Annotated in this window: 55 protein-coding genes, 1 pseudogene and 1 riboswitch (2 of these 57 cut by a window edge); of the genes and pseudogenes, 33 read left to right on the top strand and 23 right to left on the bottom strand. The window is 53.5% G+C overall.

Going from position 1 to position 56018, the window contains the following annotated elements:
• On the top strand, positions 1 to 390 hold the 3' end of the coding sequence (locus OGV98_RS13240; protein ID WP_044700373.1) for an EAL domain-containing protein. It extends 459 nt beyond the left edge of the window; 390 of the gene's 849 nt are visible here — the last part of the coding sequence; the start codon falls outside the window, past its left edge; it ends in the stop codon at positions 388 to 390.
• Between the two features lie 361 nt (positions 391 to 751).
• Positions 752 to 1354 (top strand): response regulator transcription factor, encoded by a 603-nt coding sequence (locus OGV98_RS13235; protein WP_061549113.1) that lies wholly within the window; start codon positions 752 to 754, stop codon positions 1352 to 1354.
• Between the two features lie 18 nt (positions 1355 to 1372).
• Here OGV98_RS13235 and OGV98_RS13230 read toward each other — a convergent pair whose 3' ends face one another.
• Both OGV98_RS13230 and OGV98_RS13225 read right to left on the bottom strand, forming a co-directional pair.
• Positions 1373 to 1723: a glycoside hydrolase family protein gene (locus tag OGV98_RS13230; protein ID WP_016151134.1), complete on the bottom strand. Its 351-nt coding sequence runs from the start codon at positions 1721 to 1723 to the stop codon at positions 1373 to 1375.
• 86 nt (positions 1724 to 1809) lie between these two features.
• On the bottom strand, positions 1810 to 2349 hold the full coding sequence (locus OGV98_RS13225; RefSeq protein WP_016151133.1) for a GNAT family N-acetyltransferase: 540 nt from the start codon (positions 2347 to 2349) through the stop codon (positions 1810 to 1812).
• Between the two features lie 167 nt (positions 2350 to 2516).
• Here OGV98_RS13225 and OGV98_RS13220 point away from each other — a divergent pair, with 167 nt between their 5' ends.
• A complete protein-coding gene (locus tag OGV98_RS13220; protein WP_202581314.1) occupies positions 2517 to 4106 on the top strand; it encodes an STY4199 family HEPN domain-containing protein in 1590 nt (529 codons plus the stop codon).
• A gap of 27 nt (positions 4107 to 4133) precedes the next feature.
• Here the strand turns inward: OGV98_RS13220 and OGV98_RS13215 are convergent, their stop codons facing one another.
• On the bottom strand, positions 4134 to 5783 hold the full coding sequence (locus tag OGV98_RS13215; protein ID WP_210943583.1) for an alpha,alpha-trehalase: 1650 nt from the start codon (positions 5781 to 5783) through the stop codon (positions 4134 to 4136).
• 427 nt (positions 5784 to 6210) lie between these two features.
• Here OGV98_RS13215 and OGV98_RS13210 point away from each other — a divergent pair, with 427 nt between their 5' ends.
• Positions 6211 to 7605 (top strand): cytochrome-c peroxidase, encoded by a 1395-nt coding sequence (locus tag OGV98_RS13210; RefSeq protein ID WP_044713945.1) that lies wholly within the window; start codon positions 6211 to 6213, stop codon positions 7603 to 7605.
• A gap of 223 nt (positions 7606 to 7828) precedes the next feature.
• Here the strand turns inward: OGV98_RS13210 and OGV98_RS13205 are convergent, their stop codons facing one another.
• On the bottom strand, positions 7829 to 7960 hold the full coding sequence (locus OGV98_RS13205; protein ID WP_005122496.1) for a hypothetical protein: 132 nt from the start codon (positions 7958 to 7960) through the stop codon (positions 7829 to 7831).
• A gap of 27 nt (positions 7961 to 7987) precedes the next feature.
• Here OGV98_RS13205 and dinQ point away from each other — a divergent pair, with 27 nt between their 5' ends.
• Complete coding sequence (dinQ, locus tag OGV98_RS13200; protein WP_003837776.1) at positions 7988 to 8071, top strand: damage-inducible type I toxin DinQ; 84 nt, start codon at positions 7988 to 7990, stop codon at positions 8069 to 8071.
• A 66-nt stretch (positions 8072 to 8137) separates the two neighbouring features.
• Here the strand turns inward: dinQ and gorA are convergent, their stop codons facing one another.
• Complete coding sequence (gene gorA / locus OGV98_RS13195; RefSeq protein WP_174328863.1) at positions 8138 to 9490, bottom strand: glutathione-disulfide reductase; 1353 nt, start codon at positions 9488 to 9490, stop codon at positions 8138 to 8140.
• A 104-nt stretch (positions 9491 to 9594) separates the two neighbouring features.
• Complete coding sequence (locus OGV98_RS13190; RefSeq protein ID WP_003023347.1) at positions 9595 to 10437, bottom strand: 23S rRNA (adenine(2030)-N(6))-methyltransferase RlmJ; 843 nt, start codon at positions 10435 to 10437, stop codon at positions 9595 to 9597.
• 208 nt (positions 10438 to 10645) lie between these two features.
• Between OGV98_RS13190 and prlC the strand changes: the two genes are divergently transcribed.
• Both prlC and rsmJ read left to right on the top strand, forming a co-directional pair.
• Entirely contained in the window at positions 10646 to 12688 is a 2043-nt protein-coding gene (gene prlC, locus OGV98_RS13185; protein ID WP_196615061.1) for an oligopeptidase A, read from the top strand.
• A 134-nt stretch (positions 12689 to 12822) separates the two neighbouring features.
• Positions 12823 to 13572 carry a 16S rRNA (guanine(1516)-N(2))-methyltransferase RsmJ gene (rsmJ, locus tag OGV98_RS13180; RefSeq protein WP_088902980.1) on the top strand — a complete coding sequence of 250 codons (750 nt, stop codon included), beginning with the start codon at positions 12823 to 12825 and terminating at the stop codon, positions 13570 to 13572.
• A gap of 92 nt (positions 13573 to 13664) precedes the next feature.
• On the opposite strand, the gene OGV98_RS13175 is transcribed toward rsmJ, so the two are convergent.
• Positions 13665 to 14864: an NAD(P)/FAD-dependent oxidoreductase gene (locus OGV98_RS13175; RefSeq protein WP_003846157.1), complete on the bottom strand. Its 1200-nt coding sequence runs from the start codon at positions 14862 to 14864 to the stop codon at positions 13665 to 13667.
• 232 nt (positions 14865 to 15096) lie between these two features.
• On the opposite strand from OGV98_RS13175, the gene OGV98_RS13170 reads away from it, so the two are divergent.
• Positions 15097 to 15600: an RrF2 family transcriptional regulator gene (locus OGV98_RS13170; RefSeq protein ID WP_003023361.1), complete on the top strand. Its 504-nt coding sequence runs from the start codon at positions 15097 to 15099 to the stop codon at positions 15598 to 15600.
• 48 nt (positions 15601 to 15648) lie between these two features.
• On the opposite strand, the gene dtpB is transcribed toward OGV98_RS13170, so the two are convergent.
• Together dtpB and uspA are read right to left on the bottom strand one after the other, a co-directional pair.
• Positions 15649 to 17121, bottom strand: a complete 1473-nt coding sequence (gene dtpB / locus OGV98_RS13165) for a dipeptide/tripeptide permease DtpB (RefSeq protein WP_048241958.1) — start codon at positions 17119 to 17121, stop codon at positions 15649 to 15651.
• A gap of 281 nt (positions 17122 to 17402) precedes the next feature.
• The gene (uspA, locus tag OGV98_RS13160; RefSeq protein ID WP_003023368.1) at positions 17403 to 17840 is read right to left on the bottom strand and encodes a universal stress protein UspA; all 438 of its coding nucleotides are present in this window, start codon (positions 17838 to 17840) and stop codon (positions 17403 to 17405) included.
• A 392-nt stretch (positions 17841 to 18232) separates the two neighbouring features.
• Here uspA and uspB point away from each other — a divergent pair, with 392 nt between their 5' ends.
• On the top strand, positions 18233 to 18568 hold the full coding sequence (gene uspB / locus OGV98_RS13155) for a universal stress protein UspB (protein ID WP_003023371.1): 336 nt from the start codon (positions 18233 to 18235) through the stop codon (positions 18566 to 18568).
• A gap of 64 nt (positions 18569 to 18632) precedes the next feature.
• Here uspB and pitA read toward each other — a convergent pair whose 3' ends face one another.
• Entirely contained in the window at positions 18633 to 20132 is a 1500-nt protein-coding gene (gene pitA, locus OGV98_RS13150; protein ID WP_003023373.1) for an inorganic phosphate transporter PitA, read from the bottom strand.
• A gap of 229 nt (positions 20133 to 20361) precedes the next feature.
• Here pitA and OGV98_RS13145 point away from each other — a divergent pair, with 229 nt between their 5' ends.
• On the top strand, positions 20362 to 21555 hold the full coding sequence (locus OGV98_RS13145) for a BaiN/RdsA family NAD(P)/FAD-dependent oxidoreductase (RefSeq protein WP_202580944.1): 1194 nt from the start codon (positions 20362 to 20364) through the stop codon (positions 21553 to 21555).
• 38 nt (positions 21556 to 21593) lie between these two features.
• On the opposite strand, the gene OGV98_RS13140 is transcribed toward OGV98_RS13145, so the two are convergent.
• Positions 21594 to 22607 (bottom strand): magnesium transporter, encoded by a 1014-nt coding sequence (locus OGV98_RS13140; RefSeq protein WP_003837796.1) that lies wholly within the window; start codon positions 22605 to 22607, stop codon positions 21594 to 21596.
• Between the two features lie 55 nt (positions 22608 to 22662).
• Positions 22663 to 22846: riboswitch (M-box (ykoK) riboswitch) on the bottom strand.
• A 401-nt stretch (positions 22847 to 23247) separates the two neighbouring features.
• On the opposite strand from OGV98_RS13140, the gene OGV98_RS13135 reads away from it, so the two are divergent.
• Genes OGV98_RS13135 through OGV98_RS13125 form a run of 3 tightly spaced genes read left to right on the top strand, consistent with a single transcriptional unit; the run spans position 23248 to position 28183 of the window.
• Complete coding sequence (locus tag OGV98_RS13135; RefSeq protein ID WP_003023381.1) at positions 23248 to 24315, top strand: HlyD family secretion protein; 1068 nt, start codon at positions 23248 to 23250, stop codon at positions 24313 to 24315.
• Positions 24312 to 27059 (top strand): ribosome-associated ATPase/putative transporter RbbA, encoded by a 2748-nt coding sequence (rbbA, locus tag OGV98_RS13130; RefSeq protein WP_003846160.1) that lies wholly within the window; start codon positions 24312 to 24314, stop codon positions 27057 to 27059. The genes OGV98_RS13135 and rbbA overlap by 4 nt, the downstream gene beginning before the upstream one ends.
• Positions 27059 to 28183, top strand: coding sequence for an ABC transporter permease (locus OGV98_RS13125; protein ID WP_003837801.1), 1125 nt, complete (start codon positions 27059 to 27061; stop codon positions 28181 to 28183). The genes rbbA and OGV98_RS13125 overlap by 1 nt, the downstream gene beginning before the upstream one ends.
• 97 nt (positions 28184 to 28280) lie before the next feature.
• On the opposite strand, the gene nikR is transcribed toward OGV98_RS13125, so the two are convergent.
• The 3 genes from nikR to OGV98_RS13110 form a co-directional block, all read right to left on the bottom strand.
• The gene (gene nikR / locus OGV98_RS13120; RefSeq protein WP_003023387.1) at positions 28281 to 28682 is read right to left on the bottom strand and encodes a nickel-responsive transcriptional regulator NikR; all 402 of its coding nucleotides are present in this window, start codon (positions 28680 to 28682) and stop codon (positions 28281 to 28283) included.
• A gap of 49 nt (positions 28683 to 28731) precedes the next feature.
• Positions 28732 to 29310, bottom strand: a complete 579-nt coding sequence (gene acpT / locus OGV98_RS13115; RefSeq protein WP_003837810.1) for a 4'-phosphopantetheinyl transferase AcpT — start codon at positions 29308 to 29310, stop codon at positions 28732 to 28734.
• Positions 29311 to 29372: 62 nt separating this feature from the next.
• Positions 29373 to 30422, bottom strand: coding sequence for an AI-2E family transporter (locus OGV98_RS13110; RefSeq protein ID WP_003023393.1), 1050 nt, complete (start codon positions 30420 to 30422; stop codon positions 29373 to 29375).
• A 133-nt stretch (positions 30423 to 30555) separates the two neighbouring features.
• Between OGV98_RS13110 and OGV98_RS13105 the strand changes: the two genes are divergently transcribed.
• On the top strand, positions 30556 to 31773 hold the full coding sequence (locus OGV98_RS13105; RefSeq protein ID WP_202580946.1) for an MFS transporter: 1218 nt from the start codon (positions 30556 to 30558) through the stop codon (positions 31771 to 31773).
• A 3-nt stretch (positions 31774 to 31776) separates the two neighbouring features.
• Here OGV98_RS13105 and OGV98_RS13100 read toward each other — a convergent pair whose 3' ends face one another.
• Positions 31777 to 32334, bottom strand: a complete 558-nt coding sequence (locus OGV98_RS13100) for a DcrB family lipoprotein (protein ID WP_003837816.1) — start codon at positions 32332 to 32334, stop codon at positions 31777 to 31779.
• Between the two features lie 72 nt (positions 32335 to 32406).
• Positions 32407 to 33072: a 7-cyano-7-deazaguanine/7-aminomethyl-7-deazaguanine transporter gene (locus OGV98_RS13095; protein ID WP_003837818.1), complete on the bottom strand. Its 666-nt coding sequence runs from the start codon at positions 33070 to 33072 to the stop codon at positions 32407 to 32409.
• A gap of 168 nt (positions 33073 to 33240) precedes the next feature.
• On the opposite strand from OGV98_RS13095, the gene tusA reads away from it, so the two are divergent.
• Positions 33241 to 33486, top strand: coding sequence for a sulfurtransferase TusA (gene tusA, locus OGV98_RS13090; RefSeq protein WP_003023404.1), 246 nt, complete (start codon positions 33241 to 33243; stop codon positions 33484 to 33486).
• 92 nt (positions 33487 to 33578) lie between these two features.
• Here tusA and zntA read toward each other — a convergent pair whose 3' ends face one another.
• Both zntA and OGV98_RS13080 read right to left on the bottom strand, forming a co-directional pair.
• The gene (zntA, locus tag OGV98_RS13085; protein ID WP_200012043.1) at positions 33579 to 35777 is read right to left on the bottom strand and encodes a Zn(II)/Cd(II)/Pb(II) translocating P-type ATPase ZntA; all 2199 of its coding nucleotides are present in this window, start codon (positions 35775 to 35777) and stop codon (positions 33579 to 33581) included.
• A gap of 74 nt (positions 35778 to 35851) precedes the next feature.
• Positions 35852 to 36478, bottom strand: coding sequence for a lysoplasmalogenase (locus OGV98_RS13080; RefSeq protein WP_102191070.1), 627 nt, complete (start codon positions 36476 to 36478; stop codon positions 35852 to 35854).
• Between the two features lie 141 nt (positions 36479 to 36619).
• Here OGV98_RS13080 and OGV98_RS13075 point away from each other — a divergent pair, with 141 nt between their 5' ends.
• Positions 36620 to 36979 carry a DUF2500 domain-containing protein gene (locus OGV98_RS13075; protein WP_061549121.1) on the top strand — a complete coding sequence of 120 codons (360 nt, stop codon included), beginning with the start codon at positions 36620 to 36622 and terminating at the stop codon, positions 36977 to 36979.
• A gap of 100 nt (positions 36980 to 37079) precedes the next feature.
• Here the strand turns inward: OGV98_RS13075 and OGV98_RS13070 are convergent, their stop codons facing one another.
• Both OGV98_RS13070 and rsmD read right to left on the bottom strand, forming a co-directional pair.
• Positions 37080 to 37355, bottom strand: a complete 276-nt coding sequence (locus OGV98_RS13070; protein WP_003023415.1) for a DUF1145 family protein — start codon at positions 37353 to 37355, stop codon at positions 37080 to 37082.
• Positions 37345 to 37941 (bottom strand): 16S rRNA (guanine(966)-N(2))-methyltransferase, encoded by a 597-nt coding sequence (gene rsmD / locus OGV98_RS13065; protein WP_003837832.1) that lies wholly within the window; start codon positions 37939 to 37941, stop codon positions 37345 to 37347. The genes OGV98_RS13070 and rsmD overlap by 11 nt, the downstream gene beginning before the upstream one ends.
• Positions 37942 to 38217: 276 nt before the next feature.
• Between rsmD and ftsY the strand changes: the two genes are divergently transcribed.
• The 5 genes from ftsY (at position 38218) to livJ (ending at position 43951) form a co-directional block, all read left to right on the top strand.
• Positions 38218 to 39744, top strand: coding sequence for a signal recognition particle-docking protein FtsY (ftsY, locus tag OGV98_RS13060; protein WP_003837834.1), 1527 nt, complete (start codon positions 38218 to 38220; stop codon positions 39742 to 39744).
• Positions 39745 to 39746: 2 nt separating this feature from the next.
• On the top strand, positions 39747 to 40415 hold the full coding sequence (ftsE, locus tag OGV98_RS13055; protein WP_003023420.1) for a cell division ATP-binding protein FtsE: 669 nt from the start codon (positions 39747 to 39749) through the stop codon (positions 40413 to 40415).
• Entirely contained in the window at positions 40408 to 41466 is a 1059-nt protein-coding gene (ftsX, locus tag OGV98_RS13050; protein WP_003837835.1) for a permease-like cell division protein FtsX, read from the top strand. Before ftsE ends, ftsX begins: the two co-directional genes overlap by 8 nt.
• A 255-nt stretch (positions 41467 to 41721) precedes the next feature.
• Positions 41722 to 42576 carry an RNA polymerase sigma factor RpoH gene (gene rpoH / locus OGV98_RS13045; RefSeq protein ID WP_003023425.1) on the top strand — a complete coding sequence of 285 codons (855 nt, stop codon included), beginning with the start codon at positions 41722 to 41724 and terminating at the stop codon, positions 42574 to 42576.
• A 271-nt stretch (positions 42577 to 42847) separates the two neighbouring features.
• Positions 42848 to 43951 carry a branched chain amino acid ABC transporter substrate-binding protein LivJ gene (gene livJ / locus OGV98_RS13040; protein ID WP_003023428.1) on the top strand — a complete coding sequence of 368 codons (1104 nt, stop codon included), beginning with the start codon at positions 42848 to 42850 and terminating at the stop codon, positions 43949 to 43951.
• A gap of 83 nt (positions 43952 to 44034) precedes the next feature.
• On the opposite strand, the pseudogene OGV98_RS23655 reads toward livJ, so the two are convergent.
• Positions 44035 to 44162: pseudogene (locus OGV98_RS23655) on the bottom strand (hypothetical protein).
• Complete coding sequence (gene panM / locus OGV98_RS13035) at positions 44147 to 44530, bottom strand: aspartate 1-decarboxylase autocleavage activator PanM (RefSeq protein WP_003846184.1); 384 nt, start codon at positions 44528 to 44530, stop codon at positions 44147 to 44149. The pseudogene OGV98_RS23655 and the gene panM overlap by 16 nt, the downstream one beginning before the upstream one ends.
• 423 nt (positions 44531 to 44953) lie before the next feature.
• Here panM and livK point away from each other — a divergent pair, with 423 nt between their 5' ends.
• The 11 genes from livK to ugpQ all read left to right on the top strand — a co-directional run bounded on the left by livK (position 44954) and on the right by ugpQ (position 55410).
• Positions 44954 to 46063 carry a high-affinity branched-chain amino acid ABC transporter substrate-binding protein LivK gene (gene livK, locus OGV98_RS13030; RefSeq protein WP_003023433.1) on the top strand — a complete coding sequence of 370 codons (1110 nt, stop codon included), beginning with the start codon at positions 44954 to 44956 and terminating at the stop codon, positions 46061 to 46063.
• Positions 46064 to 46124: 61 nt separating this feature from the next.
• Positions 46125 to 47051, top strand: a complete 927-nt coding sequence (gene livH, locus OGV98_RS13025; protein WP_003023435.1) for a high-affinity branched-chain amino acid ABC transporter permease LivH — start codon at positions 46125 to 46127, stop codon at positions 47049 to 47051.
• Positions 47048 to 48325 (top strand): branched chain amino acid ABC transporter permease LivM, encoded by a 1278-nt coding sequence (gene livM, locus OGV98_RS13020; RefSeq protein WP_003023436.1) that lies wholly within the window; start codon positions 47048 to 47050, stop codon positions 48323 to 48325. Before livH ends, livM begins: the two co-directional genes overlap by 4 nt.
• Positions 48322 to 49089, top strand: a complete 768-nt coding sequence (gene livG / locus OGV98_RS13015; protein WP_003023438.1) for a high-affinity branched-chain amino acid ABC transporter ATP-binding protein LivG — start codon at positions 48322 to 48324, stop codon at positions 49087 to 49089. The genes livM and livG overlap by 4 nt, the downstream gene beginning before the upstream one ends.
• Before the next feature lie 17 nt (positions 49090 to 49106).
• Complete coding sequence (gene livF / locus OGV98_RS13010) at positions 49107 to 49820, top strand: high-affinity branched-chain amino acid ABC transporter ATP-binding protein LivF (RefSeq protein ID WP_003827581.1); 714 nt, start codon at positions 49107 to 49109, stop codon at positions 49818 to 49820.
• Between the two features lie 102 nt (positions 49821 to 49922).
• Positions 49923 to 50204, top strand: coding sequence for a hypothetical protein (locus OGV98_RS13005; RefSeq protein ID WP_202580947.1), 282 nt, complete (start codon positions 49923 to 49925; stop codon positions 50202 to 50204).
• 246 nt (positions 50205 to 50450) lie between these two features.
• Entirely contained in the window at positions 50451 to 51767 is a 1317-nt protein-coding gene (gene ugpB / locus OGV98_RS13000) for a sn-glycerol-3-phosphate ABC transporter substrate-binding protein UgpB (RefSeq protein WP_003837839.1), read from the top strand.
• Between the two features lie 100 nt (positions 51768 to 51867).
• Positions 51868 to 52755, top strand: coding sequence for a sn-glycerol-3-phosphate ABC transporter permease UgpA (gene ugpA, locus OGV98_RS12995; protein WP_003837841.1), 888 nt, complete (start codon positions 51868 to 51870; stop codon positions 52753 to 52755).
• Positions 52752 to 53597, top strand: a complete 846-nt coding sequence (ugpE, locus tag OGV98_RS12990; protein WP_057101809.1) for a sn-glycerol-3-phosphate ABC transporter permease UgpE — start codon at positions 52752 to 52754, stop codon at positions 53595 to 53597. Before ugpA ends, ugpE begins: the two co-directional genes overlap by 4 nt.
• Before the next feature lie 2 nt (positions 53598 to 53599).
• On the top strand, positions 53600 to 54670 hold the full coding sequence (locus tag OGV98_RS12985; RefSeq protein WP_138828005.1) for a sn-glycerol-3-phosphate import ATP-binding protein UgpC: 1071 nt from the start codon (positions 53600 to 53602) through the stop codon (positions 54668 to 54670).
• On the top strand, positions 54667 to 55410 hold the full coding sequence (ugpQ, locus tag OGV98_RS12980) for a glycerophosphodiester phosphodiesterase (protein WP_044713911.1): 744 nt from the start codon (positions 54667 to 54669) through the stop codon (positions 55408 to 55410). Before OGV98_RS12985 ends, ugpQ begins: the two co-directional genes overlap by 4 nt.
• Here ugpQ and OGV98_RS12975 read toward each other — a convergent pair.
• A complete protein-coding gene (locus OGV98_RS12975) occupies positions 55407 to 55847 on the bottom strand; it encodes a DUF2756 family protein (RefSeq protein WP_032937241.1) in 441 nt (146 codons plus the stop codon). The two genes, ugpQ and OGV98_RS12975, sit on opposite strands and share 4 nt — an antisense overlap.
• A gap of 118 nt (positions 55848 to 55965) precedes the next feature.
• Here OGV98_RS12975 and ggt point away from each other — a divergent pair, with 118 nt between their 5' ends.
• A protein-coding gene (gene ggt / locus OGV98_RS12970; RefSeq protein WP_061549125.1) for a gamma-glutamyltransferase crosses the window boundary here: on the top strand, positions 55966 to 56018 show its start. The gene runs 1693 nt beyond the window's last position; the window shows 53 of its 1746 coding nt (coding positions 1-53); its start codon is at positions 55966 to 55968; its stop codon lies off the right edge, out of view.

Genomic DNA, 56018 nt, shown 5'->3' with positions numbered 1-56018 from the left:
AGACGCCCTCTGCACTTTACCCCTCAGCTAAGCGAATGGTTTGCCGCGTTGAGAAAATCCAATATCGCCGTAGCGTTAGATGATTTCGGGACGGGATACTCGAATCTGTGTTACCTCCACGCGCTGGAACCGGAGTTTATTAAGATAGATAAACTGTTTGTCAGCCAGATTGGTGAGGGGGGCGATACCCGCATTGTCGATACGCTTATTGAGCTGGCGCAGAAGATGGGTCTGCGAATGATTGCCGAGGGGGTTGAGACTCAGGTTCAGGCCGATTATCTGCGCATGAAACGCTGTGATTTTTTACAAGGGTATTATTTATGCAGACCCGTTCCACTTGAAGATCTGATCGGAGTGATGCAATCGCCCGCAACCTTTAGTGTCGATTGATACAGCAATACTGCCTGGGGAAACCACAGGTGATGATCAATTGATGCGACATTTTATTTTGTAACATATTTGTCTGTTACTGTGAGTTCCTTATTTTTATTAGAAAATATAGACTCCAAAAAATTAATATTAATAAGCTGGTTTTGAACATTGGATATTAAGGATTTCCTTAATGTTTAGCGCCACTTTTGTCCCTTTGTGTGATTATTTGGTTTGAGCTGTAACTATTTGCGATTTCTACTTTTTTCTTCTCCGTCTATCGGTAAAATGGCCCCCGCCAAATGGTGACTTCTTATTTTACCCCTCGGGTAATACCCTTCCGCGTGTTAAGGCTAGTATCTTATTCAGACGGAGATAAGTAATGCAGGTAATAATGTTTGACAGGCAGTCGATATTTATTCATGGAATGAATGTAAGTTTACAAGAGCGTATTCCAGGAGTGGATGTTCAGGGTGTCAGTCAGGCAGATGACCTTTGGCAGAAACTGGAAGACACCCCTGATGCACTGATAATGCTGGATGGCGACCAGGACGCCGAGTTCTGCCGTAACTTGCTACAGCAGATAGCGCAACGCTTTTCGACAGTAAAAGTGCTGGTAACAGCAACGGACTGCCGTAAAAAATGGCTGCAGGAGGTTACGCAATTGAATGTGCTGGCCATTGTTCCACGCGACTCTGACGCGGAAACCTTCACGCTGGCTCTCAATAGCATTGCGATGGGAATGATATTTATCCCCAGAGATTGTATGACAACCCCCGAGAACAGCGGGCAAAATATCAGATCGCTTAGTGCGCGTCAGCGAGAGATTCTGACTATGCTTGCCGCCGGAGAATCAAATAAACAAATTGGTCGATTGTTAAATATCAGCACCGGAACGGTCAAAGCCCATCTTGAATCGCTGTATCAGCGCCTCGAGGTAAAAAACCGTACGCAGGCGGCAATGATGTTAAACGACGCAATTTAACGGGCGAATATTTCACAGTCAGAACGTTTCTGGCTGTGAAATAACCCCCGAGCAGAATTCTGCAGCACAAAACCGGCTTATCCCCACGCTGAGCATCCACGCAATTAACGCTTCCTGTTGAAACCTTTCTTTTATTTGCGGCATTTTCTGGTGTATGAATTCCTCGCAGATTTCCAGATCCGCGAGCAGTAGTGTTTCTGCCTGCGTTACCGAAACAGGCGCAGGAAAGCTTTCATCGGATGTGATTTCGTGCCCGTAGCCAATCACCCAGACACCATTTTTGTCCTGATACTTTTCCAGTGACAGGCCTTGCCATTGTTTAATAAATGCAACACAGGCGGGCGTGAAATACGTTGAATGGAGTGGCATATTTATCTCTGTACAAAGAGACCTATTTTAAGAAACCGCCTCCGTTACGCCAGTTGTCATACAGCCAGTTTTTTCAGCAAAACGTCTTATGCTGCGGGTGGCTGATAGTCGTGTTTTAACAGGCCGAAAATCCAGTCATCATTCCAGGTTTGATGCAGCCAGTAGCTTTCCCGCAGCGTGCCTTCGTGAATGAACCCGACCTTTTCCAACAGACGCCGTGAGGCTTCGTTTCCTGCGGTGACGCAAGCCGTAAGCCGGCGTAGCCCTCCGGTGGTAAATGCAAAATCGCAAACTGCATGCAGAGATTCAGTACCATAACCTTTCCCCTGCGCTTCAGGGGCGAGCAGAAAACCGACCTCGGCACATTCATTGTTCTCATGAATATATCCAGTCACTCCAAGCGGTGCTCCCGATGCCTTATCGCACAGGACCAGACATAGCCAGTGCGGGCTGCCGGGAGACCATTCAGGCAGGCGGGAGTTGAAGGCTGTCCGTATCTCCTCTTCAGTACGCGTGTCAGCGACAAAGCGCATCACATCTGGATTCTGCTGTAGCGTTAAGAAGAACGTCCAGTCATTTTCTGTCAGTGGGCGGCAGAGCAGACGTGATGTTTGCAATACAGGCACAGGCTTATCTCCAGAATAATTTTCAATGATTGTGCGGAAGTCACTGTAAAACTTATTTATTTGCTATATGAATGTGTTTTAGTCTACATCGGCACAACGTTGCGTTTAAAAAAGATAATTACATACCATGATGAGGCCGCACGTTTTGGGTCCTTTTAGGGAAGATGATGACCAATAGCGCGTTACAAGCGACATGTACACCCTTTGAACATTGTCTGGGGATTATCCGTCAGGCGTCGATAGAAATATTATTGCTGTTAGGCGTACATGTCACAGAAGGCAAAGACCCTCGGTGGTTTCTCGAACAACTGGATCAGGCACGACTGAATCTGGGCGGTTGGGGGGCTGTCGCCAGACGGTTGCAGATGAATGATGCGCAATTGAGCCAGTTCACTCTGCGGCTACGCCATCTTCAACAGAGTGTACCCCAATATGAAAATGGCCAGGACGTCAGTGAAAACCAGCTGATTTCAGCGCTGCGCTTTGTGGCCTCTCTGGAACAATTGCGCCAGCAACAGCCCATCCTGAAGTATCAAACCGAAATTGCACCTGTAGAGCCGGATGCTCAGATGCGGGCGCAGCGTCAACTTCGCGCAATAGAATTAACCCTCAAATCCTTGATTGCGCGGGTATGGCCGGATCAACATCCTCTCAACAGCTTTCTGAAACAGCACTTTGGCGGTGAACGTCTGCGTCGCTGGCTAAAGTTGGGCGAAGGACGAGATGCGCTGGACGGTATGATGTTTAGCGAGCTGGCACTGATGGTCGTCGATAAGAAATTATTTGTTCGCCACTTTACACAGATTTTTAACGATACCTCGGTGCTGATGTCGTTTGTTGAGCCGCGCATCACGCTACGCATGTTTTTGGATGATTGCCGCCTGGCTCGTAACTGTGTTATCGCGCAACAACCGCTAACCTCAGTACAATTGCTGTTGCTGGACTACCAGTACCGGCAGATAACTCATCCTGTGCAACGGGCGTTTGAAGAACGACGTACGCGCATTAATCCTGCGTCGTATCTGGAATCTGATGAGTCCATGGTCCGCCAGTTTTGGGAAACGGAAAAGCAAAAAGACGAGCAAGCAGGAGGCGATAAGCATGAAATCGCAGACAGTATTGATCCGCCGGAGAAGCGAGCCAAACGTTCGGCGGAAGAACGTGAACAGCTGATTTCCGGCATGTTGTGGGTAGCAGTCGGCGTGATGGTGCTGGCGATTTCGCTGGGTGCGTTCTGGTTATTCACTTCGCCAGCGCCACTGGCGTCATCCGGACAATCCGTTGAAATTGTGCAGGAGGAACCACGGCGTGATGCCCCCAGCGCGCGGGAGGCGGTGACCCGAATGGGTATCACCTGGGATGCCTTTAACATGCGGGCGGCTATCGATCGCAATGACACCCGCGTGACGTCACTGTTCCTGCAGGGTGGGATGGACTGGAAGCTGGCGTGGACGGAGCAGGCGTTCTCAGCGGGCAATACCGAGGTGTTGAGACTGCTGCTGCGTTACCCTTCGCAGATGGATGAAAGCAAACCATGCCGACAGTTTATGACTACGCTCAGCCATGCAATGTCAAATGGGGCGTCACTCACATCGCTGCATAAAAGTTATCTGCAAAGTTTTTGTTCCGTGCCTGCGGTCGTTGCGCGTCAGCAATATGATCTTGAGCAGGCCGAGCTGCGTGTTCGCGCCCAGCCCAGCCCTGAGAACAAGAAATGGCAGAGAATTCATGCCGAGTTATACGATGCGATTAACTGACATCCTGATGACTCAGACCGTCAGCCGCTAGGGTTCGCCATACAAACCGATGAGTCGGCGCACCACGCCATTGGTCCAGCCAAAGCCGTCCTGCAACGGATATTCCCCGCCGCCGCCTTCGCGCGGCGCTGCGTCGGCTATGTGATATTTTTCGATAAGCTTGTGGTGTTCCTGATAAAAGAGATTCACCGTTTTCAACCAGTTACGGGCGATTTCATCCCCGAGATGGTCGTCACCGTACAGTTTGAAGCCCTGAATCGCCATCCACTGCAGCGGCGCCCAGCCGTTCGGTTTATCCCACTGTTCCCCAGTTTCATGCTCCGTGGCTAAAATACCACCGGGCGTGAGCAGGCGACTGCGAACCGCGTTAGCAAGCCGGTCGGCTTGTTCATGTGTTGCCATACCGACATACAGCGGCACAATACTGGCGGCAGAGAACAGGGCCATTTGTTCGCGCCGCCAGTCGTAATCGCGATAGCAGCCGTTTTCATCGTCCCACAGATAGCGGTTTACCGCATCGCGACGGTCACTGGCTTTCTGGCGAAACTGCGCTTCCGTTTCTTTGTCGCCTTTCAGCGCGGAAATATTGGCGATAGTGCTTTCCAGCTTGTAGAGGAAGGCGTTCAGATCAATCGGGATGAACTGCGTGGTGCGTATGCTGGCAAGGCGACCTGCATCGCGTAGCCAGCGCGAGGAATAATCCCAGCCGGAGGCCGCGCCCGCGCGCAAATCCCGATACACCTCATTGGGTGGACGACCCGAATGCTTGGCGGTCTCAACGTCTTCAAGCCATGATTCATCACGCGGGGTATCACGATCGTCCCAATAGCGGTTGAGCAGAGAGCCGTCCGACATTCTGATCACGTGACGGTAGGCCTGGTTGAGCACCAGGGAATCGGCGCCATCCATCCAGAATGCGTATTCCATTTTTAGATGTTCAAGGTAGCGACGCGCGCCGCGCACGCCATCTTCTTCAAACAGTTCCACCATCAGCGCAAAAACCGGTGGCTGCGAACGGCTCAGGTAGTAGGTACGGTTACCGTTGGGGATGTGACCATAGTTTTCAATCATCCAGGCAAAGTTATCCGCCATACACTTCAGCAGATCTTCGCGGCCGCTCTCTGCCAGACCCAGCATGGTAAAGTAGGAATCCCAGTAGTAGGTTTCGCTAAAACGTCCGCCGGGCACAATATATGACTGCGGTAACGCCAGCAGCGAGGACCAGGGAATGTGATCCTGCGGTTCGCGCGTCAGCACAGGCCACAGTTGATCGATATGCTCTTTCAGCGAGCTTGCCGGATCGGACACATATTCACTGGAGGGCGTTTCCGGTAGCCAGAAATGGTTCTCGACGAAACGTCGCAGATCAAAGTCGCGGTGGCGTTTGACCTTGCGATAACGGATCAAAATATCCAGCGGATCCATTTTGGGCGCACAGTCGGGGAAGGTTTTGCTATCGGCAAACAGTTTCGACGACTGGACGTGTTCGAACAGCTCAAGGTAACGATCGGCCGGGGTTAACGCATCTGAGGCGGGCAGCCCTTCAATCATCTCCGGCTCAGGCTCTGCCTCAATCATTTCATCCAGCTTTAACTCGCACGGATCCATTTCATAAAGCAGATCGATATCGATCGTCATTTCTTCTGAAGGGGCGCGGGGTAGTTTCTGGTTGAGCATAATGAGAAAGACCTCCGATGGACGTTGAAAGATTAAGGCTATTGCCCGGTCGTCAGTTAAGCGTAGACATTCGCTTCGGTGTCTGGTGAGTAAAGCGTGCGGTTGATCACGTTTTAGTGCTGCATATTATTTAGAAAATAAGACTATCCCAATGAATATAATGAAGAATTCATAATTCTGCGTGACCTGAAGATATTTCATTTTCAGAACATTCGATTGCAACGAGTTGTGAACGGAAAACCATAACGGCTTATCTCCGTAATAGGCACAGGCTATTCTATCGATAGTTATCCCCCATGTAATTGCTTGATACTTATCAAAATAATAAATCCCTTACTTTCTATGATGGTTAAGTCTGATAAAGACTATGCACTCATTATTCTAATTTTTCTGGGTCACAATAACTCACAACGGTGAGGGTAAAATAATGAAAATCATTACCCGTCTTACCGCGATTGCCATAGCTGGCGTCGTGATTTGTTATTTTGGATTATCCGGTTATGTGTGGTATCACGATAATCAACGTAGTAAACAGGCAGATGTTCAGGCCTCTACGCGGGAAGAAAATAATATAGTATTAGGTTTTTTACGCGAAAAAGGATGCGATTATTGTCACACGCCTTCAGCTGAATTACCTTTCTATTCTTCTTTTCCTGTCGCTAAGCAGTTGATGAATTACGATATTCAACTGGGATACAAATCATTCAATCTTGAGGCCGTTCGTGCGGCGCTGGTCGCAGATAAACCCGTTTCGCAAAGCGACCTGAATAAAATTGAATGGGTGATGCAGTACGACACTATGCCGCCGACGCGTTATACCGCACTGCACTGGGCTGGCAAGGTAAGCGATACGGAGCGAGCAGAGATCCTGGGCTGGATTGCGAAACAGCGCGAGCAGTATTACGCCAGTAACGATACCGCCGCGCAGCATCGTAATGAGCCTGTGCAGCCGATACCGGAAAGCATTCCGACCGATGCCCGCAAAGTGGCGCTGGGCTTTACGCTTTATCACGACCCGCGTATTTCCGGTGACAGCACGATTTCTTGCGCGCACTGCCACGCCCTGAATGCGGGCGGCGTAGATGGTCGCAAAACGTCAATCGGCGTAGGCGGCGCGGTTGGTCCTATCAACGCGCCGACGGTATTTAACTCTGTATTCAACGTGGAACAATTCTGGGATGGTCGAGCACCAACATTGCAGGCGCAGGCAGGCGGCCCGCCGTTGAACCCTATCGAGATGGCGTCTAAATCCTGGGATGAAATTATTCAGAAACTGGATAAAGATCCGCAACTCAAACAAGAGTTTATCGCGGTTTATCCACAGGGATTCAGCGGAGATAATATTACCGATGCGATTGCTGAGTTTGAGAAAACGCTAATTACGCCAAATTCGCCGTTTGATAAATGGCTACGCGGCGATGAAGCGGCGTTAACTGCCCAGCAGAAACATGGCTATCAGTTGTTTAAAGATAATAAGTGCGCGACCTGTCATGGCGGTATTATTTTAGGCGGGCGTTCATTTGAGCCATTGGGTTTGAAAAAGGACTTTAATTTCGGCGAGGTCACTGCTGCAGATATTGGCCGCATGAACGTCACTAATGAATTACGTGACAAGCTGCGTCAAAAAGTCCCTGGCTTGCGTAACGTTGCGCTGACCGCGCCTTATTTCCATCGAGGTGATGTGCCTACGCTCGACGGTGCGGTAAAACTGATGCTGCGTTATCAGGTGGGTAAAGAACTGCCGCAGGAAGATATCGACGATATCGTGGCGTTCCTCGAAAGCTTAAACGGCGTGTATACGCCATATATGCAGGGTAAATAGACTTTGCCCTGGTCCTGATTCGGACGTAAAAAAACCGACTTCACGTCGGTTTTTTTACGCTTCAGCCCGAGTTGGTGGCTCTGGCCGAAGTGAGATAGTTATCATCTAACGCTTCAATCCTATTACCTTAACGGTACTATTGCAAGAATGCGCTGGCAGTTACGATTAAAAGAACTGTATACTTATCCAGTTAGCTCTGTAACTTATCCCTTCCGGACGCGCGCTAAACGCTTTCTAAGTCCTGATCGGCGAAACGGGTGGTGCCGTTGGCCGATGCTCTGGCCGGGGTGAGATAGTTATCATCTAACAATGGAGCATGCCCCGTGACAGGCAATGGATGAGTAAGCGGGTGCATTCTCACTCCATCTGATGGAGAAAACGGGTGATTGATAAAGCAATCATCGTTCTGGGAGCGTTAATCGCGTTGCTGGAGCTGATCCGCTATCTGCTGCAACTTTTGAACTGATAGCGGAAACGTAACTAAGGGCAAAGAGCTAACCCCTCTTTGCCCTTTAACACTCATGAAGTGCGATTAACGCATGGTAACGAACTCTTCTGCTGCCGTTGGGTGAATCGCAACGGTGTTATCAAAGTCTTTCTTGGTTGCGCCCATTTTCAGTGCGACCGCGAAGCCTTGCAGCATTTCATCCATTCCAAAACCAATACCGTGAATACCGACAATCTTCTCTTCCGGACCGACGCAAACCAGCTTCATGCGGCACGGCTGACGATGTGAGGTGACAGCGGTATACATCGCGGTAAATGATGATTTATACACTTTCACCTGGTCATCGCCGTGCTGTTCACGAGCCTGCTGCTCGGTCAGGCCCACGGTGCCAATTGGCGGATGGCTGAAGACCACGGTCGGGATGTTGCTGTAGTCCAGATGTTCGTCCGGTTTGTTGTTAAACAGACGCTCAGACAGGCGACGGCCCGCGGCAACGGCAACCGGCGTCAGCTCAACGGCACCGGTGTTATCGCCGACGGCATAAATTCCCGGCACGCTGGTGTTCTGGAATTTATCAACGACGATGTAGCCTTTTTCGTTGGTTTTCACGCCAGTAACTGCCAGGTTGAAGTTATCGGTGGCTGGTTCACGACCAATTGCCCAAATCAGGCAATCTACCGTTTCGCTACGACCATCTTCCAGTTGCAGGGTCAGGCTGCCGTCAGCGTTTTTAACGACCGCTTTCGGAATCGCGTGAGTATGCAGAGTCGGGCCTTCGGCGTTCATCACCTCAACCAGCGTGTCGACGATCATCGGGTCGAAGCTGCGTAGCGGCGCGTGTTTACGCACGAACAGATGCGTTTGAGCACCCAGGCCGTTAATCACGCCTGCCAGCTCAACGGCGATGTAACCTGCGCCGACGACCGCAACGCGCTTCGGCAGCGTGGGCAGCTCAAAGAAGCCATCGGAGTCGATCCCGTATTCCACACCCGGAATGTTCGGATGGCTCGGGCGACCGCCGGTAGCAATCAAAATATGATCGGCAGTAATGGTTTCACCGTTCACTTCAATGGTTTTGGCATCCACAAAGCGGGCAAAACCTTTAATCACATCGACATTATTTTTGCCCAGCACATTGTCGTACGAAGTATGAATACGGTCGATGTAAGCGGTACGCGTGGCGATCAGTTTATCCCAGTCGAACTTATTGATGGTGGTGTCGAAACCGTAATCCGGCCCGTACATGTGGATCGCTTCGCGAACCTGGGCGGCATGCCACATCACTTTCTTTGGTACGCAGCCCACGTTAACGCAGGTTCCGCCTAACTCTTTGGCTTCAATCAGTGCGCATTTCTGGCCGTACATTGCTGCACGGTTAATGGAGGCAATACCGCCGCTGCCGCCGCCAATAGCGATGTAATCATAGTGCTTGGTCATGACCGCTCCTTCATGTTCATTGTAGGGCGGAGAAGCGTTACGCCATCCGCCAAAATATTCGCGATTGTATACCTGATATTAAAAGGTTCCACCGATGGCTGCGATTACTCCGGCACGATCCAGCTTACCGAGGTATGACCGGTTCCTGCCGGAACCAGTTTGCTGTGCAACCACGGCAGAACGTTGTTCATCTGCTGCTCCAGCTTCCACGGCGGGTTAATCACAATCATGCCAGACGCTGTCATACCGCGCTGATCGCTGTCCGGGCGCACCGCCAGTTCAATTTGCAGAATTTTGCGGATGCCGGTGTCTTCGAGATCGTGGATCATGCGCTTGATTTGCTGGCGCAGAACCACCGGATACCACAGCGCATAGGTGCCGGTCGCGAAACGCTTGTAGCCTTCGTTAATACCGGTGACCACCGCCTGGTAGTCGCTTTTGATTTCGTAGGGTGGATCGATAAGGATCAGCCCACGACGTGAAACCGGCGGCAATTTTGCTTTCAGCTGCTGATAACCATCGGCTTTGGCCACGCGTGCGCGCTCATCTTTCTGGAATTCGCCGCGCAGCAGGGGAAAGTCGCTCGGGTGCAGTTCAGTTAATTGCAGGCTATCCTGTTCGCGCAGCAGCTGGCGAGCAATTAACGGAGAGCCCGGGTAGTAGCGCAACTGACCGCTACGGTTGAAGTGTTGCACTACGCCAATGTAGGGTTCAAGTTCGGCAGGCAAATCGTCCTGCTGCCAGATACGGGCGATCCCTTCCAGATATTCACCGGTACGTTCGGCATGCTCACTGCTCAGCTGATAACGGCCAGCGCCAGCATGGGTGTCCAGATAGAGAAACGGTTTTTCTTTCTCTTTGAGCGATTCAATGATCAGGCTCTGGACGGTGTGTTTCAGGACGTCGGCGTGGTTGCCTGCGTGATAACTGTGGCGATAACTGAGCATGGGTAATGAAATTCCGCTGAAATGACGATTTGCCACAGTTTACAGCAGATCGGCACAGATTACCCGTAGGCCCGGTAAGCGCAGCACCACCGGGCGTCTTTCCGTCACGGTTAGCATTGAAATCCTCTACACTTAACCCCATTGTACAAATTAATATGCACAGCGCCGGATACGCGCTTCATTCACTCTTTTCAACAGGACCGCGCTAATGACCAATCCATTGCTGACTCCCTTCGAACTGCCGCCGTTTTCTAAAATTCAGCCTGAGCATGTCGTGCCTGCCGTCACTAAGGCGCTGAACGATTGCCGCGAAAACGTTGAGCGAGTGGTTGCGCAGGGCGCGCCGTACACCTGGGAAAATCTCTGCCAGCCGTTGGCGGAAGTTGACGATGTGCTGGGGCGTATTTTCTCTCCTGTTAGCCACCTGAACTCGGTGAAAAACAGCCCGGAACTGCGTGAAGCCTACGAACAAACGCTGCCGCTGCTGTCTGAATACAGCACCTGGGTTGGACAACATGAAGGCCTGTACAAAGCGTACCGCGACCTGCGTGATGGCGATCATTACGCCACCCTGAACACCGCACAGAAAAAAGCGGTCGATAACGCGCTGCGCGATTTTGAGCTTTCTGGTATTGGTCTGCCGAAGGAAAAACAGCAGCGCTATGGTGAAATCGCCACCCGTCTGTCTGAGCTCGGCAACTTGTACAGCAATAACGTCCTTGATGCCACGATGGGCTGGACGAAGTTAGTCACCGATGAAGCCGAGCTGGCTGGTATGCCGGAAAGCGCGCTGGCTGCGGCGAAGGCCCAGGCGGAAGCCAAAGAGCAGGCAGGCTATCTGTTAACGCTGGATATCCCAAGCTACCTGCCGGTGATGACCTACTGTGACAACCAGGGACTGCGTGAAGAGATGTATCGCGCTTACTCCACCCGCGCGTCTGACCAGGGGCCGAACGCTGGCAAATGGGACAACAGCCCGATAATGGAAGAGATCCTCGCGCTGCGCCACGAACTGGCACAGCTGCTGGGCTTTGAAAGCTACGCCTTTAAATCTCTGGCTACCAAAATGGCGGAAAACCCGCAGCAGGTCCTCGACTTCTTGACCGATCTGGCGAAACGCGCCCGTCCACAGGGTGAGAAAGAGCTGGCTCAACTGCGCGCCTTCGCCAAAGCGGAATTTGGCGTTGATGAGCTTCAGCCGTGGGACATCGCCTACTACAGCGAGAAACAAAAACAGCACCTCTACAGTATCAGCGACGAGCAACTGCGTCCTTATTTCCCGGAGAACAAAGCCGTCAACGGTCTGTTTGAAGTGGTTAAACGTATTTATGGCATCACTGCCAAAGAGCGCACCGATGTTGACGTCTGGCACCCGGAAGTTCGTTTCTTCGAGCTGTACGACGAAAACAACGAGCTGCGCGGCAGCTTCTACCTCGACCTGTATGCCCGTGAACATAAACGCGGCGGGGCGTGGATGGATGACTGCGTCGGCCAGATGCGTAAAAGTGACGGCACGTTGCAAAAACCGGTTGCCTACCTGACCTGTAACTTTAACCGTCCGGTGAACGGTAAACCTGCGCTGTTTACCCACGATGAAGTGATTACCCTGTTCCACGAGTTCGGCCACGGTCTGCACCATATGCTGACCCGTATCGAAACCGCGGGCGTTTCCGGTATCAACGGTGTGCCATGGGATGCGGTCGAACTGCCGAGCCAGTTTATGGAAAACTGGTGCTGGGAGCCACAAGCGTTGGCGTTTATCTCCGGCCATTATGAAACCGGCGAACCGTTGCCGAAGGAACTGCTGGATAAAATGCTGGCGGCGAAAAACTACCAGGCGGCGCTGTTTATTCTGCGTCAACTGGAGTTCGGTCTGTTTGATTTCCGTCTGCACGCGGAATTTAACCCGCAGCAAGGGGCGAAAATCCTCGACACGCTGGCGGAAATCAAGAAACAGGTCGCCGTGGTGCCGGGCCCAACCTGGGGCCGCTTCCCGCATGCCTTCAGCCATATTTTTGCAGGGGGCTACGCGGCGGGTTACTACAGCTATCTGTGGGCCGACGTGCTGGCGGCGGATGCCTTCTCTCGCTTCGAAGATGAAGGGATTTTCAACCGTCAAACCGGACAATCGTTCCTCGATAACATCCTCACCCGTGGCGGTTCTGAAGAGCCGATGGAACTGTTCAAACGCTTCCGTGGCCGCGAGCCACAGCTGGATGCGATGCTGGAGCATTACGGGATTAAAGGCTGATTTACCCGTCATACTTCAAGCTGCCTCTTCGGCAACTGCGCTCACTCACCCTGGTCACGTACTATTTGTACGTTCCCAGGGATTCCTTCACTTGTTGTCTTGATGCAACTCGAATTATTTAGGGTAAAGCGGAATTGAAAATCTGCTTAATTGATGAAACAGGCGCCGGAGACGGCGCCTTATCTGTTCTGGCCGCCCGCTGGGGACTGGAACACGATGAAGATAACCTGATGGCGCTGGTGATGACGACAGCACATCTGGAACTGCGCAAACGTGACGAACCTAAACTCGGCGGTATCTTCGTGGATTTCGCGGGCGGTGCGATGGCCCATCGGCGCAAATTTGGCGGTGGCCGTGGTGAAGCGGTGGCGAAGGCGGTCGGCATTAAAGGCGATTACCTGCCGGATGTGGTCGATGCAACCGCAGGGCTGGGGCGCGATGCGTTTGTACTGGCCTCGGTAGGCTGTCGCGTACGAATGCTGGAACGAAACCCGGTGGTTGCTGCGCTGCTTGACGATGGCCTGGCGCGCGGGTATGCCGACCCGGAAATCGGTCTGTGGCTGCAGGAGCGTTTGCAGTTGATTCACGCGTCGAGCCTGACGGCGTTAACCGATATCACACCGCGCCCGCAGGTGGTGTACCTCGACCCGATGTTCCCGCATAAGCAGAAAAGCGCGCTGGTGAAAAAAGAGATGCGTGTGTTTCAGTCGCTGGTGGGGCCGGATCTGGATGCGGATGGGCTGCTGGAGCCTGCTCGTCAGTTAGCCACCAAACGAGTGGTGGTGAAACGTCCGGACTACGCGCCGCCGCTGGCCGACGTGGCAACGCCGAACGCGGTAGTTACAAAAGGGCATCGGTTCGATATTTATGCGGGAACGGCATAGGCCAGATGGTCAGCTATAGTGCCCTTATCGGGTCTACAGCTCGGTGCCGTTAGTAGGCCGGATAAGGCGGTAGCCGCATCCGGCATCACGGGTTAAACAAACGGTGCCAGCGGATCGGCAATCTCAAACGCTACCGCGCGGTCCGCCTTCGGCGGGTAAATCAGCTCACTGACAATCGACACCTTCAGCTTTTTCGCTTCTGCGCGCGTCAGTTTCACCTGCTGATCCCATCCTTCGCTATACACCGCACCCCAGGCACCAAGATCCAGGCAGGTGACGTAGTTTTCCTGACGATATGGCAGTGGTGTTATGTTTAACAGGTCTGCCGCGGCGTTATTACCGGCAAATTTACCCAGCAAGATGGCGTGCTGGCAGGTCATCAGCGCATGATTGCCTTTGTCGTCGGTGGCGGCGTAGGCTACATCGCCAGTGGCGTAGATATCATCGTGACCCACAACCTGCAGATTGGCATTTACATGCAGACGGCCCTGGCGATCGCGCGGGGCGTTAATCTGTGCTGTCAGGCTATTAGCCTGAACGCCGACGGTCCAGATAACTGTCTGGGAAGAAATCACCTGTCCATCTTTTAGCGTGACGCCAGAGGCATCCACGCACTCTACTTCTGCATTGACCAGCCACTCGACACCCAGTTCAGCAGAGGCTTCGATAATCACGTCACGTAATTCCTGGCTCCAGCGTCCGCCCGGCTGAGCGCCGCGTTCAACTACGACAACTCTGGTCTTAGCATCAGCGCCCAATATTTCGCGCAAACGACCTGGTAATTCCAGCGCCATTTCAATGCCGGTAAAGCCGCCGCCGCAGACCACTACCGTATTGCGAGCCTCACTTTCCGGTTGTAATGCCAGATCGTTAATGTGCTGCTCCAGTACGGCGGCGCTCTCAAGTTGGTCGAGGTCAAACGCGTGCTCGGCGGCACCGGTGACGGCGTCGCGGTTTACGTGACTTCCGCTGGCAAGCACCAGGCGGTCGTAGCGGCGCAGATGAATGTCACCGTTGGCATCTTTCCAGCTCACCTCTTTAGAGTCCGGGAGGATTTGCTCGACGTGACCTTGCAGGAAGTTGACGCCGGTAACGTCAAACAGCGGTTGCAGTGGTGCGACCAGCGTATGAACGGCGCTTTCATAAAAACGTGGGCGGACACGCAGCTCTGGCTGTGGCGCAATTACTGTAATATCAATGGCCTGCTGATGTTTATCCGCCAGTCGTGCGGCGCTTAATGCTGCCCACATACCGGCAAAGCCGGCGCCCACGATCAGAATTTGTTTACGCATTGGAGTTTTCTCACTGGTGACTACGAATTATTTACTCGGATTTTATTTGTCGTAGTTAAGAATTGCAATGCGATCGAGATCCTTTTTGCTTCAAAGGGTGAGGGTTTTTTATTATCTATTTGATAAATATGTATTTAAATTTTTATTGTGAAGAGGGGTTACTTTGCTGTCTGGAATGAGTGAAACGAAAAAGCTACAATAAACTCAGATTAATTTTGACTGAGATAAGAGAATGGCATTCTACAGTTCTGGGGTTGAGTACGGCATTCATAGCCTGATGTGTATGGTCGATAGTAAGGGCGACGCGAGGGATATGAGCGTGCGGGAAATTGCCGAACTGCAAAGTGTGCCATATGACTATCTGGCAAAAATTTTCACCCGTCTGTCCAAAGCGGGTCTGGTGCGCAGCATTGAAGGCAAGGGCGGTGGTTTCCAGTTAGCTAAACCTGCTGAACACATCACTGTACTGGATGTGGTGAATGCTATTGATGGTGATAAGCGCATCTTTGAATGTCGTGAAATTCGCCAGCGGTTGGCGGTATTTGAGGAACATCCACCAGAGTGGGCCTGTGAAGGCATTTGTGGTGTGCGTTCGGTAATGGACATGGCCCAGCAGCGGATGGAAGAAGCGCTCGGTCAGCATACGATTCTGGACTTGGCGCGCAAAATGTACCGCAAAGCGCCGGACACCTTTGTGGTGGAAGTGCAGGAGTGGATAGACGCGCGTAAAGGGTAGTGAGTGAAAATGCCGGATAGGGCAATAGCCGCCATCCGGCACTGAAGGTTATTGCTCGGTGCTCGGCGTATTAATCATGCGGTTCAGCCATGGCACCATAATCGCCATCACCACCGTTACGGCCAGGGTCACCAGACCAATCTTACTGAAGACGTTGGTATAGATAGGCAGCGTTTGCAGCGGGTCGGTGATGTTCTCTGGTACGGCGGTGAATGTCGCGACATAACCCCCCATCAGGAAGGCTGCTGCCTGGGTCAGGAACCACATCCCGAGAATAAAGCCCATCAGGTGTTGTGGCACGAGAGCGGCGACCATAGCCAGCCCCAGGGCGCTAATCAGCAGTTCACCCAGGCTCTGGAACAGATACACCAGCACGATAAACCACGGCGACGTCAGCCCCTGCGCATCGGCAAACCACATTCCGGCTGCAGCGGCGGTCAGGAAACCCAGCGAGCACAGGAACATACCGAGCGTAAACTTCATCGGCATGGTCAGGTCTTTACCTTTGTTGCCCAGACGGGTATAGATTGCGGCCAGTACCGGACTCGCCAGTACCACCCAGAACGGGTTTAGCGCCTGGAAGCTTACCGGGTTGATGGCGAAACCAAGAATTTCATGGTGCACGTTATTGATAGCAAAGAAGTTCAGTGAAGTTGGCATCTGCGCGTACAGGACGTAGAACACCACCGCTTCCAGCATCAGGATAAAGGCCACGAACATTTTGTTGCGCCCGGTTTTATCCAGTTTGAAGGCCTGACGGAAGAAGATGATCGTCACGGCAATTGACAGGACGATCAGCACCAGGTTGGCAATCTGCACGTTGTGCATCAGCCAGGCGCAGATAAATACCATCACTACCGTTCCGCCCAGCACGCAGAATAGATTACGGAAATTCAGCGGCTTATGGTCCGGCTCTGAACCGATATTCTTCACCATTCCACGGCAGGCAAAGTAGACCAAAAGCGCGACAATAAGCCCGGCCCCGCACAGATTATAGGTCACCGCGTAGCCAAACTTATCGGCAATCACCGGTGCCAGCGACAACGACAGCAGTGAACCGATGTTAATCGACATATAAAACAGGGTGAAGGCACCGTCCAGACGGGCGTCTTTCGGTGGATAGCATTTTGACAGCAGGCTTGCCGGGTTGGCTTTAAACAGCCCATTACCGACGGCAATGGTACCCAAAGCAATAAAAATCAGGTCGGGCTTAAGCAGTGACATCCCGGTCATGAAGTAGCCGATCGCCAGCACAATGGCGCCGAGTACCAGCGTGCGCTTGGTACCTAACAGATGGTCGCCGACGTAGCCGCCGATCGAGATCAGGCCGTAAACCAGCGCGGCAAAAGCACCAAAGGTGACGAATGCCTGTTCCTGAGAAAAACCGAGTTGCTTAACAAAAAATACCGCCAGGATGCCCTGAACGCCGTAATAGCCAAATCGTTCCCATAATTCCACAAAGAAGATCATGAAGAACGGACGAGGTTGCTGCAGCAAGCCCGTAGGTGCAGTTTTATTCATATTCCATCGCCTTTCAAAGCCATCCCGAAAAGTATGAACGCGTATGCTTAAACGCGCCGAAAAAGTCTTATTTTGTTATAGACTGCGGTTATTGGCCGCAGGCGTAGAGTATTATAGAGATAGTTTTCGATCCAATTAGTTGATCACACTAATTATGATTTATTTGTTGGATTGATGTACTAATTGTGTCTGAATGATAAAAACAAAAACGCCCGCAAAGGCGGGCGTTTACAGGCTTAACGACTTGTAGCGCATCGGGTTATCTCCCGACGGCCAGCGTTTTATGCTTCTTCGTCGTCACGCAGCGGAACAATCAACATGTCGACGTGGACAGTGTTGATCAGTTGGCGCGCGGAGGACATTAGCTTGCTCCAGAAATCCTGGTGGTGACCACAAACGACCAGATCCATGTCGTATTTTTTGATGGCATCAACCAGAACCTGACCCAGGTCGCCGCTACCGCTCAGGGTTTCGGTGATAGGGTAGCCTGCGTTGGTGGAAAGCTCGGTTAGCGCGTGGTGGGTTTCTTCAGAAATGCGTTTCTGCATGTCGCCCAGATTCACGTCGATAAGCCCGGTGTACAGGTCGGAATAGTTTACGTCAACGTGGATAAGGGAGACTTTAGCATTGTAAGGCCGCGCCATAGAGACCGCTTTTTCAACCAGAACTTTGCTTTCCGGAGAAAGATCAACCGCGATAAGAATGTGTTTATAAGCCATAGTGTTACTCCTTCCATAAGTTGTCGATGACTAGCCTGCTGGCGTTTACCTGCCGCCGCGTCATCCGCATCCTGCGAACCTTGCGCGCGGGGCTAGCCCAGTCGTAAAAACGTACCATATAAGGACTATCCTTACATTATAGCGACCAGGATAATCCGTCAATCCGCCTTGCTTGCCAAGCAGTTAAACAAATTTTTTAGTTAATTGCATTGATAGCGATTAACCTTCTGGCAAAAAAATTAACTAATCTCCTACACTATCTAGAGAGGCGTTCGGATGCGTGATACTAATACGAACGGTTCGGCTGTACTCTTCACTGAATGGTTTGGCAGGGTATCGGGGAGCGGTAGTCCCGGAAAGGAGTTCCGTGGGCGGGTCGCCGGGGAGGAGGTATGATAAGCACCATTGCATTGTTCTGGGCTTTATGTGTCGTTTGCATTGTTAATATGGCGCGCTATTTTTCTTCGCTACGCGCACTGTTAGTGGTACTTCGTGGTTGCGATCCATTGCTTTACCAGTATGTAGATGGTGGGGGCTTTTTTACCTCGCATGGGCAACCGAACAAGCAGATGCGTCTGGTGTGGTATATCTACGCTCAGCGTTACCGCGATCATCATGATGATGAGTTTATTCGCCGCTGTGAGCGGGTTCGCGGTCAGTTCATCCTCACCAGCGCGCTATGTGGCCTGGTGCTAATCAGCATGGTTGCGCTGATTATCTGGCACTGATGCCAACGACAGATACAAAAAAAGCGGGTCAGAAAACTGACCCGCTTTTTTACCGTGCATTCGCTTAGATAAGCTTCAGAGAGAGCCAGTAAAGCCCGCCGGAAAGAAGAATTGCGGCTGGCAGGGTGAAGACCCAGGCCATCAGAATGCTGGTCACCGTTTTACGCTGTAAACCGCCGCCATCAACAACCATCGTCCCCGCAACGGAAGAAGAGAGAACGTGGGTGGTGGAAACAGGCATACCGGTGTAGCTGGCGAGACCGATAGAGACTGCGGCGGTCATCTGTGCCGACATCCCCTGGGCATAGGTCATGCCTTTCTTACCGATTTTCTCACCAATGGTGGTGGCTACGCGACGCCAGCCGATCATGGTACCAATGCCCAGCGCCAGTGCGACGGCCATAATGATCCAGATAGGCGCGTACTCAATGGTGCTCAGCATGTCAGCTTTCAGTTTCTTCAGCAGACGCTGATCGTCAGTGCTTACGCCAGGCAGCTTAACCACTTTATCGGTGGTATCAGAGATGCAGAGCATAATGCGACGCAGCTGACCACGCTGTTCGACGCTTAACTTGTCGTAGGTTTCCAGGTTCGCCAGCATACCTTTCGCACGTTCCAGCGCGTTGATGGTATTCGCCGGGTGGCAATGGAACTCTGTCGTCGTCGCTGGTGCCGCGTCCGTCGGGGACGGAATCAACTGGTCTACGCCTGTAGCCTGTTTAAGCAGGTCAGGACGCTGCTGGAAGAAGACTTCGACGTTATTGATGGCATCACGGGTACGGGTAATCTCGTAACCGGAAGCATTCATATTCACCACGAAGCCCGCAGGCGCTACGCCAATCAGCACCAGCATCACCAGACCAATGCCTTTCTGCCCGTCGTTAGCGCCATGAGAGAACGCCACGCCGATAGCGGAGAGGATCAGTGCAATACGCGTCCAGAACGGCGGCTTTTTCTTACCGTCTTTCTTTTCACGTTCTGCTGGCGTCAGGTGGATACGGGCACGTTTTTTCGTACCGCTCCAGTAGCGACGCAGAATGAAAATAAGACCACCTGCAACCACCAGGCCGACAATCGGCGAGATGATAAGCGAGGCAAAAATACCGATAACTTTCGGAATGTTAAGTGCATCTACCACAGAAGTGCCGGTCATCAGCGCATTGGTTAAACCAATACCGATAATGGCGCCAATTAGCGTGTGGGAGCTGGATGCAGGCAAACCAAAGTACCAGGTACCCAGGTTCCAGATAATTGCCGCCAGCAGCATGGAGAACACCATGGCGAGGCCATGTGACGATCCCATATTGAGCAGCAGATCCGTTGGCAGCATATGCACGATGGCATATGCCACGCTGAGACCGCCCAGCAAAACACCAAAGAAGTTGAACACCGCAGCCATGACCACCGCCAATTGCGAACGCATTGCACGGGTATAGATCACGGTTGCGACAGCATTGGCTGTATCATGGAAGCCGTTAATCGCTTCGTAGAACAGCACAAAAGCCAGAGCAAGCAATAGTAAAAGCCCGGTATGTAAATCCAGGCCAGCAAACAAATGTAGCATAGGACGTTACGCCATTTTGAGGACATGAACGCGGCGCATTATCAGTGACTTTGGCGGCGCGGGCAAAGTGAAATATAGAGTTTTTTTGATTTGTCTCCTGCTTTGTTTTACACCACTAAAGAATTATCCTATATATTTCAGTTAAATACCCTTTATCGGTAGTTTGGTGCTGGTGCGACCACTGAGGAATCTTTACAATTCACACCCGCTTTTTAGAGAGGATCGCAACGTGGAAAGGTTTGATACCGTTATTATAGGCGCTGGCGCAGCGGGTATGTTTTGTGCCGCGCAGGCAGGACAAGCAGGTAGTCGCGTACTGCTGATTGATAATGGTAAAAAGCCGGGGCGTAAGATTCTCATGTCTGGCGGGGGACGCTGCAACTTTACCAATCTTTATGTCGAGCCTGCCGCCTATTTGAGCCAAAACCCCCATTTTTGCAAATCGGCGCTGGCGCGTTACACGCAGTGGGATTTTATCGACCTGGTGGGTAAACACGGTATTGCCTGGCACGAAAAAACGTTGGGTCAGCTGTTCTGCGATGATTCCGCCCAACAAATTGTCGATATGCTGGTGGCCGAGTGTGAAAAAGGTAACGTAACTATGCGGTTACGTAGCGAAGTCCTGAGCGTCGAGCGAGAGGGTGATGATTTCATCATCGAATTGAACGGGATGATCGTGGGCACGAAAAAGCTGGTTATTGCCTCTGGTGGTCTCTCTATGCCGGGGCTGGGCGCGACGCCGTTTGGTTATAAAATTGCCGAACAGTTCGGTCTGAACGTATTGCCAACGCGCGCAGGACTGGTGCCCTTTACGTTGCATAAGCCACTGCTGGAGCAGCTTCAGGTGCTCTCTGGCGTGTCCGTTTCTTCCGTTATCACCGCCGAGGACGGCACCGTCTTTCGTGAAAATCTGCTCTTTACGCACCGCGGGCTTTCTGGTCCGGCCGTACTGCAGATTTCCAGTTTTTGGCAGCCAGGCGAATTTGTCAGCATTAATTTGTTGCCGGATGTTGACCTTGCGAGCTTCCTCGATGACCAACGCAGCGCCCACCCTAATCAGAGCTTAAAGAATACGCTTGCTATGCAGTTGCCAAAACGGCTGGTGGAATGTTTACAGCAGTTAGGGCAAATCCCGGACGTCTCGCTGAAACAGCTTAACGTGCGCGATCAACAAACGCTGGTTGAGACGCTGACCGATTGGCGGGTGCAGCCGAACGGTACAGAAGGGTATCGTACCGCTGAAGTCACGCTGGGCGGCGTTGATACCAATGAGCTTTCATCGCGCACGATGGAAGCACGTAAAGTGCCGGGACTCTATTTTATCGGCGAAGTTATGGACGTTACCGGCTGGTTGGGAGGCTATAACTTCCAGTGGGCATGGTCGAGTGCCTGGGCGTGCGCGCAAGATTTAGCGCCAGCCTGACTGTGACGCCCGACAACCTGAGCTGCCGGGCGTTATCATTAGTTCAGACCAAGAAAGTGCTGGGCGATTTTAAAGTAGATAATTAACCCGGTACCGTCGATAAGCGTGGCGATAAACGGGGCTGAAACCACGGCGGGATCAATGCCGATACGCTTGAGTACCATGGGGATCACTGATGACACCACGGCGCTCCACAGCGTAATGCAAACCAGCGTCAGGCTGACGATCAGCGTGATTTCCATACCGATGCCCATCATCCACGCGCGCAAGCACCCTGCCAGGCCCAGCGTCAGAGCGATCAGCAGCGAAGTTGAAACTTCTTTGCGGATCACCCGACCCATATCGCGCAGCCGCACTTCTCCCAGCGCCATTGAACGTACCAGCGTCGAAGTGATCTGCGTACCGCTGTTGCCGCCAGTACCAATTAATAGCGGAATAAAAAAGGCCAGGGCAATTGCAGATTCCAGCGCCTCTTCAAAATGCTGAAGCACGCTGCTGGTATAGGCTTCTGCGACAAACAGCAGCAGGAGCCAGACCGAACGTTTTTTCCACAATGTCCACGGACTAATTTCCAGATAGGGTTTTTCCAGCGGTAGCGTGGCGCCCTGAAGCTGAACGTCTTCAGTAACATCATCTTCCTGTAGATGAGCGATCTCTTTTTCCATCAGACAACCGACCAGCTCACCTCTCTCAACGACAGCAACCAGATCGACTTCGCGTTCGGCTAACTCGGCAACGACCTGCGCCCGTTCATCATCAGGCTTTACATGAAATAAACAGCTGTCCGTAAGATGATTGATGTTCAGCGACGTATCTTTTTCCTGCAATAAGCGCTTGATGGATAACACCCCGCGCAGCGCTTTTCCAGCCACAACAAAGACCTGGCCCGGGATGTCATCCGTTGTGAGTTGGGAGACAAAGTACTCGCGAGCGCCGTTCACGCTGAGATGGTCTGGCAGAGTAATAAAATCGGTGCGCATATATTGGGCGATAGCGTCGCCATTGAAATCCGGCATAGGATGATGAGCGGCGCAGAGTGGCATAGATGACATGGTGTAATTCCCTATAAAAATCTCTCATAGGGGCGAACAAGACAGGGTTAGCACAGGCAGATCCCTACGTCCTGGTTTTAGCACTGAACAACGTATCTGTCCGATGGTGAAATCGTCAGAAGTTACCTTGGCAACACCTTGATTCGATGGATGCCTGTATTTCCCTGAGTGGTCTCTCTCGATACCAGCAGGGCGGTAACTTGTATTTGTACAGGAGCCTCGCCATAACGAGATCGGTAAATGAGCCGCTATTATAGGGATGCCTAATCATTGATTATGTTTATAGTTGCGATTGTTTATCAATCGTTGATATACGAAATATTTCTTGTGCCAGGGCTGAACTGGAAACGACAACCGAATAGACATATTGAATCCAGGTGTTAGTATTCAATAGACAGCAGTTATGAGTATGCGTGTTTCATTTCCGGCCAGGAACGCTGATGATGACAACATTAGTACCCGATTTCGCAGCATTTTCGTCACTCACTTCCTTCGCGGTGTGCGTTGCTATAACGCCTGTCCGCACTCTGGCCATTATTTCTCATTCCTTCTCATCCCGGATGGAATCTCCCGCTGAATAGCTGTTCAGTGGGCTTTGTGACACGCATCGTTTGATAACAGGGATTACGGCGGGTCGGATATGGAAAAGATTAAGCGTCATCTGGTGTGGTGGGGCGCGGGTATTGTGGTGGTGGTTGCTGCAATAGCATGGTGGATGTTGCGTCCTGCGGGGATTCCGGAAGGTTTCGCGGCCAGCAACGGCAGAATTGAAGCTACCGAAGTGGATATTGCCACCAAAATTGCCGGGCGTATCGATACGATCCTCGTATCGGAAGGACAGTTCGTTCGTCAGGGCGAGGTACTGGCGAAAATGGATACCCGCGTGCTGCAGGAGCAGCGGCTGGAAGCTGTCGCGCAAATCAAAGAAGCCGAAAGCGCGGTGGCGGCGGCACGAGCGCTGCTGGAACAGCGGCAAAGTGAAATGCGCGCCGCGCAGTCGGTGGTAAAACAGCGCGAGGCGGAACTGCAGTCGGTCTCTAAACGTCACGTTCGCTCCCGTTCGCTATCCCTGCGTGGGGCTGTATCCGAGCAACAACTGGATGACGACAGGGCTGCGGCTGAAAGCGCTCGCGCGGCACTGGAATCCGCAAAGGCGCAGGTCTCTGCGGCAAAAGCCGCAATTGAAGCCGCTCGTACCAGCATCATTCAGGCGCAAACCCGCGTAGAAGCCGCGCAGGCCACCGAACGTCGCATAGCCGCTGATATTGATGACAGCGAGCTGAAAGCCCCGCGCGATGGTCGCGTGCAGTACCGTGTCGCCGAACCGGGCGAGGTGCTTTCCGCGGGCGGTCGCGTACTGAATATGGTCGATCTCAGCGATGTCTACATGACGTTCTTCTTACCTACCGAACAGGCAGGTTTATTGAAGATTGGCGGTGAAGCTCGCCTGGTGCTGGATGCCGCGCCGGATCTGCGTATTCCGGCGACCATTAGCTTTGTGGCTAGTGTCGCGCAGTTCACACCGAAAACGGTCGAAACCAGTGATGAACGGCTGAAGCTGATGTTCCGCGTTAAAGCGCGTATCCCGCCAGAGCTGTTGCAGCAGCATCTGGAGTACGTGAAAACCGGTCTGCCGGGCATGGCGTGGGTGCGTGTTGATGAAAATCGCCCCTGGCCTGACGACCTGGTGGTGAGGTTGCCGCAATGACGCATCTGGCGCTGGTTCCCGTTCCTCCCGTGGCGCACCTTGACGGCGTGAGTCAGCATTACGGGAAAACGGTCGCGCTAAACAACATCACGCTGGATATCCCTGCCCGCTGTATGGTGGGGCTTATTGGCCCGGATGGCGTCGGAAAATCGAGCCTGCTGTCGCTCATCTCCGGCGCGAGGGTCATTGAACACGGCAACGTGATGGTGTTGGGCGGCGATATGCGCGACCCAAAACATCGACGGGATGTCTGCCCGCGCATTGCCTGGATGCCGCAGGGGTTAGGGAAAAACCTGTACCATACGCTGTCGGTGTATGAGAACGTCGATTTCTTTGCCCGGCTGTTTGGTCATGATAAAGCGGAACGCGAAGCGCGGATTACCGAGCTGCTGAACAGCACCGGCCTGGCACCGTTTCGCGACCGTCCCGCCGGGAAACTCTCGGGCGGGATGAAGCAAAAACTGGGGCTGTGCTGCGCGTTAATCCACGACCCGGAACTGTTAATTCTCGATGAACCCACCACCGGGGTCGATCCGCTGTCCCGCGCCCAGTTCTGGGATCTAATTAACAGCATTCGCCAGCGGCAGACCAACATGAGCGTGCTGGTTGCGACCGCTTACATGGAAGAAGCCGAGCGCTTTGACTGGCTGGTAGCGATGAACGCCGGGGAGGTGTTAGCCACCGGGAGCGCCCAGCAGCTACGCGAACAAACCAACAGCAACACGCTGGAGCAGGCGTTTATCGCGCTGCTACCTGAAGCCCAGCGCCAGGCACATAAGCCGGTGGTGATCCCGCCGTATCACGCTGAGCAGGAAGAGATTGCCATTGAGGCGAAAGACCTGACTATGCGCTTCGGTAAGTTTGTCGCCGTTGACCACGTTAACTTTCGTATTCCGCGCGGGGAAATCTTCGGTTTTCTCGGCTCCAACGGCTGCGGTAAATCCACCACCATGAAGATGCTCACCGGTCTGCTACCCGCAAGCGAAGGTGAGGCCTGGTTGTTTGGGCAAGCGGTTGACCCGAAGAATATCGATACCCGCCGCCGGGTGGGCTATATGTCGCAGGCGTTTTCGCTCTACAGCGAGCTGACCGTCCGGCAAAACCTCGAACTACACGCGCGGCTGTTCCATATCCCCGAAGCGGAAATCCCCGGGCGTGTACAAGAGATGAGCGAGCGTTTTTCGCTGACCGATGTCGAAGACGCGTTGCCCGGCGCGCTGCCGTTGGGGATCCGTCAACGCCTGTCGCTGGCGGTGGCGGTGATCCATCGCCCGGAAATGCTCATTCTTGATGAGCCGACCTCCGGGGTCGATCCGGTGGCGAGGGACATGTTCTGGCAACTGATGGTCGATCTGTCGCGGCAGGACAAAGTGACCATTTTTATCTCCACCCACTTTATGAACGAAGCGGAGCGCTGCGACCGGATGTCGCTGATGCACGCCGGAAAAGTGCTGGCCAGCGGCACGCCGCAGGAACTGGTGAAACAGCGTGGCGCTGCCAGTCTGGAAGAGGCGTTTATCTCCTGGTTACAGGAAGCGGCAGGCCCGGCACCGGAAGCTCAGTTACCGCCAGCCAATGTTCCGATAGCGCATGAAAATAGTCAGCCGCCGCGGCAGGGCTTTAGCCTGCGGCGGTTGTTCAGCTACAGCCGCCGTGAAGCGCTGGAACTACGACGCGATCCGGTACGTTCAACGCTGGCGCTGATGGGCACAGTGATCCTGATGCTGATCATGGGCTACGGCATCAGCATGGATGTGGAAAATCTGCGTTTTTCGGTGCTCGATCGTGACCAGACCGTCAGCAGCCAGGCGTGGACGCTGAATCTGGCGGGATCGCGCTATTTTATCGAACAGCCGCCGCTCACCAGTTATGACGAGCTGGACAAACGGATGCGTTCGGGCGAAGTGGCGGTAGCAATAGAGATCCCGCCAAACTTTGGCCGCGATATCGCGCGTGGCACGCCGGTGAAGATTGGCGTCTGGGTCGATGGCGCAATGCCGAGCCGTGCTGAAACGGTCAGAGGCTACGTACAGGCGATGCACCAGACCTGGCTGCAGGACGTGATGGCGCGGCAACCCAATTCCAGTGGGCAAAACGGGCTGATGACCATTGAAACTCGCTATCGTTACAACCCGGATGTAAAGAGTCTGCCGGCGATTGTTCCGGCGGTGATCCCGCTGCTGCTGATGATGATCCCCTCGATGCTCAGCGCCCTCAGCGTAGTGCGTGAGAAAGAGCTGGGGTCGATTATCAACCTGTACGTTACGCCCACGACTCGCAGCGAGTTTTTACTCGGCAAACAGTTGCCGTACATCGTGCTGGGCATGCTGAACTTCCTGCTGCTGTGTGCGCTGTCAGTTTTTGTGTTCGACGTCCCGCATAAGGGGAGTTTTTTAACCCTGACGCTGGCCGCGCTGTTGTACGTCACCATTGCCACCGGGCTGGGTCTGTTAATTTCCACGTTTATGAAAAGCCAGATCGCGGCCATTTTTGGTACGGCGATTATTACGCTGATCCCGGCGACGCAGTTTTCCGGGATGATCGATCCGGTCGCCTCGCTCGAAGGGCCTGGACGCTGGATTGGTGAAATTTACCCGACCAGCCATTTTCTGACCATCGCGCGTGGGACGTTTTCTAAAGCGTTGGATCTGACCGATCTCTGGCAGCTGTTTATTCCGCTGGCGGTAGCCATTCCGGTGGTGATTGGTCTGAGCGTATTACTGCTGAAAAAACAGGAGGGGTGATGCGCCGATTACGCAATATTTATAACCTCGGTATCAAAGAGTTGCGCAGCCTGCTGGGTGACAAAGCGATGCTGACGCTGATCGTCTTTGCCTTCACGATTTCGGTTTATTCTTCCGCGACCGTCCTGCCGGGTTCGCTGCATTTGGCTCCGATTGCTATTGCCGATATGGACCAGTCGCAGTTGTCGAACCGGATTGTGAACAGCTTTTATCGCCCGTGGTTTTTACCGCCGGAGATGATCACCGCTGATGAGATGGATGCCGGACTGGACGCCGGGCGCTACACCTTCGCCGTGAACATTCCACCTGATTTTCAGCGTGATGTGTTGGCCGGTCGGCAGCCGGATATACAGGTTAACGTCGATGCCACGCGGATGAGCCAGGCCTTTACCGGCAACAGCTATATCCAGAATATCATCAGCGGCGAGGTGAACAGCTTTGTGGCGCGTTACCGTGACAACAATGAGCCGCCGGTGGCGTTGGAAATGCGTATGCGCTTTAACCCTAATCTGGAACCTGCCCGCTTTGGCGCGGTGATGGCGATTATCAACAACATCACCATGCTGGCGATCGTGCTTACCGGGTCGGCGCTGATCCGCGAGCGCGAGCACGGGACAATAGAACATCTGCTGGTTATGCCGGTGACGCCGTTTGAGATCATGATGGCAAAAATCTGGTCGATGGGTCTGGTGGTGCTGGTGGTTTCCGGTTTATCGCTGATGCTGATGGTAAAAGGCGTGCTCGGCGTACCGATTGAAGGTTCGATACCACTGTTTATGCTGGGCGTGGCGCTGAGCCTGTTCGCCACCACCTCGATCGGAATTTTTATGGGCACGCTGGCGCGCTCTATGCCGCAACTGGGGTTACTGATGATTCTGGTACTGCTGCCGCTACAGATGCTCTCTGGTGGTTCTACACCGCGTGAAAGCATGCCGCAGGCGGTGCAGGACATAATGCTGACTATGCCAACTACCCATTTTGTCAGCCTCGCTCAGGCGATACTTTACCGCGGCGCTGGGTTTGGCATCGTCTGGCCGCAGTTCCTGACGCTGTTGGCGATTGGCAGCGCGTTCTTCCTGATAGCGCTGCTGCGCTTTAGAAAGACGATTGGCACGATGGCGTAAACATTATTGCCAGGGGGGGCTTCGCTTGCCTGGCCTACAAACGGTAACGGAGTAGGCCGGATAATGCGTAGCCGCCATCCGGCAACGAAACAGGCAATTACTCTTCTTTCGGCAGGCACTGCAAATGACCGTGGCGCACGCCGCGTTGGGAGATCACGTCATCGGCAAAATGCTGTACATCGCCCATGTCGCCTTTTAGTACGGCGATTTCCAGGCAGTCGTCATGGTTGATGTGCACGTGCAGCGTGGCGACCGATAAATCGTGGTGGTGGTGTTGGGTAGAAACAATGCGGCTCGCCAGGTCACGCTTCTCATGCTCATAAACATACGAGAGCACCGCGAAGCCCTGAGTGCCGTGCTCCTGAGTGGTTTCCTGCGCCAGTGCGCCGCGCAGAATATCGCGGATCGCTTCGGAACGGTTGTTGTAGCCACGGCGCTGACTCAGGCCGTCGAGCGTTTCTAATAAATCGTCATCAAGTGTGATGGTGATACGTTGCATCAGATTTCAACCTTACGATATTGCGCGGCGGCGCACGGGAATGAAAACATTACAGCCTGTGTACGGCGTCGGCGGTCAGGGTAAATGGCGTGGGGGTGCAAACCGCCAGGCTCAGGGTATCGATCTGGCACTGGCTGACGGAGAGTGAGGAGGTCAGCGCGGTACTGTCGACGCTGACGATTTGCCAGGCACTGCCGCCGCGCTGTTTCACGATAGCTTCTTTACGCGTCCAGATGCGCCAGAACGCCGCCAGCTGTTGCTCCGGGTGTTCGGCTTCAACTTCAGCGTGTTCCCCAAGACTGAATACCGTATTTGCCAGCGTTTGCCAGTTATCGCGCGGGCGAATAACTTCAATATCGCAGCCGACTTCCCCTTCGTCGCTGAGCAGCAGGACGATGTCATCGCCGCTATGGCTGAGATTGAACCACAGCGGCGTGTCGGCGGAAAAGGCCGGTTTTCCTTGCTCGCCATAGATGATGTTCGGTAATGGCGAAAGGGCATGGGAAAGCAGCACACGACCTGCCAGCCAGCGCGCACGGCGAACACCTTGCGGCGCTTGCTCTTTCATCGCGGCAGGCAGTTCGCCAGCGCTTAAAACAGAAACTTTCCCATGAACGATCCGGTACATATCAGGACTAACCTTTAGTAATAATGGGGTTGTGTACCACTCTTCACATGCTGTTTGCAAGTTTATCCCGGTAATCGACTTTTGGGCCTGCCGGGTCCCAGTAAAATTGCCAGTTTGCTACCGCCTGTGGTCGTTTCCATCCAGATTTTACACACGCTGGTTAGCGGCACGGAGAGCAGCATGCCTACCGGGCCGAGCAGCCATCCCCATACCAACAAAGAGAGGAAGACGATAAGCGTCGATAATCCCAGCCGATGCCCCATCATGCGGGGTTCGAGGATATTGCCAATAACCATATGCACCACCAGGAACAGCGCACCCACCAGTACGCATTCGTAAATGCCGTTGAACAGCAGCGCCTGGATCATGGGCGGGACGGCGGAAATGACCGAGCCAATGTTGGGCACGTAGTTTAGCAGGAAGGCCAGCACGCCCCACATCAGAGCAAACTGAATCCCCATCAGCGCCAGACCCAGCCAGATGATGGCACCGGTCCATAAGCTGAGCAACGTTTTCAGTGCCAGATAGTGAGATACGCCCTTGAGCGCCCGATGCAGCCCCGCAATATGGATTTGTGGGTTGTTCAGCGAAAAGCGCAGCTTATAAGGAACATGACGTACCTCAAACAGCATAAAGACGACCGTCATCACCAGCAGAACGACGCTGGCCATGGCGCCGGAAAGACTTGTCATCAGCGTGGTGGTGAAGGTCATTATTTTGTCGGAGTCCATGCGTTGTAGCATGCGCTCCGGGGACATATGCAGATTTAAAAAGGGAACCATCTCTTGCAGATGCAGGACCTTACGTGTCAGCTCCTTGTTGTATTTGGGTAGCATGGCCATGAATTCCGTGATCGAAGATGCGAGGACGCCGATCAGTGCCGTGAGGACGAACAGCATCACCACCACTACGAGCGTAATGGCAACCGGGCGACGTACTCCCCGGCGAATAAACCAGGCGACCAGTGGATTCAATACAATGGCAAAAAAGAGGGCCAGCAGCAGTTGCACAATGATATCCGCCGCGGCATGAATACCGGCGAGGATCACCACCAGAGCAGCCAGTTTGAGTAAAATGTGCAAACCCGTTTTATCGGGCTGAGCGGTTGTCATATTTTCTTCCTGTTTGCGTTTTTGCATTAAGTGTAGCGGCTGGCTTGCGGCTGAGATTCCTAAACTGACTGCTGATTTCTGCGCGGCAACATGGTAGAAATGAAACACTGTTGTGAAAACGTGGTGACCCTTCATGCCCGAACCCGTCGCTGAACCGACGCTGAGCGGTTTACGCCTTAATCTGCGCATTGTCTCTGTGGTGATGTTCAACTTCGCCAGCTATCTGACCATCGGCCTGCCGCTCGCGGTATTGCCGGGCTACGTCCACGATGTGATGGGGTTCAGCGCCTTCTGGGCTGGGTTGGTTATCAGCCTGCAATATTTCGCTACGCTGCTGAGCCGTCCGCATGCAGGTCGCTATGCTGACCTGCTGGGGCCAAAGAAAATTGTGGTATTCGGGCTGTGTGGCTGCTTTTTAAGTGGTCTGAGCTATTTGCTGGCAGGATCAACGAACGGTTGGTCGTTGGCTAGTCTGCTGCTGCTGTGTCTGGGGCGGGTGATTCTCGGAATTGGGCAGAGCTTTGCCGGAACTGGCTCTACGCTGTGGGGCGTGGGGGTGGTTGGCTCAATGCACATCGGACGGGTGATTTCCTGGAATGGCATCGTGACCTATGGCGCGATGGCGATAGGCGCGCCGCTGGGCGTTCTGTTTTATGCCTGGGGGGGCTTACAGGGGCTGGCGCTGACCGTGATGGGCGTGGCGCTGGTGGCGATACTGCTGGCGCTCCCTCGTCCTGCGGTGAAGGCCAGCAAAGGCAAACCGTTGCCGTTTCGCGCGGTGCTCGGGCGCGTCTGGTTGTACGGTATGGCGCTGGCCCTGGCCTCCGCTGGATTTGGGGTGATCGCCACGTTTATTACCCTGTTTTATGATGCCAAAGGCTGGGACGGAGCAGCTTTCGCGCTGACGCTTTTTAGCTGCACATTTGTCGGCACTCGACTGTTGTTCCCAAATGGTATCAACCGTTTAGGCGGGCTGAATGTGGCGATGATCTGCTTTAGCGTCGAGATTGTCGGGCTGCTGCTGGTCGGGATGGCTTCCATGCCGTGGATGGCGAAAATCGGCGTTCTGCTGGCTGGGGCTGGGTTCTCACTGGTTTTCCCGGCGCTGGGCGTGGTAGCGGTAAAAGCCGTCCCGCAGCAAAATCAGGGCGCTGCGCTGGCGACCTACACGGTGTTTATGGATTTATCGCTGGGGGTTACCGGGCCGCTGGCCGGGTTGATAATGACGTGGGCGGGCGTGCCGGTTATCTATCTGGCGGCAGCTGGGCTGGTGGCGGTGGCGCTATTGCTGACCTGGCGGCTAAAAAAACGGCCTCAGGTGGTGTCACCGGAGGCCGCGTCATCGTCTTAACCGTTACTGGATAACCAGCGTGTTAATGATGTTTTCTGCGGTAGTCTGCGCTTTTTGCTGATCGTCAGCAGGCAGCGTGATTTGCAGGGTCAGCAGTTGATTGTCCACTTTACCCAGCACTACGGAAGAGTAAGCGGTCTGGCCTTTGGCTGAGATGATGCTGTCTAACTGCTGCAGCGTGTGGCCTTTCAGCTCAATAGATTTATTAGTGACGACCTGCAGCTGTGGGTCGCGGCTACGCTGCTGATCTTCCAGACGTTTTGCCAGCACGGCCAGGTCTTCGTTGGTGTTGTCGCCAACAATCACAATCACCGCTTTCTGGCCGGTTGCGTCAGAATAGACGTGCATATTGTTCGCCTGGGTGCCCAGCTTGCCGCTCTGATCGGTCATATCTGCTGGCAGGGAAAAACTGAGTTTGCCGTCCAGCAGGCTGACCGGTTGTCCGCTGGCGCTACTTTCCGCGGCAGCACCCTCGGCTGGCGCTTTTGTATCGCTATTATCACAGGCTGCAAGCCCCATAACCAGCAGGCCAATACCGACATATTTAACCAGATTGCGCATTGACTTCTTCCTTTCGATAAACGGCCATAACGGCTCATTCGTCCATCTTATCACAACTCGGAAAATGAACCTTTAACTCGTCTGCAATGCAGCGATTTCGGATTTATCTGCCAGCCTTTTCAGCAACATATTCAGCAGCACGCCGTACATCGGCAGGAAGAAAATAATGCTGATCAGCACCTTGAAACAGTAATCGACCAGTGCGATTTCCATCCAGTGCTCGGCCATGAAGGCATCCGGGCTACGCCAGAAAGCGATAAAGAAGAAGGCCAACGTATCGCTGATATTGCCAAATAGCGTGGACGCTGTCGGTGCCAGCCACCAACGACGGTTCTGGCGCAGGCGGTTAAAGACATGCACATCCAGAATTTGTCCCAGCGCGTAAGCCATAAAGCTGGCGGCGGCGATACGGGCAACAAACAGGTTAAAGTGCAGCAGTGCGCCAAATCCCTGCCACGATCCCATATAAAACAGGGACGAAACGACATAGGAGATCAGCAACGCGGGGATCATCACCGCAAAGATGATACGTCGAGCCAGCGGCGCGCCAAAAATACGCACGGTCAGGTCGGTCGCGAGGAAAATAAACGGAAAGCTAAACGCGCCCCATGTGGTATGGAAACCAAAAATGGAGATTGGAAGCTGCACCAGATAGTTGCTGGAGGTGATCACCAGCAGATGAAATAGCGATAGCCAGAACAACGCTTTTACGCGCTGAGTTTGTGTAAACGGAGTCATATTGTGACCTTTTTGTTGGATGGGGTGAGGGAACCCAATAAAAAACCGTCGCATGATACTGCTTTAAGAGCACATTGCAATGGTTGTTTTTCACGCAATCGTTAACCTGATTGGCTTACGCCACAACAGAGCGTAAAATAACGCCGTTTTTGTATGAATGAGACGACGATGAGCGACCTGTTTACTTCCCCCGACCATACTCTTGATGCCCAGGGACTGCGCTGCCCGGAACCGGTGATGATGGTGCGTAAAACCGTACGTGGCATGCAGGCCGGTGAAACACTGTTGATTGTCGCCGACGATCCGGCAACAACCCGCGATATTCCTGGCTTCTGTACCTTTATGGAGCATGAGCTGGTGGCTAAAGAGACCGACTCGCTGCCGTACCGCTATCTGCTGCGTAAAGGTCACTAGTTTTGTTTGCCGGATGGCGCTAACGCTTATCCGGCCTACAAAGAACGTGTAACCCGTAGGCCGGATAAGCGTTAGCGCCATCCGGCAAAAAACTATCCTTTACGTAACAACCGCAGCGCGTTAGCGGTCACCAGTACCGTTGCCCCCGTATCGGCCAGCACTGCCAGCCACAATCCGGTTATCCCGAGCAGCGTGGTGACGAGGAAAATCCCCTTCAGGCCCAGCGCAATCGCAATGTTCTGGCGAATATTGGCGTGGGTGGCCCGCGCCAGTTGAATCATTTGCACCAGACCGCGCAGGCGGTTGTGGGTCAGGGCGGCATCGGCGGTTTCCAGCGCAACGTCGGTACCGCTTCCCATCGCAATGCCGATGGTAGCCGCTTTCATTGCCGGAGCGTCGTTGATACCGTCGCCAACCATCGCCAGCGGCGATTGTCGGTTGAGATGGGTAACGGCCTGCACCTTATCTTCCGGCAAGAGTCCTGCTTTAAATTCGAGACCCAGTTCACCGGCAATGGCGGCCGCCGCACGCGGGTTATCACCGGTCAGGATCACGCCTTTCACGCCAATCTGATCAAGCTCGGCGATAGCGCTGCGAGCGTCGTCGCGCAGCGTGTCCTGTAGGGCCAGCACGCCGAGTACAGTATCGTTACGCAGCACCAGCACCACCGTTTGGCCCGCGCTTTCCAGCTCGCTTATCTGCCCGGCAAAGGCATCAGCAGGCTGCTTACCGGCGGCGCAAATCAGCACGCGTTCGCCGTTGACCAGCGCTTCAATTCCAGAGCCAACCAGAGCCCGTTGCTCTCTTGCGACAGGAATAGTCAGTTCGCGTGTTTGTGCTTCCCGGACAATCGCTTGTGCCAGCGGGTGTGTCGCACCTTGCTCTACCGCTGCCGCCAGCGCCAGCAGTTCAGCTTCGCCAATACCACTCGCCGGGTGAATCGCAGTGACGCGCGGTTTACCGATGGTCAGGGTGCCAGTTTTATCAAACGCCACCTGCGTGACCCTACCCAACTGTTCCAGCGCGGCACCGCCTTTGATTAACGCTCCACGACGCGCCGCGGCGGCAAGACCAGAGGTAATGGCTGCGGGGGTTGAAATCACCAGTGCACAAGGACAGCCAATCAACAGCAGCGTCAGTCCTTTATAAATCCACTCCTGCCAGGATGCGGCAAACAGCAGCGGCGGCACGAGGGTGACCAGCAGCGCAACCGCCATAATTGCTGGAGTGTAAATTCGACTGAAACGGTCAATAAAGCGCTCAATGGGGGCGCGACGTTCTTCCGCTTCTTCAATAAGCTTCAGAATACGATCAATGGCGCTGGCGCCCGGTTCGGAGAGCACTTCCAGTGTAACCAGACGGTCCACGCTGGTGGCACCTGCTGGGACTTTCTCGCCGGTGGCGCGTTCAACCGGGATCGATTCGCCGGTCAGGGCGCTTTCATCAAAACTGGCAAAGCCGGAGACCAGTTTGCCGTCGGCAGGTAAACGCCCACCCGCGGCAACTTCAATAACATCGCCAGGGCGGAGGCTATTAATAGCCACCTCTTCGCGCTCGCCGTTACGCAGGCGCGTGGCGGTTTCCGGTTTGAGCGCCATCAGTGCGCTGACCCCTTTACGGGCGCGGCTGGCGGCCCATCCTTCCAGGCGTTCGCCAATTAAAAACAGCAGCAGCACCATGGCGGCTTCCGCCGTCGCGCCGATAAACAGTGCGCCGATGGCGGCCACGCTCATCAATGTTTCAATGGCAAAGTAGCTGCCGGTTTTCATCAGACGCAGGGCCTGACGGGCAATGGGATACAGACCGACCAGCGTGGTGGCGATAAACGCTATCTGACCGAAGGGATGATTGAACTGCTCCAGCCCCCAGCTAATCGCCATCATGATAATCAGCGAAATCAGCGGTAGGTTTTCTTTAAAACGTGACTCGCGGGCGGCGTCCGTCGCGTGCTCATCGCGCAGGGTATAACCTGCTTTTTGCACCGCGTTTTCAACTTGCTGGCGGATATCGGAACCGGCATCGACCACCAGTTTTTCAGTGGCGAACAGAACCTGGACCTGGTTGACGCCGCTGACCTGGCGGACCGCATTCTCTACTTTGCGGGCGCAGGCTGCACAGTCCATGCCTGCCACTTTCCAGGAATAGCGGGTACCTAGTACGGTATCGGATACGGGCGGTGTAGTGGAGCAGCTGCCTTCGCAGCAGCAGTCATCCGGCTTTTGTGGCGCAGGCGCTGGCTTGAAAGAAGAAAATTGTGGGGCCTTTTTGCCACTGGTATCAGGTGTCGACATGGCATCCTCCGGTTGATAATCATTTCGTATTAACCGGAGGATACACTCTGGAGTCGACTCCAGAGTCAAGCGTTTTAAAGATACAGCGAACGAACAATCAGGAAATGCCCGGCGAAGTAGCAGGCGGCGGCAATGGCGTTATCGGCGCGAAAGCGACGACGGTAATGGCTACTCAGCCAGACAATATTGCCGATGAACAGGAGCGATGCGCCCATAAATGCCGACAGCGCCGGAGCGGTCGGGCGGAAGAACCACAGTTCGCCAGCCATCCAGACCATCATCAGCGTGATGCCAATAAAGGTACAAATAGCAATGCGCAACTCTTCCAGACGCGTCCAGATCACGGCGATCAGCAACGCCCCCAGTACCGCCAGCACCAACGGCAAAGGCCAGAAGAACGACAGCGTCATTTGGCTGGCGAAGTAAATGGTATACAGCAGATGCGACAGGAAGAATGCCCCCACTGCGTACAGCAGGCGTTGGCGCGGCAATAACGTCAGCGCATCGCCCAGCAGCGAGGCCAGCAGACCAGCCAGCACCAGATAGCTGATAGCGTTAAACATTGGCGCCTGCCAGGCCAGCAGCGCCAGCAGGAGTAACGTCAGGGGTTTAAAGACCCAGCGTTGCCAGGCGGGCCCACGATAGGAAGCATCCACGAACAACCATGCGGAAAGGCAGACAGCGATAAACGACCAAAGCATCTTAGTTCCTTGAATTCGTTATTTTTTCGTAAGCGGGGTGCTTACGGCTCTACTGTCCAGTGTAGAGGTCGACACTGCCAGATGACAACACCATAACGGGCAATGTATGCTTATTTCCGCATTTTCTGATGGGTTAATACTATGAGCAAACCACCACTTTTTTTCATTGTTATCATTATCTTAATTGTTGTCGCCGCGTCGTTTCGCTTTGTTCAGCAGCGGCGTGAAAAAGCCGATAATGATGCGGCGCCGCTGGTGCAAAAGCAGGTGGTGGTGAGTAACAAACGGGAAAAACCGCTTAACGATCGACGATCCCGTCAACAGGAAGTGAGCCCGGCGGGAACCAGCATGCGCTATGAAGCCAGCTTTAAGCCACAAAACGGCGGCCTGGATCAGACGTTTCGTCTGGATGCTCAGCAGTACCATGCGCTAACGGTCGGGGATAAAGGTACGCTAAGTTACAAAGGTTCGCGTTTTGTTGATTTTACGCTTGAACGCTAAGGTGTCATCTGACTGCAGCCGGATGGCGGCTTACGCCTGATCCGGCCTACAGATTTTTTCGCCCCGGCTCGCAACGTGCCGCCGGGCGAAAAGATCGCAGTTACTTCTTCAGCTGATCTTTAATCTTCTTCTGCCACACCAGTAGCTCAAAGACGCCGAACAGAAAAATACGGATTTTCTCTCCGTTGGTCATCTGCGGGCCATCTTTAGGCATGGTGCTTTTTAGTAGCGCCAGCTGCATGCCATGCATCAGCACCATAAATATCAGTGCGACGTTAACGAAGATGTTAAGCGGGCGTGGAAAGGGTTGGAAAATATTCAGTAGTAAAAATGCCCAGACGCACAGCATCAGCAGGCGTCCCAGGTTAATCAACATCGTGTTCTCCTCGTGCTTCACGTTGGTACAGGCGATAGGCGACCTGTCCGGCAACTTTCTCACGGTATAGCGACCAGTTCACCGGAACCGGCGGCAAACCGTTTTCTACTTCGCTTTCAACGTAAATATACGCTTCATTTGCCAGCCAGCCATGAGTTTCCAGAAGCGTTAATGTTTCTTCCAGTAACCCTTTGCGAAACGGCGGATCCACAAATACCACGTTATGCGGCGTACCCGTCTGAGCCAAAAATGTCAGCGTATTGGTATTGACGACGCGGGCATGGGAGGCTTTCAACGTGGCGAGATTCTTTTGTAGCTGCTGAGATACCGCGCGATCCATCTCCAGAAGCGTCGCATTTGCCGCATAGCGAGAGAGGGCTTCCAGCCCCAGCGCGCCGCTGCCGGCGAAGCAGTCCAGACAGTGAGCATCGACCATTACCGGGGCCAGCCAGTTAAACAACGTTTCGCGCACACGGTCGGTGGTCGGACGCAGGCCGGGGCTGTCCGGAACCGGGAGTTTACGGCCACGCCATTGCCCGCCAATAATGCGGATCTGGCCGCTACCAGAGTGATTCGGTTTTTTCATTTCTATTATTGCTCAATCCGCCTATAGCATGTCATTCCAGGCGGTGATGTGAGTTAAGTTAACCCGTCGCCTTTCAAGTTACCTCTTCGTTGGCTGCACTTACTCACCCGAATCACTTACTAAAAGTAAGCTCATCGGGATTCGTGCGCTTGCCGCCTTGACGTAACTCGAAATTCATTGGGTATAAGTGATAGACTATTTCATCATTTTTTTAGCTGCTATGTACATAGCGTTGACGCTGTGCCATTAAGCAACAGCGGGGGAGTGTAGTCGCAAATGGCGAAAGAGAAAAAACGTGGCTTTTTTTCCTGGCTGGGCTTTGGTCAAAAAGAGCAGGCACCGGAAAACGAGACAGAAGTAAAAAACGAAGAACAACAACCGGTTGCTGAAGAAACTACCGTCGTTGAAGAACAGCCGCGCGCCGAGGAAACCCGTAGCGAGGCGGAAACGCAAGCCTTTGCTGCTGAAGTCGTTGAAGTAACTGAACAGGTTGCGGAAATTGAGAAACTGCAGCCGGAAGAAGAACCTGTCGCCGAACAAGCGCAGCCGGAAATTGAGCCGGTTGCTGAACCCGTTGCTGAAACTGTAGTGGAAACGCCAGCGGCGGTGGTTATCGAACGCGAAGAATTGCCGCTGCCGGAAGAGGTGAAAACCGAAGAAGTTTCTGCCGAAGAGTGGCAGGCCGAAGCGGAAACCGTGGAAATTGTTGAGGCGGCTGAAGAAGAAGCTGAAAACGAGCCGCAACTGACCGACGAAGAGCTGGAAGCACAGGCGCTGGCCGCTGAGGCTGCTGAAGAAGCGGTTATGGTGGTGCCGGTAGAAGAACCTGCTGTAGAAGAACCGGTAGAAGAAGAGGTAGTCCAGGAGCAGGAAAAACCAACCAAAGAAGGTTTCTTTGCGCGACTAAAACGCAGCCTGCTGAAAACAAAAGAAAACCTCGGTTCCGGATTTATCAGTCTGTTCCGTGGTAAAAAGATCGACGATGATCTGTTTGAAGAGCTGGAAGAGCAACTGCTGATCGCCGATGTGGGCGTAGAAACGACCCGTAAGATCATTGCGAATCTGACAGAAGGTGCCAGCCGCAAGCAGCTTAAAGATGCGGAAGCGCTGTACGGCCTGCTGAAAGAAGAGATGGGCGAGATTCTGGCGAAGGTTGACGAACCGCTGAATGTTGAGGGCAAAACACCATTTGTTATCTTAATGGTTGGCGTCAACGGTGTGGGCAAAACCACCACTATTGGTAAGCTGGCGCGTCAGTTTGAACAGCAGGGTAAATCAGTAATGCTGGCGGCGGGCGATACTTTCCGTGCGGCGGCGGTAGAACAGCTGCAGGTCTGGGGTCAGCGTAATAATATTCCGGTGATTGCTCAGCATACCGGTGCGGATTCCGCGTCCGTTATCTTTGATGCCATCCAGGCGGCGAAGGCGCGTAACGTAGACGTGCTGATCGCTGATACCGCAGGGCGTTTGCAGAATAAATCGCACCTGATGGAAGAATTGAAAAAAATCGTTCGCGTCATGAAGAAGCTGGACGAAGATGCGCCGCATGAAGTTATGCTGACTATCGACGCCAGCACCGGGCAGAATGCGATAAGCCAGGCCAAACTGTTCCATGAAGCGGTGGGCTTAACCGGTATCACTCTGACCAAGCTGGATGGTACGGCGAAGGGCGGGGTTATCTTCTCGGTTGCCGATCAGTTTGGCATCCCTATCCGTTATATCGGTGTGGGCGAACGTATCGAGGATTTACGTCCGTTTAAAGCGGACGATTTTATAGAGGCACTTTTTGCCCGAGAGGATTAACAATGATTCGCTTTGAACATGTCAGCAAGGCCTATCTCGGTGGGAGACAAGCGCTGCAGGGAGTGACCTTCCATATGCAGCCTGGCGAGATGGCGTTTCTGACCGGCCACTCCGGCGCGGGGAAAAGTACCCTGCTGAAGCTGATTTGTGGAATTGAACGGCCCAGCGCCGGGAAAATCTACTTTAGCGGGCATGACATCAGCCGTTTGAAAAACCGCGAAGTGCCGTTTCTGCGTCGTCAGATTGGCATGATTTTTCAGGATCACCACCTGCTAATGGACAGAACCGTGTTTGATAACGTGGCAATTCCGCTGATCATCGCGGGCGCCAGCGGGGACGATATTCGTCGTCGCGTGTCAGCGGCGCTGGATAAGGTCGGGCTGTTGGACAAAGCGAAAAACTTCCCTATTCAGCTCTCTGGCGGTGAACAACAGCGCGTCGGCATTGCCCGTGCGGTGGTGAATAAACCAGCGGTGCTGCTGGCGGATGAACCAACGGGGAACCTGGATGACGCGCTGTCGGAAGGGATCCTGCGCCTGTTCGAAGAGTTTAACCGCGTCGGGGTCACGGTATTAATGGCCACGCACGATATTGGCCTGATCTCCCGTCGCTCCTATCGCCAAATGGTTCTGAGCGATGGACATCTGCATGGAGGCCTGGCGCATGAATAGACGTGACGCTATTAACCAAATCAAACAGTTCGGTGGCCGACTGGATCGCTTTCGTAAATCGGGCGGTGCGCCGGGTGACGGCGGTCGCAACGCGCCTAAGCGTGCGAAGGCCGCGCCAAAGCCGAACTCGCGTAAAACCAATGTCTTTAATGAGCAGGTGCGTTATGCGTTCCAGGGCGCGTTACAGGACCTGAAAAGCAAGCCGCTGGCGACATTCCTGACGGTGATGGTTATTGCCATCTCCCTGACGCTGCCAAGCGTGTGCTATATGGTTTATAAGAACGTAAACCATGCAGCAAGTCAGTATTATCCGTCCCCGCAGATCACCGTTTACCTGCAAAAAACGCTGGATGATGATGCGGCGGCGCGGGTGGTTGGTCAGTTGCAGGCCGAGCAGGGCGTGGAGAAAGTGAATTATCTTTCCCGTGACGACGCGCTGGGCGAATTCCGTAACTGGTCTGGATTCGGCGGTGCACTGGATATGCTGGAAGAGAACCCGCTGCCGGCCGTGGCGGTGGTGATCCCGAAACTGGACTTCCAGGGTACGGAGTCGCTAAACACGCTGCGTGACCGCATCGCACAAATCAACGGTATTGATGAAGTGCGGATGGATGACAGCTGGTTCGCTCGTCTGGCGGCGCTGACGGGCCTTGTCGGACGCGTTTCCGCGATGATTGGCGTGCTGATGGTAGCGGCGGTCTTCCTCGTCATCGGTAACAGCGTGCGTCTGAGTATTTTTGCGCGTCGCGATACCATTAACGTGCAAAAACTGATTGGCGCGACGGATGGATTTATCCTGCGTCCGTTCCTCTACGGCGGGGCACTGCTCGGTTTTTCCGGTGCATTTCTTTCACTGATTTTGTCAGAAATTTTGGTGATGCGTCTGTCGTCAGCGGTGACTGAAGTGGCACAGGTATTTGGAACCAAGTTTGATATCAATGGCTTATCATTCGATGAATGCCTGTTATTGCTGCTGGTATGCTCGATGATTGGCTGGGTGGCAGCCTGGCTTGCCACGGTTCAACATTTACGCCACTTTACCCCCGATTAAAAAATCTCTGGTATAATCTTTCCCTGCACTGAGTAGTTCGCTCTGCAGGGAAAGAGTCCCTGTGATCTCTTCCCGGCGTATTCATTGTGATGTCACATTTTGTGCGTAATCTATACACATTACGACATGGAACTTGTGGATAAAATCACTGTCTGATAAAAGATTGAATGATATTCTCGTTGCTCATAAGCTCTGGCATGGTTGTTGCTATTGGTTTTAGCCAATGCGCCAGATGAAAAGATTGAGAGGATTTGAATGACCAAAGAAATGCAAAATTTAGCTTTAGCCCCTGTTGGTAACCTGGAATCTTACATCCGGGCTGCGAACGCGTGGCCGATGTTGTCGGCTGACGAGGAGCGGGCACTGGCTGAAAAGCTGCATTACCAGGGCGATCTGGAAGCAGCTAAAACGCTGATCCTGTCTCACCTGCGCTTTGTTGTTCATGTTGCTCGTAATTATGCGGGCTATGGCCTGCCGCAGGCGGATTTGATTCAGGAAGGTAATATCGGCCTGATGAAAGCCGTGCGCCGTTTCAACCCGGAAGTGGGTGTGCGCCTGGTTTCCTTCGCCGTGCATTGGATCAAAGCTGAGATCCACGAATACGTTCTGCGTAACTGGCGTATCGTTAAAGTCGCGACCACTAAAGCGCAGCGTAAGCTGTTCTTTAACCTGCGTAAAACCAAGCAGCGTCTGGGCTGGTTTAACCAGGACGAAGTTGAAATGGTTGCTCGCGAGCTGGGTGTTTCCAGCAAAGACGTGCGCGAAATGGAATCCCGTATGGCGGCGCAGGACATGACGTTTGACATGTCTTCAGACGATGAGTCTGACAGCCAGCCGATGGCCCCGGTGCTGTATCTGCAGGATAAATCTTCTAACTTTGCCGACGGCATTGAAGAAGATAACTGGGAAGATCAGGCCGCGAACAAACTGACCCACGCAATGGAAGGTCTGGACGAGCGTAGCCAGGACATCATTCGTGCTCGTTGGCTGGACGAAGACAACAAGTCGACGTTGCAGGAACTGGCCGATCGCTACGGCGTTTCCGCTGAACGTGTTCGTCAGCTTGAAAAGAACGCCATGAAAAAATTGCGCGCGGCGATCGAAGCATAATCTTCCAGCCGATCTGGAAATGCTGATAAACCCTGGATGAAAATCCGGGGTTTTTTGTTTTTATCTCTCCCCCCTCTCTCCTGACGTTTATGCTTTTTGTCATCAAGTTGTTATCTGCATGTCAAATTTAGCTATTCCAAAATAATAAAAATCGGGTATGTTTTAGCAGAGTATGCTGCTAAAGCACGGGTGGCTATCCAATAATCGAAATAAAGTGCTGAACAACAACATCACAACACACGTAATAACCACAATAATGGGGATTGTCAGGATGAATATGAAGGGTAAAGCGTTATTGGCAGGATGTATCGCCCTGTCTTTGAGCAATATGGCGTTTGCTAAGGATATTAAAGTTGCTGTCGTCGGCGCGATGTCCGGTCCGGTAGCGCAGTATGGCGATCAGGAATTTACTGGCGCAGAGCAGGCTATTGCAGATATCAATGCCAAAGGCGGTGTGAAAGGCGACAAACTGGTCATGGTGAAATATGACGATGCCTGTGACCCGAAACAAGCGGTAGCGGTAGCTAACAAAGTGGTCAACGACGGGATTAAATATGTTATCGGCCACCTGTGCTCATCTTCCACTCAGCCTGCGTCAGATATCTATGAAGACGAAGGCATTCTGATGATTACCCCAGCGGCAACGGCGCCGGAGCTGACCGCGCGCGGTTATAACCTGGTGTTACGTACCACCGGTCTGGATTCCGATCAGGGCCCGACTGCTGCCAAATATATCGTTGAAAAAGTGAAGCCGAAGCGCATTGCGATCGTTCACGACAAACAACAGTATGGTGAAGGCCTGGCGCGTTCCGTGCAGGACAACCTCAAGAAAGCCAACGCTGACGTGGTGTTCTTCGATGGGATCACCGCTGGCGAGAAAGATTTCTCTACTCTGGTGGCGCGTCTGAAGAAAGAGAATATCGATTTCGTTTACTACGGTGGTTACCACCCGGAAATGGGGCAGATTCTGCGCCAGGCACGCGCTGCGGGTCTGAAAACCCAGTTTATGGGACCAGAAGGGGTAGCGAACGTGTCGCTGTCTAACATCGCGGGTGAGTCTGCAGAAGGCTTACTGGTAACGAAACCGAAGAACTACGATCAGGTTCCGGCGAACAAACCGATTGTGGACGCGATCAAAGCCAAGAAACAGGATCCGAGCGGTGCATTCGTATGGACCACCTACGCCGCGCTGCAATCCTTGCAGGCCGGTCTGAACCAGTCTGACGACCCGGCTGAAATTGCCAAATACCTGAAAGCAAACTCAGTGGAAACCGTAATGGGGCCGCTGTCATGGGATGCGAAGGGCGATCTGAAGGGCTTCGAATTCGGCGTGTTTGACTGGCATGCAAACGGGACGGCGACCGACGCCAAATAATTTTCCTGGCGCCTTTCGCGCTGCAGACGCGTTGGCTGCGTTATTCAACCCCGGTCACTTACTTATGTAAGCTTCCGGGGACTTCATAACTTGCCGCCTTCCTGCAACGTGAAATTCTTGGAAAATTGCGAGGTGGTTTTTTATTTTTTGCTCCCAGCATGTAGGCCGGATAAGCGTCAGCGCCATCCGGCTTTTTTATCTTTTTTCCCAGCCATTTTCCTGGGCCGTAAACCCTAACGCCTGCATAAACGCGGCCATCACGCTGCGGTCTTCAACGCCGACGTCGGCCATCCACCATGAACTCACGTCAGGGTTTTCCCGGATCACTTCTTCGATCAAATACTGCCCGACGCCGCGGCGGCGGGTGATATCGCGTACGCGCAAGGAATCCAATGCGCCTTGCGTGCCGCTCAGGGTTACGCGAACTGCGCCTAACAGACGCTCGTTAAAGCGCGCGGCGTAGATCCGGTGCGTTTCATCTACGCTTAATGATGAGGCGGAATATTCCGGCCAGATTTTGCCCAGATCAATCTGGTCCTGGTCGCTAAAGTTCTCTAAACGAACGATGGTCAGCTTCATTAACAGCATGTCCAAATCACAAAAGATGGAATGAGTGTACCGAAATAATTCGCCCGGATGCTTTCTCTTTTTTATGTGAATAACCAGATTAATAATTTTGTAACAACAGTAATGACAGTTTGAAACCGTAGAGATTGAAAAACAGGCAGAATAATACCCTGGAATGCAGCATTTTATTCGGCTCTTTGTACCGTTATTTTATGCTGACAAACGTGCTTTTTTTTGTTTATCTATAGTGAAAAGCAGAATATTATCTTTTCTTAATCGACTGAAAAATAGAGATTTTAGCCTGATTTTGCTTAAATGACTGCGCTAAACCATTAATGAGACTGGTAAAAATAGTGCAGTTCAAAAAAAGCACAGACTGCTTTTTAACCACATAAATACAAAATATTAATTACGTCACGAATGGGGATTCAGGTAATGAAACGGAATGCGAAAACAATCATCGCAGGGGTGATAGCACTGGCAATGTCACACGCGGTCATGGCGGAAGATATCAAGGTCGCTGTTGTCGGCGCGATGTCAGGTCCGGTCGCGCAGTGGGGTGATATGGAATTTAATGGCGCACGTCAGGCCATTAAAGATATCAATGCTAAAGGCGGGGTCAAAGGCGACAAACTGGTCGCTGTGGAATATGACGACGCCTGCGATCCGAAACAGGCCGTTGCGGTAGCGAACAAAATCGTCAATGACGGCATTCAGTACGTTATTGGACATCTGTGCTCATCTTCCACGCAGCCCGCATCAGATATCTATGAAGATGAAGGCATTCTGATGATTTCTCCGGGCGCCACAAACCCGGAACTGACCCAGCGCGGATACGCTCACATTATGCGTACAGCGGGCCTGGACTCCTCTCAAGGGCCGACCGCCGCGAAATACATTCTGGAGAAGGTGAAGCCGCAGCGTATTGCCATCATTCACGATAAACAGCAATACGGTGAAGGCCTGGCGCGTTCAGTGCAGGACAGCCTGAAAGCGGGCAAAGCCAACATCGTTTTCTTTGACGGTATCACCGCCGGGGAAAAAGATTTTTCTGCGCTGATCGCTCGCCTGAAAAAAGAAAATATCGACTTTGTTTATTACGGCGGCTACTACCCGGAAATGGGGCAAATGCTGCGCCAGGCACGTTCCGTCGGGCTGAAAACCCAGTTTATGGGACCAGAGGGCGTCGGCAATGCGTCGCTGTCTAACATTGCTGGTGATGCCGCTGAAGGCATGCTGGTGACCATGCCAAAACGCTATGACCAGGATCCGGCGAATAAAGCGATTGTCGATGCGCTCAAAGCTGACAAGAAAGATCCAACCGGACCGTACGTGTGGATCACATATGCAGCCGTCCAGTCATTGGCGACAGCAATGGATCGCAGCGGTAGCAAAGAGCCGCTGGACCTGGTGAAAGATCTGAAAGCACACGGGGCTGATACCGTGATTGGGCCGCTGAAATGGGACGAAAAAGGCGATTTGAAGGGATTTGAGTTTGGTGTCTTCCAGTGGCATGCGGACGGTTCATCGACCGTTGCGAAGTAATACCTGAAGACGAGTTATCCCACCGCCCGTGTAAAATGGGCGGGTATAAAAAGGTTACCTTATGTCCGAGCAGTTCCTCTATTTCTTGCAGCAGATGTTTAACGGCGTCACGCTGGGAAGCACCTACGCGCTGATCGCCATCGGTTACACGATGGTGTACGGCATTATCGGCATGATCAACTTCGCCCATGGCGAGGTGTATATGATCGGCAGCTATGTCTCCTTTATGATCATCGCCGCGCTAATGATGATGGGCATTGATTCCAGTTGGCTACTGGTCGCGGCGGGCTTCGTCGGCGCGATTGTGATTGCCAGCGCCTACGGCTGGAGCATTGAACGCGTGGCGTATCGACCCGTGCGCAGCTCTAAGCGCCTGATCGCGCTGATTTCCGCCATCGGGATGTCCATCTTCCTGCAAAACTACGTCAGCCTGACGGAAGGTTCGCGCGATGTGGCACTGCCCAGCCTGTTTAATGGCCAGTGGACCGTTGGCAGTAGCGAAAACTTCTCTGCTTCCATCACCACCATGCAGCTGGTTATCTGGATTGTAACCTTCCTGGCGATGCTGGCGCTGACGCTGTTTATCCGTTACTCCCGTATGGGTCGCGCCTGCCGTGCCTGCGCGGAAGACCTGAAAATGGCCAGCCTGCTCGGCATCAACACCGATCGCGTGATTGCGCTGACCTTTGTGATTGGCGCGGCAATGGCGGCGGTCGCGGGCGTGCTGCTCGGTCAATTCTATGGCGTAATTAACCCGTACATCGGCTTTATGGCCGGGATGAAGGCCTTTACCGCAGCGGTGCTTGGCGGCATCGGCAGCATTCCTGGGGCGATGATCGGCGGCCTGATTCTGGGCGTCGCGGAAGCGCTCTCCTCTGCTTATCTGAGTACTGAATACAAAGACGTCGTTTCATTCGCGCTGCTGATTCTGGTGCTGCTGGTGATGCCGACCGGTATTCTGGGTCGCCCGGAGGTAGAGAAAGTATGAAACCGATGCATTTTGCAATGGCGCTGCTCTCTGCCGCCATGTTCTTTGTCCTGGCGGGCGTCTTTATGGGCGTTCAGTTAGAGCTTGACGGCACCAAACTGGTGGTGGATTCCGCGGCGGATATTCGCTGGCAGTGGGTGTTTATTGGTACTGGCGTGGTCTTCCTCTTTCAGTTGCTGCGTCCAGCTTTCCAGAAGGGCCTGAAGAGCGTCTCCGGACCGAAGTTTATTCTGCCGGCGATTGACGGCTCCACCGTTAAACAGAAGCTGTTCCTGGTGGCGTTGCTGGTGATTGCCGTGGCGTGGCCGTTTATGGTCTCGCGCGGTACGGTGGATATCGCCACGCTGACGATGATTTATATCATCCTCGGCCTCGGCTTAAACGTGGTGGTGGGGCTTTCCGGCCTGCTGGTGCTGGGCTACGGCGGCTTTTATGCCATCGGCGCTTACACCTTCGCGCTGCTGAACCACTATTACGGACTCGGCTTCTGGACCTGTCTGCCGCTGGCGGGGTTGGTTTCCGCTGCTGCGGGCTTCCTGCTCGGCTTCCCGGTACTGCGCCTGCGCGGTGATTATCTGGCTATTGTGACCTTAGGCTTCGGTGAAATCGTCCGTATCCTGCTGCTCAACAACACCGAAGTGACCGGTGGCCCGAACGGTATCAGCCAGATCCCGAAACCGACCTTTTTCGGTCTGGAGTTTAGCCGTACCGCTCGTGAAGGCGGCTGGGATACCTTCAGCAACTTCTTTAACGTCAAGTACGATCCCTCTGACCGCGTCATTTTCCTCTATCTGGTGGCGCTGCTGCTGGTGGTCTTCTCGCTGTTTGTGATTAACCGTCTGCTGCGTATGCCGTTGGGCCGTGCGTGGGAAGCGCTGCGTGAAGATGAAATAGCCTGTCGCTCGCTGGGCTTAAACCCTACGCGCATCAAACTGACAGCTTTTACCATCAGCGCCGCGTTTGCCGGTTTTGCCGGTACGCTGTTTGCCGCGCGCCAGGGCTTCGTCAGCCCGGAATCCTTCACCTTTGCCGAGTCGGCCTTTGTGCTGGCAATTGTGGTATTGGGCGGAATGGGCTCACAGTTTGCGGTGATCCTCGCGGCCATCCTGCTGGTAGTGTCACGCGAGCTGATGCGTGATTTCAACGAATACAGCATGTTAATGCTGGGTGGTTTAATGGTACTGATGATGATCTGGCGTCCGCAGGGCTTGTTGCCGATGACCCGTCCACAGTTGAAGCTGAAAAACGGGGAAGCAAAAGGAGAGCAGGCATGAGTCAGCCATTATTATCCGTTAACGGCCTGATGATGCGCTTCGGCGGTCTGCTGGCGGTAAACAACGTTGAACTGGAACTGCGGCCGCAGGAAATAGTTTCGTTAATCGGGCCAAACGGCGCGGGAAAAACCACGGTCTTTAACTGTCTGACCGGTTTTTATAAGCCGACCGGCGGGACGATTAAGCTGCGCGACCAGCACCTGGAAGGACTACCGGGTCAGCAAATCGCGCGTATGGGCGTGGTGCGTACTTTCCAGCACGTACGTCTGTTTCGCGAAATGACGGTGATTGAAAACCTGCTGGTGGCGCAACATCAGCAACTGAAAACCGGCGTCTTCTCCGGCCTGTTGAAAACTCCGTCGTTCCGTCGCGCGCAGAGTGAAGCGTTGGATCGCGCCGCTACCTGGCTGGAGCGTATTGGTTTGCTGGAGCACGCCAACCGTCAGGCGAGTAACCTGGCCTATGGCGATCAACGTCGTCTGGAGATTGCCCGTTGCATGGTGACCCAGCCGGAAATTCTGATGCTCGACGAACCCGCTGCGGGACTCAACCCGAAAGAGACCAAAGAGCTGGACGAGCTGATTGCTGAACTGCGTAACCATCACAACACCACCATTTTGTTGATTGAGCACGACATGAAGCTGGTGATGGGTATTTCCGATCGTATTTACGTGGTGAACCAGGGCACGCCGCTGGCGAATGGGACGCCGGAACAGATTCGTAATAACCCGGATGTTATCCGCGCCTATTTAGGTGAAGCATAATGGGGGCGAGGATTAATATGGATAAGGCGATGTTATCGTTCGACAAAGTCAACGCCCACTACGGCAAGATACAGGCGCTGCATGACGTCAGCTTGTATATCAACCAGGGTGAAATCGTTACTCTGATTGGTGCCAACGGCGCGGGAAAAACCACGCTGCTCGGCACATTGTGTGGCGACCCGCGAGCGACCAGCGGGCGAATCGTCTTTGATGGTAAAGACATTACCGACTGGCAGACGGCGAAAATCATGCGCGAAGCGGTAGCGATTGTGCCGGAAGGGCGTCGCGTGTTTTCCCGTATGACGGTGGAAGAGAACCTGGCGATGGGCGGTTTCTTTGCCGAGAAAGACCAGTTTCAGGAACGCATCAAGTGGGTGTATGACCTGTTTCCTCGCCTGCATGAGCGTCGTATTCAACGTGCGGGAACGATGTCCGGCGGTGAACAGCAGATGCTGGCGATAGGCCGTGCGCTGATGAGCCAGCCGAGGCTGCTACTGCTTGATGAACCATCGCTGGGTCTGGCGCCGATTATCATCCAGCAGATCTTTAACACCATTGAGCAACTGCGCGAGCAGGGGATGACCATCTTCCTTGTCGAACAGAACGCTAACCAGGCGCTGAAGCTCGCCGATCGCGGCTACGTGCTGGAAAACGGTCATGTGGTGCTGGAAGACACTGGCGATGCGCTACTGGCTAACGAAGCGGTGCGCAGTGCGTATCTTGGCGGTTAATCATTCTCTGAATAGACAAGGGGCCCGCTGTGGCCCCTTTTTATTGCGCTATGTTATTATTGAGAATAGTTATCAATAATAAAAAATGAACATGGAGAAAGGATGATTCGTTCAGGTACCTGCATGATGATTGGCAGTTTGTTTTTGACGCTTTCTTTAACTACCCTGGCCTCGACACCGCCAGCGTTTGACCCGCGCGATCCCGCAATCTGGGAAGAGAAATCGGACAACCCGTTAGCGCAATCCGACTCGTCCTGCGAAGTGTTTACCAGCTCGGTATGCCCGGGCTGGGAAGATGATAAATCAGATATCCAACGTGAACGTGAGCGACGAGAGCAGCAGCGTTTACAGAATGAGTACGAACGACGCTGGCGCAGAGATTAATCTTTCTCCTGCAGCAACAGATAACGCCATCCTGGCCGGGTAAGGCATACCGCTACCCGGCTTTGTTGTGCACCACTCCGCATTTTCCTGTCACTACGCTTTCACCGCCTTGCCATCTGTTTGTCGCCTTACTATCTTTTTTTTGTAATAAAAAAGTTATTTTTCTGTCATTCGAGCATGTCATGTTACCCCCGCGAGCATAAAACGCGTGATATCGCGCATCCGGCACAACAAGAGAGATAACCGATGATATCGTTACGACATACAGCTTTAGGACTGGCACTTAGCCTGGCGTTTGCAGGTCAGGCACTGGCGGTCACCACCATCCCATTCTGGCACTCAATGGAAGGCGAACTGGGTAAAGAAGTTGATTCTCTGGCGCAACGTTTTAATGCCGCCAATCCCGACTACAAAATTGTTCCGCAGTACAAAGGCAACTACGAGCAGAGCCTGAGTGCAGGAATTGCCGCTTTCCGTACCGGAAACGCGCCTGCGCTGCTACAGGTTTATGAAGTGGGTACGGCAACGATGATGGCTTCGAAAGCCATTAAACCGGTCTATGAAGTATTCAAAGAGGCTGGTATTAACTTCGATGAGTCTCAGTTCGTACCGACGGTATCCGGTTATTACACCGACTCTAAAAGCGGACATTTGCTTTCTCAACCGTTTAACAGCTCCACTCCGGTGCTGTACTACAACAAAGATGCCTTTAAAAAAGCTGGTTTAGACCCTGAGCAGCCGCCGAAAACCTGGCAGGACCTGGCGGAGTACACCGCGAAGCTGAAAGCGGCAGGCATGAAGTGCGGTTACGCCAGCGGCTGGCAGGGATGGATTCAGATTGAAAACTTCAGCGCCTGGAACGGTCTGCCGGTCGCTACCAAAAACAACGGTTTTGACGGTACTGACGCAGTGCTGGAGTTCAATAAACCGGAACAGGTAAAACATATCGCTCTGCTGGAAGAGCTGAACAAAAAAGGCGATTTCAGCTACTTCGGGCGTAAGGACGAATCCACTGAGAAGTTCTATAACGGGGATTGTGCCATTACCACCGCCTCTTCCGGTTCGCTGGCTGATATCCGCCATTACGCGAAATTCAACTATGGTGTCGGAATGATGCCGTACGATGCCGATGTGAAGGGCGCGCCGCAGAACGCAATTATCGGTGGGGCCAGTCTTTGGGTGATGCAGGGCAAAGACAAAGCCACCTACGAAGGCGTGGCGAAGTTCCTCAACTTCCTGGCGAAGCCTGAAATTGCTGCCGAATGGCATCAGAAGACCGGCTATCTGCCGATCACCACAGCTGCCTACGACCTGACCCGTGAGCAGGGCTTCTATGATAAGAACCCGGGGGCGGATATCGCCACCCGCCAGATGCTGAACAAGCCGCCGTTGCCGTTCACCAAAGGGCTGCGTCTGGGCAACATGCCGCAGATCCGTACCATTGTGGATGAAGAGCTGGAAAGCGTCTGGACCGGGAAGAAAACCCCGCAGCAGGCGCTGGATGCCGCCGTTGAGCGTGGCAATCAGTTACTGCGCCGCTTTGAGCAATCGACCAAATCGTAATGTGAAATGCCGGGTGGCGGCTGCGCCTTACCCGGCCTACAAATGCGCGTAGGCCGGATAAGCGTAGCGCCATCCGGCGCTGTTCAGGAATCAAACTTCCATGTCTTCATCTCGTCCGGTGTTCCGTTCGCGCTGGCTTCCCTATTTACTGGTGGCTCCGCAGCTGGTTATCACCGTTATTTTCTTTATCTGGCCTGCCGGTGAAGCGCTGTGGTACTCGCTACAATCCGTTGATCCGTTTGGTCTTTCCAGCCAGTTTGTCGGACTGGAAAACTTTGTCGCGCTGTTTCATGACCCGTACTACCTCGACTCATTCTGGACCACCATTAAGTTCAGTACGTTAGTCACGGTAAGCGGTCTGCTGGTGTCGTTATTTTTTGCGGCGTTGGTGAATTACGTGGTGCGCGGCAGCCGTTTTTACCAAACGCTGATGCTGTTGCCTTACGCCGTTGCGCCCGCCGTTGCCGCCGTATTGTGGATCTTCCTGTTTAACCCCGGGCGCGGGCTGATTACCCATTTTCTCGGTGAGTTTGGCTATGACTGGAACCATGCGCAAAACAGCGGTCAGGCAATGTTCCTGGTGGTGTTTGCGTCGGTCTGGAAGCAGATTAGTTACAACTTCCTGTTCTTCTTTGCCGCATTGCAGTCTATTCCTCGCTCGTTGATCGAAGCCGCCGCGATTGACGGTGCGGGGCCGGTTCGCCGCTTCTTTAAACTGGCGCTGCCGCTCATTGCCCCGGTGAGCTTCTTCCTGCTGGTGGTGAATCTGGTGTATGCCTTCTTTGACACCTTCCCGGTGATTGATGCTGCCACTGCAGGCGGGCCGGTACAGGCGACCACGACGCTGATTTATAAGATCTATCGCGAAGGTTTTGTCGGGCTGGATCTGGCTTCTTCCGCTGCACAATCGGTGGTGCTGATGTTCCTGGTCATTATTTTGACGGTGGTGCAGTTCCGCTATGTGGAAAGTAAGGTGCGTTACCAATGATTGAGAACCGTCGTGGGCTGACAATATTCAGCCATGCCATGTTGATTATGGGGATCATGGTGATCCTGTTTCCGTTGTACGTCGCGTTTGTCGCGGCGACGCTGGACAACAAAGCGGTGTTTGAGACGCCGATGACGCTGGTTCCCGGCACACAGCTGCTGGAAAACATGAAATACATCTGGATCAACGGCGTGGGCGTTAACAGCGCGCCGTTCTGGCTGATGATGCTCAACAGTTTCATCATGGCGTTCAGCATTACGGTAGGGAAAATTACCGTCTCTATGCTCTCCGCATTCGCCATCGTCTGGTTTCGCTTTCCGCTGCGCAACCTGTTCTTCTGGATGATTTTTATCACCCTGATGCTACCGGTTGAGGTGCGTATTTTCCCGACGGTAGAAGTGATCGCCAATCTGAAGATGCTCGACAGCTATGCGGGTCTGACGCTGCCGTTGATGGCATCTGCGACAGCGACTTTCCTGTTCCGTCAGTTCTTTATGACCCTGCCGGATGAACTGGTTGAGGCGGCGCGTATTGACGGCGCGTCACCAATGCGTTTTTTCCGCGATATCGTACTACCGCTGTCAAAAACCAATCTGGCGGCGCTGTTCGTTATTACCTTTATCTACGGCTGGAACCAGTATCTGTGGCCGTTGTTAATTATTACCGACGTCAATTTGGGCACTGCGGTGGCGGGTATCAAAGGCATGATTGCCACCGGTGAAGGCACCACGCAGTGGAACCAGGTAATGGCCGCCATGCTGCTAACGCTCATCCCTCCGGTAATCATCGTGTTAGCCATGCAGCGCGCGTTTGTGCGTGGTTTAGTGGACAGTGAGAAATAAAAATGGCTGGTTTAAAACTACAGGCAGTAACCAAAAGCTGGGACGGTAAAACCCAGGTGATTAAACCGCTGACGCTGGATGTCGCGGACGGGGAATTTATTGTGATGGTTGGGCCATCCGGCTGCGGTAAGTCTACGCTGCTGCGGATGGTGGCCGGGCTTGAACGGGTAAGCGGCGGCGATATCTGGATTGATAATAAACGCGTCACCGAGATGGAGCCGAAGGATCGCGGCATTGCGATGGTCTTTCAAAACTATGCTCTCTACCCGCATATGAGCGTGGAAGAAAACATGGCCTGGGGGCTGAAAATCCGCGGGATGGGCAAGGAGCATATTGCTGAGCGGGTAAAAGAGGCGGCACGTATTCTCGAGCTGGGTGAGCTGCTCAAACGTCGTCCGCGCGAACTTTCCGGCGGCCAGCGCCAGCGCGTAGCGATGGGACGAGCGATTGTACGTGACCCGGCGGTATTCCTGTTCGATGAGCCGCTTTCTAACCTTGATGCCAAGCTGCGCGTACAGATGCGTCTGGAGTTACAACATCTGCATCGCCGACTGAAAACCACCTCGCTGTACGTGACGCACGATCAGGTTGAAGCGATGACCCTCGCCCAACGGGTAATGGTAATGAACAAAGGTATTGCCGAGCAAATCGGCACCCCAGTTGAGGTGTATGAAAAACCCGCCAGCCGCTTTGTGGCGAGCTTTATCGGCAGCCCGGCGATGAATCTGCTCGATGGGCGCATCAGCGCTACGGGTACCCATTTTGAGCTGGAGGGCGGCATGACGTTACCCATCGGCAGAAGCGCCAGGGGGTGTATTGGGCGTAACATGACGCTGGGTATCCGCCCGGAGCATATTGCGCTAAGCTCGCAGGCCGAAGGCGGCGTGCCGCTGGTCGTCGACACGCTGGAAATGCTGGGTGCGGATAATCTGGCACATGGACGTTGGGGTGAGCAAAAGCTGGTGGTGCGGTTGGCGCATCAGCATCGCCCGACGGCAGGCAGTACGCTGTGGCTGCATCTGCCAGAACATCATCTGCATCTTTTTGATGGCGAAACAGGACAACGCGTATGAATAACTGGCCTTACCCCCATATTGTCGCCCATCGCGGCGGCGGTAAGTTAGCCCCGGAAAACACCCTGGCGGCAATCGACATGGGGGCGCAATATGGGCATACCATGATCGAGTTTGACGCTAAATTGTCGAAAGACGGTGAGATCTTCTTACTGCATGACGACAACCTGGAACGCACCAGTAACGGCTGGGGCGTGGCTGGCGAATTGAACTGGCAGGATCTATTGCGCGTGGACGCCGGCGGCTGGTTTAGCGGTGAGTTTAAAGGCGAACCGTTGCCGCTGCTCTCGCAAGTTGCTGAGCGCTGTCGCCAGCACGGCATGATGGCAAATATTGAGATCAAACCCACCACCGGGACGGGGGCGCTCACCGGGAAGGTCGTGGCGCTGGCCGCACGTGAATTGTGGGCGGGAATGACGTCACCGCTGTTGTCATCTTTTGAAATTGATGCGCTAGAAGCGGCGCAGCAGGCGGTGCCTGAACTGCCGAGAGGTTTGCTGCTGGATGAATGGCGCGAGGACTGGCGTGAGCTGACCACGCGGCTTGGCTGCGTCTCTATTCATCTTAATCATAAGCTGCTGGATGAGGCGCGCGTGGATGCGCTGCGCGATGCTGGGCTACGTATACTGGTTTATACCGTAAACCGACCCCAGCGCGCGGCAGAACTGCTGCGCTGGGGCGTAGACAGCATCTGTACCGATGCCATTGATACCATTGGTCCGGATTTCCAGCCCAGTTAAGGCCCAATCGTTTTTAACGGAACGTTAGGTTGCGGCGTGCTGGAGGGCTTCAGCATGTCGCCGTTCTTTTTCTCCGACAGCATATGTTGCTTATTGAGCGAGCTGTCCGGATTACGGGTTCCACTCAACATCCCTCCGTTGCTGTTAGGCAGCATTTGCTGCTGTCCAGAATTCAACTCGCCCGGCTGAGACTGCAGCACGCGCTGGGTGTTCGTGTTGATTTGGTTTTCCATATGCTGTTGCTGCATGCGCGTCTGCGTTTGCAACTGCTGGTTGAGCATCCCTTTCTGCTGAATCTGCTGTGATTGCATTTGGGTTTGCATACGCTGCTGACTCGGGATCTGATAACCGGGTTGATTCGGGTTATTCATGGTGTTGATGGGCTGTGCAAAGCCTGCAAACGGCAAGAGCATGGCTAAAAGTAAGAGTCGTTTCATCGCTTTTCTCCTCTCGGGGATCATTTAAGTTTACTCCTTTCTCGCCGTTACGATGATTATTTCAGAGTTATGCACCAGGCTTAGTGGGGGCCGACCCCCGTACATCTGGAGAATAACGATGATAAAACCGACGTTTTTACGCCGGGTAGCCATTGCTGCTCTGCTCTCAGG

The sequence above is a fragment of the Citrobacter sp. Cf136 genome (assembly GCF_030333815.1).
GTDB lineage: Bacteria > Pseudomonadota > Gammaproteobacteria > Enterobacterales > Enterobacteriaceae > Citrobacter > Citrobacter freundii.
This window is presented reverse-complemented; position numbering and strand designations above follow the sequence as displayed.

What these genes read in the sequence shown, in the direction of transcription:
- dtpB (WP_048241958.1), bottom strand. Translation starts at nt 17,121, where the DNA reads ATGAATAAAACTGCACCTACGGGCTTGCTGCAGCAACCTCGTCCGTTC.
- gorA (WP_174328863.1), bottom strand. Translation starts at nt 9,490, where the DNA reads ATGACCAAGCACTATGATTACATCGCTATTGGCGGCGGCAGCGGCGGT.
- OGV98_RS12975 (WP_032937241.1), bottom strand. Translation starts at nt 55,847, where the DNA reads ATGAAACGACTCTTACTTTTAGCCATGCTCTTGCCGTTTGCAGGCTTT.
- OGV98_RS13190 (WP_003023347.1), bottom strand. Translation starts at nt 10,437, where the DNA reads ATGCTCAGTTATCGCCACAGTTATCACGCAGGCAACCACGCCGACGTC.
- OGV98_RS13140 (WP_003837796.1), bottom strand. Translation starts at nt 22,607, where the DNA reads ATGTCATCTATGCCACTCTGCGCCGCTCATCATCCTATGCCGGATTTC.
- ugpE (WP_057101809.1), top strand. Translation starts at nt 52,752, where the DNA reads ATGATTGAGAACCGTCGTGGGCTGACAATATTCAGCCATGCCATGTTG.
- livF (WP_003827581.1), top strand. Translation starts at nt 49,107, where the DNA reads ATGGATAAGGCGATGTTATCGTTCGACAAAGTCAACGCCCACTACGGC.
- uspA (WP_003023368.1), bottom strand. Translation starts at nt 17,840, where the DNA reads ATGGCTTATAAACACATTCTTATCGCGGTTGATCTTTCTCCGGAAAGC.
- OGV98_RS13080 (WP_102191070.1), bottom strand. Translation starts at nt 36,478, where the DNA reads ATGCTTTGGTCGTTTATCGCTGTCTGCCTTTCCGCATGGTTGTTCGTG.
- livH (WP_003023435.1), top strand. Translation starts at nt 46,125, where the DNA reads ATGTCCGAGCAGTTCCTCTATTTCTTGCAGCAGATGTTTAACGGCGTC.
- ftsX (WP_003837835.1), top strand. Translation starts at nt 40,408, where the DNA reads ATGAATAGACGTGACGCTATTAACCAAATCAAACAGTTCGGTGGCCGA.
- OGV98_RS13220 (WP_202581314.1), top strand. Translation starts at nt 2,517, where the DNA reads ATGACCAATAGCGCGTTACAAGCGACATGTACACCCTTTGAACATTGT.
- ftsY (WP_003837834.1), top strand. Translation starts at nt 38,218, where the DNA reads ATGGCGAAAGAGAAAAAACGTGGCTTTTTTTCCTGGCTGGGCTTTGGT.
- OGV98_RS13110 (WP_003023393.1), bottom strand. Translation starts at nt 30,422, where the DNA reads ATGACAACCGCTCAGCCCGATAAAACGGGTTTGCACATTTTACTCAAA.
- OGV98_RS12985 (WP_138828005.1), top strand. Translation starts at nt 53,600, where the DNA reads ATGGCTGGTTTAAAACTACAGGCAGTAACCAAAAGCTGGGACGGTAAA.
- ftsE (WP_003023420.1), top strand. Translation starts at nt 39,747, where the DNA reads ATGATTCGCTTTGAACATGTCAGCAAGGCCTATCTCGGTGGGAGACAA.
- tusA (WP_003023404.1), top strand. Translation starts at nt 33,241, where the DNA reads ATGAGCGACCTGTTTACTTCCCCCGACCATACTCTTGATGCCCAGGGA.
- zntA (WP_200012043.1), bottom strand. Translation starts at nt 35,777, where the DNA reads ATGTCGACACCTGATACCAGTGGCAAAAAGGCCCCACAATTTTCTTCT.
- OGV98_RS13105 (WP_202580946.1), top strand. Translation starts at nt 30,556, where the DNA reads ATGCCCGAACCCGTCGCTGAACCGACGCTGAGCGGTTTACGCCTTAAT.
- OGV98_RS13175 (WP_003846157.1), bottom strand. Translation starts at nt 14,864, where the DNA reads ATGCGTAAACAAATTCTGATCGTGGGCGCCGGCTTTGCCGGTATGTGG.
- acpT (WP_003837810.1), bottom strand. Translation starts at nt 29,310, where the DNA reads ATGTACCGGATCGTTCATGGGAAAGTTTCTGTTTTAAGCGCTGGCGAA.
- rbbA (WP_003846160.1), top strand. Translation starts at nt 24,312, where the DNA reads ATGACGCATCTGGCGCTGGTTCCCGTTCCTCCCGTGGCGCACCTTGAC.
- livM (WP_003023436.1), top strand. Translation starts at nt 47,048, where the DNA reads ATGAAACCGATGCATTTTGCAATGGCGCTGCTCTCTGCCGCCATGTTC.
- OGV98_RS13070 (WP_003023415.1), bottom strand. Translation starts at nt 37,355, where the DNA reads ATGTTGATTAACCTGGGACGCCTGCTGATGCTGTGCGTCTGGGCATTT.
- livG (WP_003023438.1), top strand. Translation starts at nt 48,322, where the DNA reads ATGAGTCAGCCATTATTATCCGTTAACGGCCTGATGATGCGCTTCGGC.
- OGV98_RS13210 (WP_044713945.1), top strand. Translation starts at nt 6,211, where the DNA reads ATGAAAATCATTACCCGTCTTACCGCGATTGCCATAGCTGGCGTCGTG.
- OGV98_RS13005 (WP_202580947.1), top strand. Translation starts at nt 49,923, where the DNA reads ATGATTCGTTCAGGTACCTGCATGATGATTGGCAGTTTGTTTTTGACG.
- pitA (WP_003023373.1), bottom strand. Translation starts at nt 20,132, where the DNA reads ATGCTACATTTGTTTGCTGGCCTGGATTTACATACCGGGCTTTTACTA.
- OGV98_RS13170 (WP_003023361.1), top strand. Translation starts at nt 15,097, where the DNA reads ATGGCATTCTACAGTTCTGGGGTTGAGTACGGCATTCATAGCCTGATG.
- ugpB (WP_003837839.1), top strand. Translation starts at nt 50,451, where the DNA reads ATGATATCGTTACGACATACAGCTTTAGGACTGGCACTTAGCCTGGCG.
- OGV98_RS13125 (WP_003837801.1), top strand. Translation starts at nt 27,059, where the DNA reads ATGCGCCGATTACGCAATATTTATAACCTCGGTATCAAAGAGTTGCGC.
- prlC (WP_196615061.1), top strand. Translation starts at nt 10,646, where the DNA reads ATGACCAATCCATTGCTGACTCCCTTCGAACTGCCGCCGTTTTCTAAA.
- uspB (WP_003023371.1), top strand. Translation starts at nt 18,233, where the DNA reads ATGATAAGCACCATTGCATTGTTCTGGGCTTTATGTGTCGTTTGCATT.
- OGV98_RS13100 (WP_003837816.1), bottom strand. Translation starts at nt 32,334, where the DNA reads ATGCGCAATCTGGTTAAATATGTCGGTATTGGCCTGCTGGTTATGGGG.
- OGV98_RS13095 (WP_003837818.1), bottom strand. Translation starts at nt 33,072, where the DNA reads ATGACTCCGTTTACACAAACTCAGCGCGTAAAAGCGTTGTTCTGGCTA.
- OGV98_RS13205 (WP_005122496.1), bottom strand. Translation starts at nt 7,960, where the DNA reads ATGCACCCGCTTACTCATCCATTGCCTGTCACGGGGCATGCTCCATTG.
- ugpA (WP_003837841.1), top strand. Translation starts at nt 51,868, where the DNA reads ATGTCTTCATCTCGTCCGGTGTTCCGTTCGCGCTGGCTTCCCTATTTA.
- panM (WP_003846184.1), bottom strand. Translation starts at nt 44,530, where the DNA reads ATGAAGCTGACCATCGTTCGTTTAGAGAACTTTAGCGACCAGGACCAG.
- nikR (WP_003023387.1), bottom strand. Translation starts at nt 28,682, where the DNA reads ATGCAACGTATCACCATCACACTTGATGACGATTTATTAGAAACGCTC.
- OGV98_RS13230 (WP_016151134.1), bottom strand. Translation starts at nt 1,723, where the DNA reads ATGCCACTCCATTCAACGTATTTCACGCCCGCCTGTGTTGCATTTATT.
- OGV98_RS13135 (WP_003023381.1), top strand. Translation starts at nt 23,248, where the DNA reads ATGGAAAAGATTAAGCGTCATCTGGTGTGGTGGGGCGCGGGTATTGTG.
- livJ (WP_003023428.1), top strand. Translation starts at nt 42,848, where the DNA reads ATGAATATGAAGGGTAAAGCGTTATTGGCAGGATGTATCGCCCTGTCT.
- livK (WP_003023433.1), top strand. Translation starts at nt 44,954, where the DNA reads ATGAAACGGAATGCGAAAACAATCATCGCAGGGGTGATAGCACTGGCA.
- rpoH (WP_003023425.1), top strand. Translation starts at nt 41,722, where the DNA reads ATGACCAAAGAAATGCAAAATTTAGCTTTAGCCCCTGTTGGTAACCTG.
- OGV98_RS13075 (WP_061549121.1), top strand. Translation starts at nt 36,620, where the DNA reads ATGAGCAAACCACCACTTTTTTTCATTGTTATCATTATCTTAATTGTT.
- OGV98_RS13235 (WP_061549113.1), top strand. Translation starts at nt 752, where the DNA reads ATGCAGGTAATAATGTTTGACAGGCAGTCGATATTTATTCATGGAATG.
- ugpQ (WP_044713911.1), top strand. Translation starts at nt 54,667, where the DNA reads ATGAATAACTGGCCTTACCCCCATATTGTCGCCCATCGCGGCGGCGGT.
- rsmD (WP_003837832.1), bottom strand. Translation starts at nt 37,941, where the DNA reads ATGAAAAAACCGAATCACTCTGGTAGCGGCCAGATCCGCATTATTGGC.
- OGV98_RS13215 (WP_210943583.1), bottom strand. Translation starts at nt 5,783, where the DNA reads ATGCTCAACCAGAAACTACCCCGCGCCCCTTCAGAAGAAATGACGATC.